The organism is Streptomyces sp. NPDC096012 (assembly GCF_040426375.1).
Classification (GTDB): Bacteria; Actinomycetota; Actinomycetes; order Streptomycetales; family Streptomycetaceae; genus Streptomyces.
Genome location: NZ_JBEOTD010000046.1, coordinates 1 through 55,389, shown reverse-complemented (window position 1 = coordinate 55,389; position 55,389 = coordinate 1). Strand labels below are relative to the sequence as shown.

Annotated in this window: 52 protein-coding genes, 2 pseudogenes and 1 riboswitch; of the genes and pseudogenes, 25 read left to right on the top strand and 29 right to left on the bottom strand. The window is 73.5% G+C overall.

What is annotated here, in order from left to right:
• Nucleotides 1–28: 28 nt before the first annotated feature.
• From ABVB68_RS31885 to ABVB68_RS31860, 6 genes are all read left to right on the top strand, one after another.
• On the top strand, nt 29–463 hold the full coding sequence (locus tag ABVB68_RS31885) for a hypothetical protein (protein WP_353604660.1): 435 nt from the start codon (nt 29–31) through the stop codon (nt 461–463).
• Nucleotides 426–4,760, top strand: coding sequence for a type VII secretion protein EccCb (eccCb, locus tag ABVB68_RS31880; RefSeq protein ID WP_353604659.1), 4,335 nt, complete (start codon nt 426–428; stop codon nt 4,758–4,760). The genes ABVB68_RS31885 and eccCb overlap by 38 nt, the downstream gene beginning before the upstream one ends.
• 438 nt (nt 4,761–5,198) lie before the next feature.
• Entirely contained in the window at nt 5,199–5,915 is a 717-nt protein-coding gene (locus ABVB68_RS31875; RefSeq protein WP_353604658.1) for a hypothetical protein, read from the top strand.
• Between the two features lie 442 nt (nt 5,916–6,357).
• Nucleotides 6,358–7,350, top strand: a complete 993-nt coding sequence (gene dhaK, locus ABVB68_RS31870; RefSeq protein ID WP_353604657.1) for a dihydroxyacetone kinase subunit DhaK — start codon at nt 6,358–6,360, stop codon at nt 7,348–7,350.
• A gap of 68 nt (nt 7,351–7,418) precedes the next feature.
• The gene (gene dhaL / locus ABVB68_RS31865) at nt 7,419–8,027 is read left to right on the top strand and encodes a dihydroxyacetone kinase subunit DhaL (RefSeq protein WP_353604656.1); all 609 of its coding nucleotides are present in this window, start codon (nt 7,419–7,421) and stop codon (nt 8,025–8,027) included.
• A 2-nt stretch (nt 8,028–8,029) separates the two neighbouring features.
• Nucleotides 8,030–8,440 (top strand): PTS-dependent dihydroxyacetone kinase phosphotransferase subunit DhaM, encoded by a 411-nt coding sequence (locus ABVB68_RS31860; RefSeq protein ID WP_353604655.1) that lies wholly within the window; start codon nt 8,030–8,032, stop codon nt 8,438–8,440.
• Nucleotides 8,441–8,655: 215 nt separating this feature from the next.
• On the opposite strand, the gene ABVB68_RS31855 is transcribed toward ABVB68_RS31860, so the two are convergent.
• Entirely contained in the window at nt 8,656–9,357 is a 702-nt protein-coding gene (locus ABVB68_RS31855; protein WP_353604670.1) for a glycoside hydrolase family 75 protein, read from the bottom strand.
• Between the two features lie 579 nt (nt 9,358–9,936).
• Here ABVB68_RS31855 and ABVB68_RS31850 point away from each other — a divergent pair.
• Together ABVB68_RS31850 and ABVB68_RS31845 are read left to right on the top strand one after the other, a co-directional pair.
• On the top strand, nt 9,937–10,911 hold the full coding sequence (locus ABVB68_RS31850) for a fibronectin type III domain-containing protein (RefSeq protein WP_353604654.1): 975 nt from the start codon (nt 9,937–9,939) through the stop codon (nt 10,909–10,911).
• A gap of 183 nt (nt 10,912–11,094) precedes the next feature.
• Entirely contained in the window at nt 11,095–11,640 is a 546-nt protein-coding gene (locus ABVB68_RS31845; protein ID WP_353604653.1) for a hypothetical protein, read from the top strand.
• Nucleotides 11,641–11,885: 245 nt separating this feature from the next.
• Here the strand turns inward: ABVB68_RS31845 and ABVB68_RS31840 are convergent, their stop codons facing one another.
• The 4 genes from ABVB68_RS31840 to ABVB68_RS31825 all read right to left on the bottom strand — a co-directional run bounded on the left by ABVB68_RS31840 (nt 11,886) and on the right by ABVB68_RS31825 (nt 16,288).
• Complete coding sequence (locus ABVB68_RS31840) at nt 11,886–12,482, bottom strand: PadR family transcriptional regulator (RefSeq protein WP_353604652.1); 597 nt, start codon at nt 12,480–12,482, stop codon at nt 11,886–11,888.
• A 31-nt stretch (nt 12,483–12,513) separates the two neighbouring features.
• A complete protein-coding gene (locus ABVB68_RS31835; protein WP_353604651.1) occupies nt 12,514–14,529 on the bottom strand; it encodes an oxidoreductase in 2,016 nt (671 codons plus the stop codon).
• A 241-nt stretch (nt 14,530–14,770) separates the two neighbouring features.
• Complete coding sequence (locus tag ABVB68_RS31830; RefSeq protein ID WP_353604650.1) at nt 14,771–15,142, bottom strand: hypothetical protein; 372 nt, start codon at nt 15,140–15,142, stop codon at nt 14,771–14,773.
• Between the two features lie 264 nt (nt 15,143–15,406).
• Nucleotides 15,407–16,288 carry a hypothetical protein gene (locus ABVB68_RS31825; RefSeq protein WP_353604649.1) on the bottom strand — a complete coding sequence of 294 codons (882 nt, stop codon included), beginning with the start codon at nt 16,286–16,288 and terminating at the stop codon, nt 15,407–15,409.
• Between the two features lie 312 nt (nt 16,289–16,600).
• Here ABVB68_RS31825 and ABVB68_RS31820 point away from each other — a divergent pair, with 312 nt between their 5' ends.
• The gene (locus tag ABVB68_RS31820) at nt 16,601–18,676 is read left to right on the top strand and encodes a SpoIIE family protein phosphatase (RefSeq protein ID WP_353604648.1); all 2,076 of its coding nucleotides are present in this window, start codon (nt 16,601–16,603) and stop codon (nt 18,674–18,676) included.
• Nucleotides 18,677–18,794: 118 nt separating this feature from the next.
• A complete protein-coding gene (locus tag ABVB68_RS31815; protein WP_353604647.1) occupies nt 18,795–19,250 on the top strand; it encodes an RICIN domain-containing protein in 456 nt (151 codons plus the stop codon).
• Nucleotides 19,251–19,356: 106 nt separating this feature from the next.
• Here the strand turns inward: ABVB68_RS31815 and ABVB68_RS31810 are convergent, their stop codons facing one another.
• Complete coding sequence (locus ABVB68_RS31810) at nt 19,357–20,166, bottom strand: putative protein N(5)-glutamine methyltransferase (RefSeq protein ID WP_353604646.1); 810 nt, start codon at nt 20,164–20,166, stop codon at nt 19,357–19,359.
• 271 nt (nt 20,167–20,437) lie between these two features.
• A complete protein-coding gene (locus ABVB68_RS31805) occupies nt 20,438–21,529 on the bottom strand; it encodes an ABC-2 transporter permease (protein ID WP_353604645.1) in 1,092 nt (363 codons plus the stop codon).
• Between the two features lie 124 nt (nt 21,530–21,653).
• Between ABVB68_RS31805 and ABVB68_RS31800 the strand changes: the two genes are divergently transcribed.
• Nucleotides 21,654–22,052 (top strand): MarR family winged helix-turn-helix transcriptional regulator, encoded by a 399-nt coding sequence (locus ABVB68_RS31800; protein ID WP_503006411.1) that lies wholly within the window; start codon nt 21,654–21,656, stop codon nt 22,050–22,052.
• 34 nt (nt 22,053–22,086) lie between these two features.
• Here ABVB68_RS31800 and ABVB68_RS31795 read toward each other — a convergent pair whose 3' ends face one another.
• Nucleotides 22,087–22,866 (bottom strand): GNAT family N-acetyltransferase, encoded by a 780-nt coding sequence (locus ABVB68_RS31795; RefSeq protein ID WP_503006405.1) that lies wholly within the window; start codon nt 22,864–22,866, stop codon nt 22,087–22,089.
• Between the two features lie 258 nt (nt 22,867–23,124).
• Between ABVB68_RS31795 and ABVB68_RS31790 the strand changes: the two genes are divergently transcribed.
• The 5 genes from ABVB68_RS31790 (at nt 23,125) to ABVB68_RS31770 (ending at nt 27,707) form a co-directional block, all read left to right on the top strand.
• Nucleotides 23,125–23,730, top strand: a complete 606-nt coding sequence (locus ABVB68_RS31790) for a sulfite oxidase-like oxidoreductase (RefSeq protein WP_353604643.1) — start codon at nt 23,125–23,127, stop codon at nt 23,728–23,730.
• 76 nt (nt 23,731–23,806) lie between these two features.
• Complete coding sequence (locus ABVB68_RS31785; protein ID WP_353604642.1) at nt 23,807–24,526, top strand: ferredoxin reductase; 720 nt, start codon at nt 23,807–23,809, stop codon at nt 24,524–24,526.
• Nucleotides 24,527–24,752: 226 nt separating this feature from the next.
• Nucleotides 24,753–25,337 (top strand): Rv1733c family protein, encoded by a 585-nt coding sequence (locus ABVB68_RS31780; protein WP_353604641.1) that lies wholly within the window; start codon nt 24,753–24,755, stop codon nt 25,335–25,337.
• Between the two features lie 294 nt (nt 25,338–25,631).
• The gene (locus ABVB68_RS31775) at nt 25,632–26,816 is read left to right on the top strand and encodes a serine hydrolase domain-containing protein (protein ID WP_353604640.1); all 1,185 of its coding nucleotides are present in this window, start codon (nt 25,632–25,634) and stop codon (nt 26,814–26,816) included.
• A 144-nt stretch (nt 26,817–26,960) separates the two neighbouring features.
• Nucleotides 26,961–27,707, top strand: coding sequence for a GntR family transcriptional regulator (locus tag ABVB68_RS31770; protein ID WP_353604639.1), 747 nt, complete (start codon nt 26,961–26,963; stop codon nt 27,705–27,707).
• Here ABVB68_RS31770 and ABVB68_RS31765 read toward each other — a convergent pair.
• The gene (locus tag ABVB68_RS31765; RefSeq protein WP_353604638.1) at nt 27,685–28,428 is read right to left on the bottom strand and encodes a class I SAM-dependent methyltransferase; all 744 of its coding nucleotides are present in this window, start codon (nt 28,426–28,428) and stop codon (nt 27,685–27,687) included. The genes ABVB68_RS31770 and ABVB68_RS31765 overlap by 23 nt on opposite strands.
• Nucleotides 28,429–28,432: 4 nt before the next feature.
• Complete coding sequence (locus ABVB68_RS31760; protein ID WP_353604637.1) at nt 28,433–28,996, bottom strand: PadR family transcriptional regulator; 564 nt, start codon at nt 28,994–28,996, stop codon at nt 28,433–28,435.
• A gap of 72 nt (nt 28,997–29,068) precedes the next feature.
• On the opposite strand from ABVB68_RS31760, the gene ABVB68_RS31755 reads away from it, so the two are divergent.
• Nucleotides 29,069–29,467, top strand: a complete 399-nt coding sequence (locus ABVB68_RS31755; protein ID WP_353604636.1) for a nuclear transport factor 2 family protein — start codon at nt 29,069–29,071, stop codon at nt 29,465–29,467.
• 130 nt (nt 29,468–29,597) lie between these two features.
• Here the strand turns inward: ABVB68_RS31755 and ABVB68_RS31750 are convergent.
• Nucleotides 29,598–30,235, bottom strand: a pseudogene (locus tag ABVB68_RS31750) (cytochrome P450 family protein); the annotation flags it as partial.
• Between the two features lie 440 nt (nt 30,236–30,675).
• Between ABVB68_RS31750 and rho the strand changes: the two are divergent.
• Nucleotides 30,676–31,821, top strand: a complete 1,146-nt coding sequence (rho, locus tag ABVB68_RS31745; protein ID WP_353604635.1) for a transcription termination factor Rho — start codon at nt 30,676–30,678, stop codon at nt 31,819–31,821.
• Nucleotides 31,822–31,920: 99 nt separating this feature from the next.
• A pseudogene (locus ABVB68_RS31740) lies at nt 31,921–32,751 on the top strand (D-alanyl-D-alanine carboxypeptidase family protein); the annotation flags it as partial.
• A 59-nt stretch (nt 32,752–32,810) separates the two neighbouring features.
• Here the strand turns inward: ABVB68_RS31740 and ABVB68_RS31735 are convergent.
• The 11 genes from ABVB68_RS31735 to ABVB68_RS31685 form a co-directional block, all read right to left on the bottom strand.
• The gene (locus tag ABVB68_RS31735; protein ID WP_353604634.1) at nt 32,811–34,304 is read right to left on the bottom strand and encodes a glycosyltransferase 87 family protein; all 1,494 of its coding nucleotides are present in this window, start codon (nt 34,302–34,304) and stop codon (nt 32,811–32,813) included.
• Nucleotides 34,301–35,695 carry a polyprenol phosphomannose-dependent alpha 1,6 mannosyltransferase MptB gene (gene mptB, locus ABVB68_RS31730; protein WP_353604633.1) on the bottom strand — a complete coding sequence of 465 codons (1,395 nt, stop codon included), beginning with the start codon at nt 35,693–35,695 and terminating at the stop codon, nt 34,301–34,303. The genes ABVB68_RS31735 and mptB overlap by 4 nt, the downstream gene beginning before the upstream one ends.
• A 138-nt stretch (nt 35,696–35,833) precedes the next feature.
• A complete protein-coding gene (locus ABVB68_RS31725; protein WP_353604632.1) occupies nt 35,834–36,772 on the bottom strand; it encodes a glutaminase in 939 nt (312 codons plus the stop codon).
• Nucleotides 36,773–36,822: 50 nt separating this feature from the next.
• The gene (gene aspA / locus ABVB68_RS31720; protein ID WP_353604631.1) at nt 36,823–38,232 is read right to left on the bottom strand and encodes an aspartate ammonia-lyase; all 1,410 of its coding nucleotides are present in this window, start codon (nt 38,230–38,232) and stop codon (nt 36,823–36,825) included.
• A 351-nt stretch (nt 38,233–38,583) separates the two neighbouring features.
• On the bottom strand, nt 38,584–39,600 hold the full coding sequence (locus ABVB68_RS31715; RefSeq protein ID WP_353604630.1) for an asparaginase: 1,017 nt from the start codon (nt 39,598–39,600) through the stop codon (nt 38,584–38,586).
• 100 nt (nt 39,601–39,700) lie between these two features.
• Nucleotides 39,701–39,856 (bottom strand): hypothetical protein, encoded by a 156-nt coding sequence (locus ABVB68_RS31710; protein WP_353604629.1) that lies wholly within the window; start codon nt 39,854–39,856, stop codon nt 39,701–39,703.
• A complete protein-coding gene (locus ABVB68_RS31705) occupies nt 39,853–40,527 on the bottom strand; it encodes a FadR/GntR family transcriptional regulator (RefSeq protein ID WP_353604668.1) in 675 nt (224 codons plus the stop codon). Before ABVB68_RS31705 ends, ABVB68_RS31710 begins: the two co-directional genes overlap by 4 nt.
• A 421-nt stretch (nt 40,528–40,948) precedes the next feature.
• Nucleotides 40,949–41,785, bottom strand: a complete 837-nt coding sequence (locus ABVB68_RS31700) for an undecaprenyl-diphosphate phosphatase (RefSeq protein ID WP_353604628.1) — start codon at nt 41,783–41,785, stop codon at nt 40,949–40,951.
• Nucleotides 41,786–41,875: 90 nt separating this feature from the next.
• Nucleotides 41,876–42,208: a fluoride efflux transporter FluC gene (locus ABVB68_RS31695; RefSeq protein ID WP_503006409.1), complete on the bottom strand. Its 333-nt coding sequence runs from the start codon at nt 42,206–42,208 to the stop codon at nt 41,876–41,878.
• 294 nt (nt 42,209–42,502) lie between these two features.
• Entirely contained in the window at nt 42,503–43,462 is a 960-nt protein-coding gene (locus ABVB68_RS31690; RefSeq protein ID WP_353604627.1) for an SMP-30/gluconolactonase/LRE family protein, read from the bottom strand.
• Nucleotides 43,463–43,626: 164 nt separating this feature from the next.
• A complete protein-coding gene (locus tag ABVB68_RS31685; RefSeq protein WP_353604626.1) occupies nt 43,627–43,914 on the bottom strand; it encodes an ArsR family transcriptional regulator in 288 nt (95 codons plus the stop codon).
• Between the two features lie 345 nt (nt 43,915–44,259).
• Here ABVB68_RS31685 and ABVB68_RS31680 point away from each other — a divergent pair, with 345 nt between their 5' ends.
• Complete coding sequence (locus ABVB68_RS31680; protein ID WP_353604625.1) at nt 44,260–44,610, top strand: VOC family protein; 351 nt, start codon at nt 44,260–44,262, stop codon at nt 44,608–44,610.
• A 73-nt stretch (nt 44,611–44,683) separates the two neighbouring features.
• Nucleotides 44,684–45,082, top strand: coding sequence for a MarR family winged helix-turn-helix transcriptional regulator (locus ABVB68_RS31675; protein WP_353604624.1), 399 nt, complete (start codon nt 44,684–44,686; stop codon nt 45,080–45,082).
• Between the two features lie 49 nt (nt 45,083–45,131).
• Here ABVB68_RS31675 and ABVB68_RS31670 read toward each other — a convergent pair whose 3' ends face one another.
• From ABVB68_RS31670 to ABVB68_RS31660, 3 genes are all read right to left on the bottom strand, one after another.
• A complete protein-coding gene (locus ABVB68_RS31670) occupies nt 45,132–46,244 on the bottom strand; it encodes a hypothetical protein (protein ID WP_353604623.1) in 1,113 nt (370 codons plus the stop codon).
• Nucleotides 46,245–46,664: 420 nt separating this feature from the next.
• Nucleotides 46,665–47,063: an SseB family protein gene (locus ABVB68_RS31665; protein ID WP_353604622.1), complete on the bottom strand. Its 399-nt coding sequence runs from the start codon at nt 47,061–47,063 to the stop codon at nt 46,665–46,667.
• A 560-nt stretch (nt 47,064–47,623) separates the two neighbouring features.
• Nucleotides 47,624–47,815 carry a hypothetical protein gene (locus tag ABVB68_RS31660; protein WP_353604621.1) on the bottom strand — a complete coding sequence of 64 codons (192 nt, stop codon included), beginning with the start codon at nt 47,813–47,815 and terminating at the stop codon, nt 47,624–47,626.
• Nucleotides 47,816–48,282: 467 nt separating this feature from the next.
• On the opposite strand from ABVB68_RS31660, the gene ABVB68_RS31655 reads away from it, so the two are divergent.
• From ABVB68_RS31655 to ABVB68_RS31645, 3 genes are all read left to right on the top strand, one after another.
• Nucleotides 48,283–49,236 (top strand): CAP domain-containing protein, encoded by a 954-nt coding sequence (locus tag ABVB68_RS31655; protein ID WP_353604620.1) that lies wholly within the window; start codon nt 48,283–48,285, stop codon nt 49,234–49,236.
• 251 nt (nt 49,237–49,487) lie between these two features.
• Nucleotides 49,488–49,658 carry a hypothetical protein gene (locus ABVB68_RS31650; protein ID WP_353604619.1) on the top strand — a complete coding sequence of 57 codons (171 nt, stop codon included), beginning with the start codon at nt 49,488–49,490 and terminating at the stop codon, nt 49,656–49,658.
• Nucleotides 49,659–49,821: 163 nt separating this feature from the next.
• Nucleotides 49,822–50,895 carry an NAD(+)/NADH kinase gene (locus tag ABVB68_RS31645; protein ID WP_353604617.1) on the top strand — a complete coding sequence of 358 codons (1,074 nt, stop codon included), beginning with the start codon at nt 49,822–49,824 and terminating at the stop codon, nt 50,893–50,895.
• A gap of 89 nt (nt 50,896–50,984) precedes the next feature.
• On the opposite strand, the gene ABVB68_RS31640 is transcribed toward ABVB68_RS31645, so the two are convergent.
• Complete coding sequence (locus ABVB68_RS31640) at nt 50,985–51,362, bottom strand: hypothetical protein (protein ID WP_353604616.1); 378 nt, start codon at nt 51,360–51,362, stop codon at nt 50,985–50,987.
• Nucleotides 51,363–51,903: 541 nt separating this feature from the next.
• Between ABVB68_RS31640 and ABVB68_RS31635 the strand changes: the two genes are divergently transcribed.
• The gene (locus ABVB68_RS31635; protein ID WP_353604615.1) at nt 51,904–52,476 is read left to right on the top strand and encodes a histidine phosphatase family protein; all 573 of its coding nucleotides are present in this window, start codon (nt 51,904–51,906) and stop codon (nt 52,474–52,476) included.
• A gap of 254 nt (nt 52,477–52,730) precedes the next feature.
• On the opposite strand, the gene ABVB68_RS31630 is transcribed toward ABVB68_RS31635, so the two are convergent.
• From ABVB68_RS31630 to ABVB68_RS31620, 3 genes are all read right to left on the bottom strand, one after another.
• Complete coding sequence (locus ABVB68_RS31630; RefSeq protein WP_353604614.1) at nt 52,731–53,483, bottom strand: CbtA family protein; 753 nt, start codon at nt 53,481–53,483, stop codon at nt 52,731–52,733.
• Nucleotides 53,484–53,504: 21 nt separating this feature from the next.
• Complete coding sequence (locus tag ABVB68_RS31625) at nt 53,505–53,726, bottom strand: CbtB domain-containing protein (protein ID WP_353604613.1); 222 nt, start codon at nt 53,724–53,726, stop codon at nt 53,505–53,507.
• Nucleotides 53,727–53,761: 35 nt separating this feature from the next.
• Nucleotides 53,762–53,908, bottom strand: a riboswitch (cobalamin riboswitch).
• Nucleotides 53,909–54,044: 136 nt separating this feature from the next.
• Complete coding sequence (locus ABVB68_RS31620; protein WP_353604612.1) at nt 54,045–55,121, bottom strand: enoyl-CoA hydratase/isomerase family protein; 1,077 nt, start codon at nt 55,119–55,121, stop codon at nt 54,045–54,047.
• Nucleotides 55,122–55,389 lie beyond the last annotated feature (268 nt).

Here is a 55,389-nt window from a genome sequence, read left to right as displayed (position 1 = left end):
ATGCCGGGGAGGCAGGGTGTACGAGCTCGTGCTCCGAGTGGATTGCGGACCCACGGCGTCCGACGAGCAGGTGGAGCGCCAAGCACGCAGCCTCTACCGGGACTTGCGAACGCTCGGCCTGTTCAACGTGGAGCGCAGGCAGGCTCCCGCACCGGCCGGCTCGATGGCCTCCGCCGGGTACGAGATCGGAGCCCTCGTCGTCAGCGGCGCCTTCTCGGCCGCGACGCTGAAGGCCGTGAGCAACGTCCTGGTGGCGTACATCCAGCGCTCCAAGGCCCGTTCCGTGGAATGGGAGTTCGACGGCGACAAGGGGACGTTCCAGGCGCTCTCCGCCAAGGACCAGAAGAAGCTGGTCGACGTCGTGGCCTCGCGGATCGCCGCGGGAGCCGGCACGGACGTCGGCAACGGGGAGCCGGGGGACAGCGATGACGGGACGCCGGATCGCACTGCTGGTCGCGACTGACGGATACGTCGACCCCGGCCTCAGCCAGCTCCGGTCACCCGCGCGCGGCGCCGGCGAGCTGGAAGCCCTGCTGAAGGACGAGGCGGTGGGCCGCTTCGACTTCGTCCGTACGCTCACCAACCGGCCCAAAGAGGAGATCGAGCGAGAGATCGAGGCGCTGCTCAGCAATCGCGCGCCCGACGATCTGGTCCTGCTCTACCTCGCCTGTCACGGCATCCGGAACGACACCGACCGGCTGTTCTTCGCGGCTATCGGAACGGACCTGCGCCGCCCGCACACCACCGCCGTCCGTGCCGACCTCGTCCACCAGCTCTTGGACGAGTGCGAGGCCCGTACCAAGATCGTGCTCCTGGACTGCTGCTACAGCGGCCTCTTCCACAGGGCCACTCCCATGTCGCCCGCGCCGGTCGACGTGGAGGCGGCGCTGGTCGGCCGCGGCACCTTCGTGATCACCGCGTCCACCGCGCTCGAGTACGCCTACGAGGGAGACCAGCTCACGCTGGACAACGCCCGGCCCGTGGCACGCTTCACCGCCGCGATCAACGAGGGGCTCGGTACGGGACTGGCCGATCTCGACCGTGACGGTGTCATCACACCGGACGAGCTGTACACGTACGTCCACGACGCCGTCGTCAACCAGAGCGGCCCGGAACAGACGCCCACCAAGTCCGGCCAGTGCGAGGGGCACGTCCCCCTCGCCTACGCCGCGCGCACCGACCCTTCCACCGGCCTGCCCTCGCAGGGGGCACGGACCGGCGAACTGGTGCTGGGGAGCCTTCTCCCACCGCCGGTCGACACCCCGGACCGGGGGTTCATCTGCGACTCCTGGGAGGGTGCGTCCCGGCTCATAGTGCCGATCGGCCGTACGGTCGCGGCCTCCGGCGGCGAGCTCATGTGCCTGGACCTCTCCAACCGGAGCGGGAACGCCGCGGTCGTCGGCAGGCTGGGCAGCGGTAAGACGACGCTGCTGCGTGTCCTCGCGATGTCGCTGGCCCTGACCCATACACCGCACGAGGCGGAGCTGTATCTCCTGGAGGGGGCCGTCAACCGGCTGGGTGTGCTGCGGTCGATGCCGCACGTGAAGAAGGTCGCCGCCGCCCACGAGCACGAGGCGGTCGCGGAGGTCCTCGCGGCGTTGAAGGACGCCATCGCCGCCCGGCGGGCTCTGTTCCGTGACCTGGACATCGACTCCGTCGAGGAGTTCCGCGAGCTGCGGGCCGCGGGACGGCTGCCGCTCGACAGCGCCAGCGACGTCTTCCTCGTGATCGACGGCTGGCTCGACTTCGACTGGGAGATCCCCCAGTTCTCCCAAGAGGTCCACCGGCTCGCCAACACGGGCTTGAACTACGGTCTGCATCTCCTGGTCTCCGCCCGGCGCTGGAGCGACTTCGGTACGGGTCTGCTGGGCCTGCTCGGGACCCGGGTGGAACTGCCCCTGGACGACCCGTCGGAGTCGCAGATCGATGCGACGCTCTCAGCGGGCCTCGGGATCGGCTGGGCGCTGTCGCTCCGACGGCGTTTCCGTGTGGCGGTGCCCCACTTGGAGGAGGTCACCAGCTCAGCAGAGGGAAGGCAGGCCCTGGCCGAGACGACGCAGCGGATGCGGGAACGCTGGCTCGGCGTGCAGCCGGACACGGCGCCGCCGTCCCGCACCGACATCCCGTTCACGAAGCTGTTCGACATCGGCGACGCCGAGCGGTTCGACGTGACCCGCACGTGGCCGGAGCGCCCGCCGAAGGAGCGGCTGCGGGTGCCGATCGGGGTCGGCGAGGACGGCCAGCCCGTCGTGCTCGACCTCAAGGAACCGGCACACGGCGGGATGGGCCCACACGGCCTGTGCGTCGGTGCCACCGGCTCCGGCAAGTCCGAACTGCTGCGCACACTGATCCTCGGCCTCGCCGTCACGCACTCGTCGGAGACACTGAACTTCGTCCTGGCCGACTTCAAGGGCGGTGCCACCTTCGCCGGCATGTCGGAGCTGCCGCACGTCTCGGCGATCATCACCAACCTCGCCGACGAACTGGTCCTCGTCGACCGCATGAGCGACGCCATCAGCGGTGAGCTCCTGCGCCGCCAGGAACTGCTGCGCGTCGCGGGCAACTACCCCAACGTCTCCCAGTACGAGAGGGCGCGGGCGGCGGGCGCCCCACTGGTCCCCCTGCCCTCGCTGCTCATCGTGATCGACGAGTTCTCCGAACTCCTCACCGGGCGCCCCGACTTCATCGAGACCTTCATCCAGATCGGCCGCATCGGCCGCTCGCTCGGTGTGCACCTGCTGCTCGCCTCGCAGCGCCTGGAGGAGGGCAGGCTACGCGGCCTTGACACATACCTCTCGTACCGGATCGGCCTGCGGACCTTCTCCGCCGCCGAATCCCGCGCGGCGATCGGGGTCCCCGACGCCTACCACCTGCCCCCCGTGCCCGGTTCCGGCTATCTCAGGCACGACATCGACCGCATGACCCGCTTCCGAGCCGCATACGTCTCGGCGCCCTACGCACCGCAACACTTCCCGGACGCCGCGGATGACATCGTCGTCGACGACATCTTCGCGGACACCCTCCTGGACGTGCTGGTCCACCGGATCGCGAGCCAGGGACCACCGGCACACCGGATCTGGCTGCCTCCGCTGGACGAGCCGGCCACCCTCGACCAGCTGCTGCCGGAACTGGCGACGTCGCCGCAGCGCGGCCTGCACCCTCCGGCCTACGAGGGGCTGGGCGGACTCCGGGTCCCCGTCGGACTGGTCGACCGGCCCGACCAGCAGCGTCGCGATCCGATGTACCTCGACTTCTCGGCGGCGGCCGGACACGGTCTGATCGTCGGCGCACCCCAGGCGGGCAAGTCGACGCTGCTGTGTACGGTCGTCTGCGCGCTCGCCCTGACCCATACGCCGTCCGAAGTCCAGTTCTACTGCCTGGACTTCGGCGGCGGCGGGCTGCAGCGGATCGAGCATCTGCCGCATGTGGGAGGGGTGACCTCACGGCTCGCGCCGGATCACGTCCGGCGTACGGTCGCCGAGGTCGCCGGTGTGCTCGCCGAGCGGGAGGAGTTCTTCCGCACCCACGGCATCGACTCCATGGCCGCGTACCGCAAGGGACGCGCGGCGGGAAAGTGGCCGGACCAGCGGTGGGGCGACGTGTTCCTGGTCGTCGACGGCTGGGCAGGCTTCAAGTACGAGTACGAGCAACTCGAAGAGACCGTTCTCGACCTCGTGAGACGCGGCCTCGGCTACGGCGTCCATCTCCTGCTCGCGACCGCCCGCTACGCCGACGTCCGCACGACGCTGCGGGACCACTTCGGCACGCGAGTCGAGCTGCGTCTCGCCGACCCGATGGACTCGGAGATCGCGCGAAAGGCGGCGGCGGACGTCCCGGTCGGTGTGCCGGGCCGCGGTCTGACCACCGACAAGTTCCACTTCCTGGCCGCGGTGCCCCGGCTCGGCGACACGCCGGGCGCACCCGCGGGACTGGCAGAGGCCACGGCGGACTTCGCCGACACCGTCCGGTCGAAGTGGACGGGGACGACCGCCCCGCCCGTACGCGTCCTGCCCACGCTGGTCCCCGCGGACGCGCTCCCACCGGATTTCGGCCGCTCCAAGGCCGAAATCGCCCTGGGTCTCGACGAAACGACCTTGCAGCCCTTCGGCGTCGACTTCGAGACCGACCCGTACCTGGTCGTCATCGGCGAGGGCCAGTCCGGGAAGTCCTCGCTGCTGCGGCTGCTCGCCCGGAGAATCAGCGAGCGGTACACACCTGACGAGGCACGGCTGGTGGTCGTCGACTACCGGCGTTCGCTGGTGAACGAGCTCCCCTCGGACCAGATGGTGGACTACGTCCCCAACGGCCGGGAACTGCCCTCCCACATCGCGGCTCTGACCGAGCTCGCGGCAAGCCGGATGCCGCCGTCGAACGTCACCCCGGAAGAGCTGCGCACCCGGAGCTGGTACACGACGCCCGACGTCTTCCTGCTCGTGGACGACTACGACCTCGTCGCCACCGTCTCGGGCAACCCGCTCCACCCACTCCTCGACTATCTGCCGTTCGCGCGGGACATCGGCCTCCGCGTGGTGCTGTGCCGCAATTCGGCGGGGGCGGGGCGCTCGATGTACGAACCGGTCATGCAGTACCTGCGGGAACAGGGCGCCCGCGGGCTCACCCTCTCGGGTGACAAGTCCGAGGGTGCGCTGATCGGTTCGGTGACCCCGCACCACCGGCCACCGGGCCGGGCCACGCTCACCGGCCGACGCGACGTGCCGCGGCAGGTCCAGCTCGCCTACCTGCCTCCCCGCGCCGACTGAAAGGTGAGGGAGTGGCCGGGCCGGCCCAGTGTCCCACCGGCGATGACGGCTCTGCCGAGAGCTCATCTGCCGCCACGACCAGGATCGGCGTGAGCTCCCAGGCAATCCCGTGATCATATGGCTGGCCGACGTGCGCCCCTCGGATCGACCGTCCGGCCGATCTCGACGTGGTCGCCGTCGGCAGGGCCGGCCGGCCCCGTCCTGCACCGGCCGCTCTGCCGGACCCCGGCTGTGTACGGACAGCCGACACCCGTTCGTTCCGGCGGCGGCTTCGAACCCGCGCAGACGGGGAAAACGTGTCCCGCCCGCATCTGCTCGATGACCCGATGGACGCAGGAACGGACACAGGGGCGCACCAGCCCACCGTGCCGCTGCGGGACGACGACGGGAAGGCCGTGTGCCAGGGGACCGGCAGCGGCACGCAGAGGAAGAGGAAACGTGACCCGCACGCGCGCTGATGCCCGTACACGCCACCCCCGGCACGGGCGCCGGGGCGAAGCACGTCTGCCCGCGGTGATCGCGACCCTCGCTGCGATCGTCCTCTACCTCGCCCTCCCGCAGCGGCTTCTCATCGCCCCACGCTATGTGCTGCCCGCGCTGGAGTGCCTGCTGCTCGTGCCCCTCATCGCGATCAACCCGAGGAGGCTGACCCGCCAGACGAAGACCTTCCGCGCCCTGTCCCTGACACTCGTGGCGGTCATCGCGACGAGCAATCTGGTCGCGCTGGGGATTCTGATCCACGAACTGGTGTACGCGGGCGTGAAGGACGGCCGCTCACTGCTCGTGGCCGCCCTCCAGGTGTGGCTCACCAACATCATCGTCTTCGGCCTGGCGTACTGGGAAGTCGACCGGGGCGGCCCCGTCACCCGGACCCAGGCGCCCCGGAGCGAGCTGCCCCTGGCCGATTTCCGCTTCCCGCAGGACGAGGACCACGACGCCGTCGAGGAGGTCGCCGACGGCGCCAGCCGCGTCTCGGACTGGGTCCCCGCCCTGGCGGACTACCTGTACGTGTCCGTCACCAACTCCACGGCCTTCAGCCCGACCGACACCATGCCCCTGTCCATCAGGGCCAAACTCATGATGAGCGTCCAGGGCGTCTCCGCCCTGCTGATCTCACTCCTGGTGATCGCCCGAGCCGTCAGCATCCTCCACTAGTAGGGCCTGTCCGGACGTCGTGATCCCTACGATGTACGGGATCGGTGCCGCCTCCGCCCGCAGGCGTGGTGCCGGGCGCAGCGGCGATCCCCTGCGGAGGCACGGCGCCTCCCCCCGCGCAGGGACGCGGTGTGCGCCCGCACCGGACGCGGCGGGCGCCGTCTGCCGACCGGCCGCCACGCAGCGTGACGTCGTACCGTCGCAGGTGACCTTCGCTGCCGCAAGGCCGATACTGCCAGTAGACGGGACGGGCGGCCGCCTCCACCTGGCGGTCGCCGGCCCCTGCCATGCCGTCACGACAGTCCGTGCCGAGTCGCCGGCACACCCGCCACGACCCCCCTACGACCGCAACGAAGCACCGAGGTCAAAGACCGCCCTCACCACCGGTGACCTGTGAAGACGCCAGCCTGAGCCCTGGTACCGAGCTCACGAGGAGACACCCATGAGAATGCTGATCAACGTGCCGGAGACGGTCGTGGCGGACGCGCTGCGGGGCATGGCGGCCGCCTACCCCGATCTGACCGTGGACGTGGAGAACCGGGTGATCGTCCGCCGGGACGCGCCCGTGGCCGGGCAGGTCGGGCTGGTGTCGGGCGGTGGGTCGGGGCACGAGCCGCTGCACGGCGGCTTCGTCGGCCCGGGCATGCTGTCGGCCGCCTGCCCCGGTGAGGTGTTCACCTCGCCGGTACCGGACCAGATGGTGCGTGCCGCGGCCGCCGTGGACAGCGGTGCCGGGGTGCTGTTCATCGTGAAGAACTACACCGGCGACGTGCTCAACTTCGACATGGCGGCCGAGCTGGCCGAGGACGAGGGCATCCAGGTCGCCAAGGTGCTCGTCAACGACGACGTGGCGGTCACCGACAGTCTCTTCACCGCCGGCCGGCGCGGTACCGGCGCGACGCTGTTCGTCGAGAAGATCGCGGGTGCCGCCGCGGCGGAGGGGCAGCCGCTGGAGCGGGTGGAGGCCATCGGCCGCCAGGTGAACGAGAACTCCCGCAGCTTCGGTGTGGCGCTCAGCGCCTGTACGACACCGGCGAAGGGCAGCCCCACCTTCGATCTGCCCGACGGCGAGCTGGAGTTGGGGGTCGGCATCCACGGGGAACCGGGCCGCGAGCGCCGCCCCATGATGACCTCCGGGGAGATCGCCGACTTCGCGGTGCACGCGATCCTGGAGGACATGCCCCCGCGCGGCCCCGTGCTCGTGCTGGTCAACGGCATGGGCGCCACTCCGCTGCTGGAGCTGTACGGCTTCAACGCCGAGGTGCAGCGGGTGCTCGGCGAACGCGGTGTCGCGGTGGCCCGCACCCTCGTCGGCGAATACGTCACCTCCCTGGACATGGCGGGCGCCTCGGTGACGCTGTGTCAGGTCGACGAGGAACTGCTCCGGCTCTGGGACGCGCCGGTGAAGACCCCGGCGCTGCGCTGGGGGATGTGAGCGGACGGACGAGGCGATCACCGTTGCCCACCACGCCGGTCAACAGCCCTATCACGCAAGGAGATCCAGTGCTCGACGCCGATTTCTTCCGCCGTTGGATGATGACGGCCGCCGCGTCCATCGACCGCGAGGCGGACCGCCTCACCGCTCTCGACTCGGCCATCGGGGACGCCGACCACGGCAGTAACCTGCAGCGCGGTTTCCGGGCCGTGGCGGCCGTCCTGGAGAAGGAGCCGCCGGACACGCCGGGCGGCGTCCTGACCCTGGCCGGACGGCAGTTGATCTCCACGGTCGGCGGCGCGTCGGGCCCGCTGTACGGCACCCTGCTGCGCCGGACCGGCAAGGCGCTCGGTGACGCCGCCGAGGTCGACCAGGAACAGCTGGCCGAGGCACTGCGCGCGGGCGTGGAAGGGGTGATGACCCTCGGCGGGGCGGCGCCCGGCGACAAGACCATGCTGGACGCCCTGGTGCCGGCCGCCGACGCGCTGGCGAGCGGTTTCGGCACCGCCCGGACCGCCGCCGAGGAGGGAGCGGTGGCCACCGTTCCGATGCAGGCGCGCAAGGGCCGGGCGAGCTACCTGGGCGAGCGCAGCATCGGCCACCAGGATCCCGGGGCGACCTCGTCGGCGCTGCTGATCGCCGCGCTCGAGGAAACGGCCGGGACGGGGGAGGGCTGACCATGAGCGGGGACAAGGTCGTCGGGATCGTGCTGGTGTCGCACAGCGCGGAGGTCGCCGCCTCGGTGGCGGAGCTGGCCAAGGGGCTGGCGGGCGGGGCCCCGGCGGTGCCGGTGGCCGCCGCGGGCGGCACGGAGGGCGGCGGGCTCGGCACCAGCGCCGAACTGATCTCCGCCGCCGCGGCCTCGGTCGACCGGGGCGGTGGGGTCGCGCTGCTCACCGACCTCGGCAGTGCCGTGCTGACCGTGAAGGCGCTGCTCGCCGAGGGCGGCGAACTGCCGGAGGGGGCACGGCTGCTGGACGCCCCGTTCGTCGAGGGTGCGGTGGCGGCCGTCGTCACCGCGGCCGCGGGCGGCGACCTGGACGCGGTGCAGGCCGCGGCGACGGAAGCGTACGGCTACCGGAAGGTGTGACGCGCGAGAGGGCCGTACGCGCGGGAGCGGCCACCTGCCGACTGTGCGCCACGCACCGTAAGACACTGTGCGCACAGGGGTGGCCGGTCCGCCGTACTCCGCGAACCGCGCGGCGGCGCGCACTGAAGTGGCCGGTCCCTCGTGCTCCACCAGCCGCTCACGCGGGGACGGCCCCTCCCTCGTGCTCCGGCAACCGTTGGCGTGGGGACGGGCCGTCATTTCTGCTCGACGAACCGTCTGGCCAACCGCTCCCCCTCCGCCACCGCGGCCGCGTGATCCTCGATGGGCCGCACCCGTGAGTGCTTGAAGACGACGTAGGTGACCCCGGATTCCACGCCGCCGTCGCTCGGGTCGGGCCGGATGCCGAGGCCCCGTGCGGTGGCGTAGGAGGCCTCGCCGATGATGTCGTGGGGTCCGACGTCGCCGACGACGGCGTAGCGCACCTTTCCCCGGTAGACGACCGCGGCGACCGAGCCACCGCGCACACCGTGGGCGCGCGGGTTCCAGATGCGGCTCGGCGCGGGGACGACGAGGTAGGGCAGCGTCTCGGCGTTCAGATGGCGGCCGTCGGACTGCTGGAAGGCGGTGGCGGCGGAGAACAGGGGGTCGGTACGCCGGTTGCAGCGGGCCGTGGGCCGCCCGTCGCAGTCGACGTCCAGATCAGCCTTCCAGTAGACGGCGTCCCGGGTGCCGCACACGCGCACGGTGGCGGGGCGGTCGGCGTCGGTGCGGTACCGGCCGCGGGAGACCTGGTGGCACTTTCCCAGCCGGGCCAGGAGTTCCGCGGCGGCGACGGCGTTCTCGCCGCCGGCCGCGGGCTCCTCCCTGGGCGGGGCGGCGGCGGCCGGCACGGGCAGCGACGCCGGGACTAGCAAGGTGGCGCCGGCCATGGCCAGCGCCAGCGACGGGACACGCACACGCACGATAAGGGACCTCTCCTCGGGGACGGGGACACGCAGCACACTGTGGGGCGCGCCGCGGCACCTGGCCGCACGGGCCGCACGGAAGGGGCCGGATGGAGCACGGTTCTGACACCCCATGAGGCGACGGGACGCGGAACGCGGGGCGGTACCGGGCACAACAGGGGCCGGGGATCCGTGCCGTTGCAGGCCCGGATCCCCAGGCCACCCGTGCCGGCGCGGCATCGGCGACGACAGCGTGTCCGCGCCACAGGCATGAACTTCCCCTTTTCAGCGGGGAGTTCGGCCGTTGGGACCCTCAGCATACGTAATCGTCCGAGGGGCCACCCCCCGCCCCCCGGTGAACCGTGACCGGCCGGGGCCCGCCCGGCGGCGGTCCGCGCGGCCCGATGGAGCCACTCACGCAGCCCCCTTGATGTGCCGGAGGCGTCCGGGCCATATTGGTCCGGACCTTTACCGTGACGCCACGCCCGACGCCCGCCCCCGTCGCCCCCTGCGGCCTGTCGCCCGGCGACCGAGGCCTGACGACCCGACACCCGACACCCGACAGCGATGCCCTCTCCGGGAGGCAGAACCGTGCGACGCGTTTCCCTTCCCCTCACCCTGGTCTGCGGGGTCCTGCTGCTCGTCGCGTCCTGCGGCTGGAGTCCGACCGCCGAAGAGGACGAGGGCCGGGCCCCCGGCGCTCCGACCGGGGTCACCGCGGGCGCCGGCAGCGCGACCAGCGTGCACGTGATGTGGAACGCGGTCACGGCCGGCCCAGGCGTCCGCTCCTACGAGGTGTATCGCGGCGCCGTGAAGGTGGAGGAAGTGCCTGGTTCGCAGCACATGGTGGACGTCACCAGGCTCAGGCCGTCCACCGCGTATGCCTTCACCGTGCGGACCCGCGACACGGACGGCCGTCTCGGTCCCCCGAGCCGGCCGGTGCGGGCCCGCACGCCTGCCGTCGCAGCGGCGGACCGGTCGGCACCGGGCCGCCCCACGGCACCGGCCGGGCGGCCGGTCGGCAGCCGCGCGGTCCAGCTGTCCTGGGGTGGTTCCCGGGACAACAGGGGCGTGGTGTCGTACGACGTCTACCAGGGCGGGGCGAAGATCCACAGTGTCGGCGGGAACCAGACGGCGACCGTGGTCACCGGCCTGCGCCCCGGTACGGCCTACGTGTTCACGGTGCGGGCCAGGGACGCCGCCGACAACCTCTCCCCGGCGAGCGGCCCGGTGCGCCTGACGACGCCGGGCACGGACGACGGCCGGGACACCGCCCCGACCGGTTTCACCGCCACGACCCATCGGGCCAGCGGGGCCTACTACATCGACCTGTCCTGGATGCCGCCGCGCACGGACGGCGTGATCACCGAGTACCGGATCCAGCTCGGCGGCACCGCGGCCACCTCCCTGGTGTGGGGCGGCGACCCGCCCCGCGGCCGGGCGCGTTACAGCTTCTACGCGGGCCGGTCCGCCGGGGAGGAGTACCGGGTGCGGCTGCGGGCCCGGCTGCCGGACGGGACGTGGGGCGGATACTCGGCGGAACGGACCGTCACCACGGGCGGATGACGGGGCGCGAGGCGTCGGCGTGTCGCCTTGCGCCGGACGGAGCAAGCCGTCACCTGGCCGGGTGCCTCCTGCGTGCGGGCCCCCCTGGGAGCGCGTTGGCTGCCATTGAGGCAGCACGGGCGATTCCCGACCCTCGGCGGCGCATGGGACGTACCGCCAACCGTGCCGCTGGAGGCCCAGCCCATGCAGAAAACGCGACTCCTCCTCCGATCCGGCCCGGCCCTCACGGCCGCCGCCCTCCCGGCCGTGCTCGCCGGGCCGTCCGCCGCGGCCTCGGGCATTTCCGTCAGCACCACCGGGTCCAGCGTCTCGGTGGTCACCAGTGCCTGCACCCAGATCAACGGCAGCTGGGGCACCGCGGCGCTGCTCAACAGCAGTCAGGCGAACTTCTCGCAGGGCCGGCAGGCCGCCCTCAGCGGCACGACCGTCAGCCAGTCCGCGGCGTGGTCGGGGGTGAGTCCGGGGACGTACACCGTGGTCGTGGTCTGCTCCAGCGGCAACACCGCGGGCACCCAGTCGGTGATCGTGTCCGCCGCCTCCGCCACCACCCGCCCGACGATCTCGGCGACCTCCACGGCGGCGCCCTCCCGTGGCGTGAAGGGCGGCCTCGGCGGCGCCGTCCGCGACTACGGCCCGCTGACGCTGGGTGCCGGCGCGGCACTGGTCGGCGCCGGTGTCATCGCCACGGGCTGGGCCCTGCGCCGCCGCTCGAAGCCGTACCGGTTCTGACCGCCCCGACCGGCTCTGACCGGCGCGACCGGCCCAACCGGCTCTGACCGGCCCGACCGGTTCCCGGGGCGGTCGGCCGCCGACCGCCCGGCGGCCTGTCCCGACCGACTCGACCGGGCACCGGCCCGCGGCAGCCCGCCGTCCGCTCCGGCCGGCGCGACCGATCCCGGCCCGCGGGCCTCCGCTTCCGACCAGCCCTCCGACCAGCCCGACCGGGCACCGCCCCCGCCCCCGGGCGCCGGCCGTCAGCCGTCTGCCGGCCGCCGGGGTCCGGGCTCGGCCGGGTCGCGGCCGTGCGCGTCCTCGACGGGCAGTGCGGCCAGCTCCGTCAGGGCGTGCGTGAGCCACTGCGTCCAGAAGGTCTCCAGGTCGATGCCCGCCCGCAGGACCAGGTGGCGCAGCCGGTCCTGCGGGGTGTCCCGGTCCGGCGGGAAGTCGCGCTGCTCGATCTCCTGGTACTCGGCCAACTGCCGCCGGTGCAGCTCGAGATGACGGCGCAGATCGGCCTCGAGGCCCGCCGTGCCGACCACCGCCGCCGCGCGCAGCCGCAGCAGCAGTACGTCCCGCTGCGGCTTGGGGTCGTGCGCGGCCGCGGTCCAGCGGGCCAGTTCGGCCCGGCCCGCGGGCAGCACCTCGTAGTTCTTCCTCTGCCCCCGGGCCGGCTGCTCGGACGGGAGGGTGCGGATGAGGCCCTCGGCCTCCAGCCTTCCCAGCTCACGGTAGATCTGCTGGTGCGTGGCGGACCAGAAGTAGCCGATCGACTTGTCGAACCGGCGCGTCAGCTCCAGCCCCGACGACGGCCTTTCCAGCAGGGCGGTGAGGATCGCGTGCGGGAGTGACATGGGCTCATCCTAGGGACGCGCGCCGCGGCGCCTACAGCGCCGCCGCCAGTTCGGTGCCCTGCTTGATGGCCCGCTTGGCGTCCAGTTCGGCGGCGACGTCGGCGCCGCCGATCAGATGGGCGCTGCGGCCGGCGGCGACCAGTTCCTCGTAGAGGTCGCGGCGCGGTTCCTGGCCGGTGCACAGCACCACGGTGTCGACCTCGAGGACCGTGCTCTCCTCCCCCACGGTGATGTGCAGGCCGGCGTCGTCGATCCGGTCGTAGCGGACCCCGGGGACCATGGTGACGCCCCGGTGCTTCAGCTCGGCGCGGTGGATCCAGCCGGTGGTCTTGCCCAGTCCGGCGCCGACCTTGGTGGTCTTGCGCTGGAGCAGGTGGACGGTGCGCGGCGGGGCCGGCCGGTGCGGGGCGGTGAGGCCGCCCGGCGCCCGGTAGTCCATGTCGACGCCCCACTGCCGGAAGTAGGTCCGCGGGTCCTCGTTCGCCTTGTCGCCGCCGTCGGTGAGGTACTCGGCGACGTCGAACCCGATGCCGCCGGCGCCGAGGACGGCGACGCGGTCACCGACGGGGGCGCCGTCGCGCAGGACGTCGAGGTAGCCCAGCACCCGGGGGTGGTCGGCGCCGGGGATGTCGGGGGTGCGCGGGGTGACCCCGGTGGCGACGACGACCTCGTCGTAGCCCTCCAGGTCGCCGGAGTCCACCCAGGTGTCCAGGCGGACGTCCACGCCGTGCGCATCGAGCTGGTGGCGGAAGTAGCGCAGGGTCTCGTCGAACTCCTGCTTGCCGGGGACCTTGCGGGCGACGTTGAGCTGGCCGCCGATCTCGCTCGCGGCGTCGAACAGGGAGACGTCGTGCCCGCGTTCGGCGGCGGAGACCGCGCAGGCGAGTCCGGCCGGGCCGGCGCCGACGACCGCGACGCGCTTGCGCCGCCGGGTCGGGGAGAGCACCAGCTCGGTCTCGTGGCAGGCGCGCGGGTTCACCAGGCAGGAGGTGATCTGCCCGCTGAAGGTGTGGTCCAGGCAGGCCTGGTTGCAGCCGATGCAGGTGTTGATGGCCTCCGGCTTGCCGGCGGCCGCCTTGGCGACGAAGTCGGGGTCGGCGAGCATCGGGCGGGCCATGGAGACCATGTCCGCGTGCCCGCCGGCCAGCAACTCCTCGGCGAGGTCGGGGGTGTTGATGCGGTTGGTGGTCACCAGCGGGACGGACACCTCGCCCATGAGCCTCTTGGTGACCCAGGTGTAGGCGCCGCGCGGCACGGAGGTGGCGATGGTCGGGATGCGGGCCTCGTGCCAGCCGATGCCGGTGTTGATGATCGTCGCCCCGGCGGCCTCCACGGCCCTGGCGAGGGTGACGACCTCCTTCAGCGTGGAGCCGCCGGGCACCAGGTCCAGCATGGACAGCCGGTAGATGATGATGAAGTCCTCGCCGACGGCCTCGCGCACGCGCCGGACGATCTCCACGGGCAGGCGCATCCGGTTCTCGTACGAGCCGCCCCAGCGGTCCGTGCGGCGGTTGGTCCGGGCGGCGATGAACTCGTTGACGAGGTAGCCCTCGGAGCCCATGATCTCGACGCCGTCGTAGCCGGCCGCGCGGGCGAGGCGGGCGGTGCGGGCGTAGTCGCCGATGGTCCGCTCGATGTCGGCGTCGGTCATCTCGCGGGGGGCGAAGGGGCTGATGGGGGCCTGCAGCGGGCTGGGGGCGACGAGGTCCTTGTGATAGGCGTAGCGCCCGAAGTGCAGGATCTGCATCGCGATCCGGCCGCCCTCCCGGTGCACGGCCCCGGTGATGACCCGGTGCTCCTCGGCCTCGGCCTCGGTGGTGAGCTTGGCGCCCCCTTCGTACGGCCGCCCCTCGTCGTTGGGTGCGATGCCGCCGGTGACGATGAGTCCGACCCCGCCGCGGGCGCGGGCCGCGTAGAAGGCCGCCATCCGCTCGAAGCCGCGCTCGGCCTCCTCGAGCCCGACGTGCATCGAGCCCATGAGCACGCGGTTGGGCAGTGTGGTGAAGCCCAGGTCGAGCGGGGTCATCAGGTGCGGGTAACGGCTCATCGGGCCCTCCGTACGCGGTGTCGTCGCTTCATGTTGTAGAGGAAGCGCGACACTTTATGCAACTAGTTGCACAATCGCGGGGAGGTGAGTCGTGCCACCTTGTGCCTACTGGTATGTACAGTCGCGGCGGACGAGATCGCCGCCCCCAGAGGGGCGGCGTAGGCCGTCAGGGCGTGTCCGGACGCTCCTGCGCCCCGGCCGGCGGCGGGCCGGCCGGGGCGTCACCCCGGAGCCGAGCCGGTCAGCGGCTCTCCAGGCGGAGGTGCAGGTCCCTCTCCTGGTCACCGGAGGCCCCGGACGTCTCCTCCACGGTGAACATCGAGTCGAGGGTGGTGCGGAACCTGTCGACGGCCCAGTAACCGCCCTGGACGTCGGCCTCGACCGGCGAGCGGAGGTGGACCGGCGGACACCCCTCTTCCCGGGCGTCCGCGACGTCATAGGTGCCGAGCCATACCATCGGACGCGTCTCGTGGAGCTGCTGAGGTTCCTCGTCCGCACCCCGGTCGGAGGCGAAACAGGACCTCAGTGCGTCGAAGACCAGGCGGGCGTCCTCCTTCGAGCCGCTGAGCTCCACCGTGACGGTTTCCGGATGCGACCGCTCCGTGCGTGCCATTGATCGCTCCTTTCGTGGCCGCGCTGCGGTGGAACGGGGTACCCCGCCGAACCGCTTCCATCCTCAGGAAAGCACCGCCGGCAGCCGACCACACCTCCGCTGCACCGGAACCCGCGCGTCCTTGCGCCTTCGGCAGGGGATCCCGCACGTCCCGCCGGCCCCGACCGCACGAGCACGTGCCCGGGCCGCCGCGCGCCGCCGCACGAGGCCTCGCACGGGCCGCTGTCCGCAGCCGCACGGGACCTCGCACGGTGGCCGCCGTCCTCAGCCGCGCGAGAACTTGTACGTCTTGCTGTCCGTCAGGACGCAGAAGCCGGGCGAGACGACGATCACGCGCAGGATGCCCGTGCGCCGGTCGAAGTCGATGCCCTCCGCCTCGAACGTGCCCGAGCAGGAGCTGCGCAACGGCAGCTGCCGCAGGACCGTGACATGCCCCGTCACGTCCGCGGAGCCGTTGGGCGGGGCCGACAGGTCGATCCGGAGCAGCGGCTTGGTGAGGCCGAAGAGGCTGCCGTCGGGGTCGTCGGAGGAGCACAGCAGGGTCGTGGGCCCGGAGAAGTCGCAGCCCTGGACGTCACGGACGGCGTGGTCCAGGACGACCGTCGAGGCCTGCGGGAGGTTCGCGGAGGGCGAGGTGGACGGGTTGACACCGGGGGTCGGGAAGACCAGCAGGCGGGTCATCGTGCCCCACTCCCCCGAGAGCATCCATTGGCCGTCGGGCGAGATGGCGTCCCAGGAGTTGTTCAGGGCCTCACCCGGGGCGAGGGCGTGCACGTACTCCGACCATGCGCCGCCCGGAGCCTGCACGCGGAACATCTTCGCGCCGCCCGAGTCCCGCTGGTAGGGCTCGATGTAGTAGCCGTTGTACGAGGCGTCGGGGTCGCCGACGTGGTTCCAGCCACGACTGGAGACTTCGACCGGGATGGTGCCGATGCCGGTGTAGCGGTTGGGGCTGTTCGCCGGGACCTCCACCGAGGTGAGCCCCTGACTCTCGGTCAGCGGGTCGGCGCGGTCGGAGCCGGTCTCGGTCCAGGTGTCCGCGGCGGAGGCGGGCGCGGGCGCGGCGAGGGACACGACGGCGGCGGTGGCGAGGGTGACGAGTCCGGCGAGGACTGTGTGACAACGTTGCCGGGCGGACGCGGGCATGTGACTCCTCGGAGGGAGGGTGGGGGCACTCGGTCGGCGGACAGTCTGGCGTGGCGTCGTGGTCATGTACAGGCCAATACGGCAACATGAGCGCGAACTCTCACGGCCCGCGGAACCGCGTTGTACCGTCTCCGCAGGAGACCCCGTCCGCGCGCACCGCCGGCAGGTGCTTCGCCGGACGTGCGCCGCCGTGGTGAGCGATGGTGGAGGTGCACGGCGAGGGCCTCGGAGAGCGGTGTGGGCGCGGTAGAACAGGGACAGTCGGCACGGGGCGACGAGGTGCCGGGCGGACGGTCGAAGGCGGTGCGTGGCATGAGTGCAGCCGAGGCTCTGGCCGAGGGCGACGAACCGGCCCGGGGACCGCTGCGGCCGGGTGGCCTGCTCGACGTCCTGGGCGTGGCTTCGGTGGTGCTGGACACCGAGGGGCGCATCGTGCTGTGGAGCCCGCAGGCGGAGGAGCTGTTCGGTTACGCCGCACCGGAGGCCCTCGGCCAGTACGCGGCCCGGCTGATGGTGCACGAACGGCACATCCAGCTGGTCGGCAAGCTCTTCGCCGACGTCATGCGCACCGGTCAGAGCTGGGCCGGCGGCTTCCCCGTACGCCACAAGGACGGCAGCACCCGTCTGGTGGAGTTCCGCAACATGCGGCTGCTGGACGACCGGGGCGACGTGTACGCGCTCGGGCTGGCCGCCGACCAGTCGACCGTGCGGCGGCTGGAGCAGGACGTGGCGCTGTCCGAACGGATGGTCGAGCAGTCCCCGGTCGGGTACGGCGTCCTGGACACCGAGCTCCGTTTCGTCTCGGCCAACCCCGCCCTGGGGCGGGTCAACGGCGTCCCGGTGTCCGAGCACGTGGGCCGTACCCTGCGCGAGGTGCTGCCGCTGGTGGACTCCGCGGCGCTGGAGGCCGCCGCGCGGCGGGTGCTGGAGACGGGCACGCCCCTGATCGGCGGCACGCTCGTGGGCCGGACGCCCGCCGACCCGGACATGGAACACACCTGGTCGCACTCGCTGTACCGGCTCGAGGACGCCATGGGCAACGTCCTCGGGGTGGCGGTCTCGCTGGTCGACATCACCGAGCAGTACCGGGCCTCGGTGGAGGCGGAAGCGGCCAGGCGCCGGCTCGCGGTCATCGCCGACGCGTCCGCCCGGATCGGTACGACGCTCGAACTGGACCGCACCGCCTGCGAGCTGGCCGAGGTCGCCGTACCGGAACTGGCGGACGTGGCGGCGGTGGACCTGCTGGACGCGGTGGTCGAGGGCCGGCCCAGCACGCTGGGCCCCTGCGAGTCCGCGCTGATCCGGGCGCTCGCTCTGCGCCCGGCGGAGGACACGGACGCCGTCCGGGCCGCCGACCGGCCCGGCCACATCGCCCGGTACGCGCCCGACCGTCTGGTCACCGAGTGCGTCCGTACGGGCGAGGCGGTCCTGGTGCCGCACGTGAAGGACGAGGACCTGCCGCGCATCGCCCGCTCGGCCGAGGCGGCCGTGCTGCTGGGGCGGGCGGGGCTGCACTCCTACCTCGCGGTGCCGCTGATCGCGCGCGGCGAGGTGCTGGGGGCGCTCGACCTGAAGCGCACCCGCAATCCGGCGCCGTTCGACGAGGACGACCTGCTGCTGGCGCGGGAGCTGGCCGCCCGGGCGGCCGTGCAGATCGACAACGCGCGCTGGTACCAGAACGCCCGCAACACCGCCCTCACCCTGCAGCGGAGTCTGCTGCCCAGCCATCCGCCGGTCACGACCGGTCTGGAGGTGGCGTCCCGCTATCAGCCGGCGGGCGCGACCAGCGAGGTCGGCGGCGACTGGTTCGACGTCATCCCGCTGGAGGGCGGGAAGACCGCGCTCGTGGTGGGCGACGTGATGGGCAGCGGTATCAGCGCGGCCGCCGCGATGGGCCGGCTGCGCACGGCGACCACCACCCTGGCCGCGCTCGATCTCGACCCGGCCCTGCTGCTGGAACACCTGGACAAGACGACGTCGACCCTGGACCACTCCATCGCGACCTGCGTGTACGCCGTCCACGACCCGCATCTGCGGCAGTGCCGGATCGCCAACGCCGGCCATCTGCCGCCGGCCCGGGTCCGGCCGGGCCGGCCGCCGGAGCTGCTCGACCTGCCCACCGGGGTGCCCCTGGGGGTGGGCGGCGTCGCGTTCTCCACCGTCACCGTCGACTTCGAACCCGGTGACGAGCTGGTGTTCTACACCGACGGCCTGGTGGAGACCCGCCGCCACTCGCTGGACGAGCGCCTGGACTTCCTGCTGTCCCTGCTCGGCGATCCGGGCCGCCCGCTGGAGGAGGTCTGCGACCTGCTCCTGCGGACGCTGTACCACCCCGACAACCACGACGACGTCGCGCTGCTGATCGCCCGGGCGCAGCACCTGCCCTAGCGCGGTGGCCGGAAAGGCCCGCCTGGGCCGGCCGTTGGCGTACCTTCGGCCCGGTATCGCCTGTTCACTGTTCGATGGCGCTCTGCCATACCGGACCAAGCCGAGGGGGAACGCGTTGATGAAGAAGGTTGCCGCCGTGGGTGCGGCCGTCGTGCTGGGCTGGGGACTGGGTGCCGTGCCGGCGAACGCGTCGTCGGGCTACTGGCACCTGCGGAACAGGGCCACGGGCGACTGCCTGGATTTCCGGGCCGACTACGGGCCCTACGCGACAGGTTGCAACGAGGGCGCGTACCAGACGTGGCTGATGAACGACGCCATCGGCCAACTCTCCGAATTGCGGCAGAAAGCGGGTGACAGGCTGTGCCTGGTCGCCCGCGACGGTCAGGCGGTGATGAGGGCCTGCTCGTCCGGCGACCCGGCGGCCCTGTGGGATGTGAAGGTCTCCGCGGCGGGCCTCCGGTTCGTCAACAACGTGACCGGGACCTGCCTCGGCGAGGGGTCGGGGGACGTTCGCCACGTCACGCTCGTCACGTGCACCGGCGGCGACTCCCAGCAGTGGAACGCCTACTCCTGACCGCTCGACGCCTCGTGCAGGGTGAAGACGGCCGGAACGAGCCGCCTTCACCCTCGGGCAGGCGGTAACGGCCCGCCGCCCAGCGGAGGGTCCGGAGCACCGGTCGTCAGGGCCGTACTCCGATCACCACATGCGCGTGCAGTTCGTCGGACACCGCCAGCCGGGTCGCCAGGCCCGCCTCGGCGAACACCTCCGCCGCGGTGGCCGCCTGGTGTTCGCTGATCTCGCTCAGCAGGCAGCCGCCGGGGGTGAGCCAGCCGGCGGCGCCGGCGGCCACTCTGCGCAGCGTGTCGAGGCCGTCCGGGCCGCCGTCCAGGGCGGCGAGCGGCTCGTGGTCGCGGGCCTCGGCCGGCAGCAGGGGCACCTCACCGGTGGGCACGTAGGGCACGTTGGCCGTCAGGACGTCGACGCGGCCGCGCAGGGCGGCGGGCAGGGCGTCGTACAGGTCGCCCTGGTGGGCGTGGCCGGAGAAGGCGGCCAGGTTGCGGCGGGCGCAGCGTACGGCGACCGGGTCGATGTCGGCCGCGTGCACCTCGGCCCCGTCCAGGGCGGCGGCGAGGGCGGCGCCGAGCGCGCCCGAACCGCAGCACAGGTCCACGACGACACGTGCCCGGGGCGCGACGACCAGCGCCCGGTCGACGAGGAACTCGGTACGGCGGCGAGGGACGAACACCCCCGGCCCCACGCTGATGCGCAGTCCGTGGAACGGCGCCCAGCCGAGGACCTGCTCGAGCGGCAGCCCGGCGACACGCCGGTCCACCATCGAGGTCAGTTCGTGCCGGGACCGGGCGGTCGCGAGGAGCAACTCCGCCTCCTCCTCGGCGAAGACACACCCGGCGGCGCGCAGCACGCGGACGATGCCGGAGGGAGCGGCAGAGGCGGAGGAAGGGGAGGGCGCAGAGAACTGGGAGGGCATGGCGGCCGAGAGCCTTTCGGGAGCGCGGGGCCTGAGGGCGCTCCCGCGGTCACCGCTACCGGTGCACCGCGCCGTCCTGAGGAGAGAGCACCCCGGCTGACACAGCGGAAATGGGTCTCACCTCCAAGGAGTCGAGGCCGCGACCGTTCGCGAGCCGACGGCCACCATATCCCACGGCGTGACGCACCGTCGGGCACGCGCGCGACCGCCGGCCGGCACGGCGGCACCATGGCCGTCTCCGGGTCGCGGGACGCCCGGAGAGGGCCGTCGCTCAGACGCCGACCGTCTCCTCCACCTCTTCCTCGGCCTCCCGCTCCTCCGCACGTGCGGCTTCCCGCGCGGGTCGTGTCGCGGCGGGCGCCGGCCCGTCCCCGGCCCCGGTCTCCGGCCCGGGGTGGGCGGCCGCCCGGCGGGTCCGCTCGTACAGGGCCGCCGTCGCGGTCGCGGCGAGGCCGGCGAGCAGCCAGGCCGCGAGCGTCCACGCGCTGTGCGCGAGGCCGTCGCCGCCGAAGTAGAGCAGGCTGCGGACGCCCTCGACGAAGCCGGCGCCGTTCCAGAAGGCGTGCAGGGTGCCGAAGAAGCCGTTCTGCAGCTCGGGCCGGAAGAGACCGCCGGAGCTGGTGAAGTTGAGCATCACGAACAGCACCATCATGGTCAGCGTGGTCCACCGCTTGAGGAAGGTGTGCAGGCCGACGCCGATGAAGAGGATGCCCGCGGAGTACAGCCAGGCCATGCCCCACACGCCGGCGAGGTCGTGGTGGGCGAGACGGAACACCGGCCCGGCGAGCAGGGCACCGATGCCGCTGACCACGGCGGAGACGCCGAGCGTGAGCAGGGCCCGGACCCGCATCGCCAGTCCGGCACCCGCGGCACCGAGGGCGGCGACCGACGCGTAGGAGCCGATGCTGAGAGCGATCAGCAGGAAGAACAGGCCCTGCCCGGTGGGGTCGTCGGCGACCGGTGGGGCGACGTCGGTGACCTTGAGCGGGGCGCCCCGCTCGGCGGCGATGGGAGTGAAGACCTTCTCCACGGCCGTCGCACCCATGTCGGAGGCGGCACCGGCCACGAGCAGCTCGGGCGCCTTGGCGCTCGGCACATAGGCGCCGGTCACATGCCGGGATGTGAGCAGCTCGACGGCGTGGGTGCGGTCGGCGACCGTACGGACGTCGAGCCGGTCCCCCGCGGCGTCCTTCACCGTCTGCGCGAAGACCTTGGCCTCCGGTGCGGTGCCCACGACGGCGACGGGCAGGTGGTGGGGCTCGGGGGTCACGAAGGCCCCCATGTACGCGAGCCCCATGCCCAGGCACATCAGCAGCGGGGTGATCAGGTGCGTGAGCACGTGGCGCAGGGCCGGGGACCTCATCGCGCACGACCTCCAATAGTTGGCTTATACAACGTTCTCTTCTGGTTGTACTATACAACTAGAACCCCGGAGGAGGTTTGCCGTGAACGCAGCGGAGTCGGCCGTCGAGACGATCCAGCGCGAGATGACGGTCTTCGCGCGCCGGGCCCGCGCCTCGGCGGGGCGTATGCACCCCGAGCTGTCGCTGGTGTCGTACACCCTGCTCGGTCACCTGGAGGAGAGCGGCGGCTGCCGGGCGACGGACCTGGCGGCGCACTACGCCCTGGACAAGTCCACGGTGAGCCGCCAGGTGGCCGCGCTGGAGCGCGCCGGGCTGATCGAGCGCCGGCTGGACCCGGAGGACCACCGGGTCCAGGTGCTGCATCTGACGGAGGCCGGCGAGGAGATCCTCGCCCAGGTCACCCGCAGCCGCCGGACCGCGTTCAGGGAGCGGCTCGCGGACTGGCCGGAGGCGGACCTGGTGCGCTTCGCCGCCTACCTGGAGCGGTACAACGCGGGCGCGGGCGGCACCGAGCCGGAGTGAGCCGGGCCGGCCGGGACGCCGCCGCCGGCGCCCGTCACGCCACCGGGACCGCGGCCCGGCCGTCCGTCAGGTGCTGGGGGGCGCGGGCCGCCAGGAACGCCGTGCGGCGGCGCAGCCGGAAGCCGAGCGACTCGTACAGCCGGATGGCGCCGGTGTTGCCCGCGCCCGTGTGCAGGAAGGGTGTCTCGCCGCGTTCCCGGATGCCGTGCGCGACCGCGAGGATGAGACGGGTGGCCAGCCCCTCGCCCCGGAACGCCGGGTCGGTGCAGACCGCGCTGATCTCGGTCCAGCCCGGTGGGTGCAGCCGCTCCCCGGCCATGGCGATCAGCGCGCCGTCACGGCGGATGCCGAGGTAGGTGCCGAGTTCGACGGTGCGCCGCAGGAACGGCCCCGGCCGCGTGCGCGCCACGAGGTCCAGCATCTCGGGCACGTCCGCCGGACCGAGCCGGACCGCCTCCGGCTCCGGCTCGGCGGCGAGGCCCTCGTCCACCAGCTGCACGCCCTCCATCCGGAAGGTGATCTCCCAGCCCTCCGGGACCTCACCGCGGAAGCCGAGCAGCGGGACCTCGGCGCCGGGACCGGCCAGCGCGGCGAGATCCGCCCAGTCCCGCGCGTCCGGTTCGTCGGGCAGCGCCAGCCAGGGCGAGACGTCGACCGGGTAGCGCAGCACCCGGCCGCGCCGCTCGGTGAAGCGGGCGTGCGGGCCGGTCAGGGAGGCGCGCGCGGGGTTGTCGAGGACGTGCGCGGCGTCGTCGAGGACGTGCGCGGCGTCGGCCGCCGTCGGGTCGGGGACGCCGGGGCCGGTGAGGCTCACGCGGCCCCCTCGGTCACTGGCGTGCGGACGCGGGCCTCGGGCATCTCTTCCCTCACTTCTCTCGCGCTGCCACCGGCGCGCACCGCGGCCGGCACTGAGCGGCAAGGACCAACGCCGGACCGGTATTCCCGCCCGGCCGCAGAGTTCACGCGGCCGCAACGATCGGGCGCCGGTGGCCGGACGGCAAGGGGGCGGGACCTGCGGGAAGAGGCGATGACCAGGGACGGGGCACCCGGAACGACGGCGTACGGTTGACGTATGAACGTCACGCGAGGCTTCACGGGCCGCCCGCGCGTCCACCACCCGGGTCTGCCGCCCGGGCAGTACGACGCGGGTGAGGACTGGCCCGTCCTGTCCGCCGAGGTCACCCCCGACCTCGCGCCCACCGACTGGTCCTTCCGCATCGACGGCCTGGTCGAACGGCCGCACACCTGGGACTGGGACGCGGCGCACGCGCTGCCCGCCGCGGCGTACGACGGTGACATCCACTGCGTGACCGGCTGGTCCAAGTTCGGGGTGCGGTTCGGCGGTGTCTCACTGGACGCCTTCCTCGCTGCGGTACGGCCACATGGGTCCGCCACACACGTTCTCGCCTATTCCCACACCGGCTACACCACCGGTCTGCCGCTGGCCGACCTCACCGGCGGGCGGGCCTGGATCGCCTGGGAGTACGACGGCGCGCCGCTGGCACCGGAACACGGCGGCCCGGCGCGGCTGGTGGTGCCCCACCTGTACTTCTGGAAGAGCGCCAAGTGGATCGCCGGGCTCACGCTCCTCGACCACGAAGAGCCGGGCTTCTGGGAGCAGAACGGCTACCACGCGCGCGGCAACCCCTGGCAGGAGCAGCGGTACTCCGGTGACTGAGACGGTGCCGACCCCTCCACCCCCCTCCCCCGGCCCTGCCGCCCCGGCCCCGGGCGTCCCCGCGACGCGGTTCGCGGTGCCCGGGCGCATCTCGGTGAGCCAGCGGACGGCCGGGCAGTGGCAGACCGCCACGCTGACGGAGATCCGGCGCGAGACGCCGCACGCGGCCACGTTCCGGCTGGCGGTGCCGGGGTGGGCGGGGCATCTGCCCGGACAGCATCTGATGCTGCGGCTGACCGCCCGGGACGGTTACGCGGCCCAGCGCCACTACTCCATCGCGTCGGCGCCGGAGGACCCGGGGCACATCGAGCTGACCCTGGACCGGGTGCCGGACGGCGAGGTCTCCGGCTGGTTCCACACCGTCGCCCGCCCCGGCGACACGATCGAGGTGCGCGGCCCGCTCAGCGGCTTCTTCGCCTGGCCCGGCGACCGGCCCGCGCTGCTGCTCGGCGCCGGCTCGGGGGTCGTACCGCTGATGTCGATGCTCCGGCACCACCGCGCACGCGGTCTGACCGTGCCGCTGCGGATGCTGGTGTCCGCGCGGAGCCCCGAGGAGCTGATCTACGCACGGGAACTGGGCGCGGAGACCACGCCCGTGTTCACCCGGAGCGCGCCGGCGGGCATGCCGGTGGGACGTATGACGGCCGCACATGTGGCGCCGCTCGTAGAAGAGCAGCCTCCCGGTGGGTGGGAGGCCTATGTGTGCGGGTCCAACGGGTTCGCCGAGCACGCGTCCCGGCTGCTGGTCGAGGGGGGCCAGCCGGTGGAGCGCATCCGCATCGAGCGGTTCGGCTGAGCCCTCGGGTCGCGCGGCCGGGCCGGTCGCGCGACCGTGGGGCGCAGGGCGCGTTCCGTGCTTCAGGTGGGCTTGAACTCGCGGTGTAGGGCACGCGCGAGGTGCGCCGTACGGGGTACGAGACGGGTGTGGACGCTCACGCACGCGAGCCGAGGGGACGGCGGTCCCCCCGACGGGTTCGTCCGGCTCCCCCGGATTCCGCTCCGGCGGCGGCGAGGAGGTGAACATGCGTACCCGGCTGCCTGGTTGGCGCTGGCGGCGCAATCCGCTCCGGCGCCGGTCCGATGTCGTGGAGGCCTGGACGGTGCTGGTGGTCGCCGTCCTGCTGTTCGTGGTCGCCCCCTTGGCCGGGGCCGCGGTGGGCCTGCGTGCCCACGACGGGGCCGCGGCGCTCGCCGCGGCACAGCGCGCGGAACGCCACCAGGTGCGGGCCACGGTGATCGGTGATCCGGCGCAGCGGCTGACCGCCACCCCGGGCGACCGTGAGCACCCGTATCGGGCGCGGGTCCGCTGGACCGAACCCGGTAAGGGGGTGCGCACCACGTGGGGCCGGGTGCCGGCCGGGACCCGTTCTGGTGACGTGGTGTCGGTGTGGCTCGACTCACGGGGCCGCGGCGTCGCCCGGCCGGCCGACGGCATGGCGGTCTGGCAGCACTCGGTCACGATGGGCCTGGCAGCGGCGGGCGCGGCCGCGGGTGTGGTGGTCCTCGGCCGTGCGGTCGAGCGCCGCATCGCGCTGCGCCACCGGCTGGCCGAGTGGGAGCGGGAGTGGGCACGCACAGGACCGAGGTGGACCCAGCCGCGCACGTGACGTGAAGCGACGCGGTCTCCTACCCGGGGTCGCTGCCGACGGCCCTGTTCGATCCGCCCGTCGAGGAACTCCGCGAGTACCGCGGCCGATCAGCGAACCCGACGACAGGCGTCGAGGTGCACGACGTCATCGGCCATGGCGGCGGCGCGTTCCAGGAGGCGGTGAAGCCGCGCCGGCCGCGGTCGTACGCCGGCGCCGACCGCACCCTTCCCTCCAGTCCGACCAGTCGGTACGTTCGGGGGACCCGGTCGCCGTGTGGCGGCCGGGGTTTCCCCCGGCGATGACGGAGGCCCTATGCCCGCGCACGAGACGCACAACGACCGGCGGTCCCTGACGAACGGCCACTGCGACGCGCGGTTCGCCGCCGTACGCGAGGCCTTCGAGGAGAACTTCCGTGAGCGGGGTGAACTCGGCGCCGCGGTGGCGGTGATCGTCGGCGGAAAGACGGTGGTGGACCTGTGGGGCGGCTGGGCGGACGTGGCCCGCACCCGCCCCTGGGAGCGGGACACGGTGGTGAACGTGTGGTCGACCACCAAGGGCCCGGTGGCACTGTGCGCTCACCTCCTCGCCGACCGGGGACTGCTGGACCTCGACGCACCGGTCGCCGCGTACTGGCCGGAGTTCGCGGCCTCGGGCAAGGAGCGGGTGCGCGTACGGCATCTGCTGTCGCACCGCGCCGGACTGTCCGGGCTGCGCGAACCGCACTCCCTGGAGGACCTGTACGACTGGGAGCTGACCACCGCCCGGCTCGCGGCCATGGAGCCCTGGTGGGAGCCCGGCACCAGGTCCGGGTACCACGCGCTGACGTACGGCTTCCTGGTCGGTGAGGTGGTGCGGCGCGTCACGGGTCTGCGGCCGCGGGCCTTCCTGGAGCGGGAGGTGACGGGGCCGCTGGGGCTCGACTTCACGATCGGGCTGCCGGCGAAGGAGTCCGGCCGGGCCGCCGAGATGGTGCACGCACGAGCCGAGCCGAGCGGTGGACGTGCCACGGATTTCGGTCAGCCGGCACCGGCGGCCGTCGCGGCGCTGACCAACCCCGCCGTCGGCGCGACCGAGGCGAACTCACCGCGGTGGCGGGCGGCGGAGATCCCCGCCGCCAACGGGCACGGCACCGCACGGGCCGTCGCCGGGCTGTACGGGGTCTTCGCCGGGCGCGGCTCGCACGACGGCCGGCGCATCCTGTCCCCGGAGGCGGCCGAGCGGGTGCGCGAGGGCCAGGGGAGCTGCCGCGACCTGGTGCTGGGAGCCGGGTTCGGGGGCGAGACCGAACTCGGGCTCGGCCTGTGGCTGAGCGGCGCCCACGGCTCGTACGGACCGAATCCGCGCGCTTTCGGTCATGACGGATTCGGTGGCTCGTGCGGCCTCGCCGACCCCGACGCCGGGGTGTCGCTGGGCTACGTCATGAACCGGATGGGGTCGCGCATCGCCGACGATCCGCGGAAGACGGCCTTGGTGGAGGCCTTGTACCGCGCCCTGTGACGGGAGCGGCGGCGCCTTCGGTGGCGCGGGTGGGTTTCGGCCGAACCGTCGGGCCGCTCTTCCCTTGTGGTTTAGACCAATGCTAATTGTGGTCGCGCAATGAGCCCGCACGGCTACGTCTTGTCACCAACAGGAGGTCGCGGCATGGCCCGCACCACCACCCCGCTCCCTTCCCCGCGAAGCGACGACCGCCCGCTGTACGCGCGAGTGGCCTCGCGGCTGCTCGAGGAACTCCGCGACGGCACCATCCCGCCGGGTGAACGGCTGCCGGGCGAGCGGCACTTGGCCGCCCATTTCGAGGTCAGCCGGGAGACCGTCCGGCAGGCGCTGGACGTCCTGCGGCGCAGCGGCCTGGTCGCCACCGACCGGCGGGGAAGCCACGCCACCCTGGCCGGGCGTCCGGTCGAGGCGCCGGAGTCGCTCGCCTTCCCGGTGGGTTCCCGCTCGGCGGACCCCCGCGCGGTCGACCGGGCCACGGTGACCTGGGAGGCACCCCCGCCGGAGCACGCCCAGGCGCTTGGCCTGGAGCCGCGCCGGCCGACGCTGGTGCACCGCTACCGGTCGGTCGCGCCGGACGGCCGGTCGCTTCGGACGGCGGTGACGTCGTTCTCGGCGGTGGCGCTGGCCGAGGTCGTCGAACTGGGCCGCTACCGGGGCCGCGCCGACGGGGCGACCCCGGCCCAGCTGCGGCGGGCGTACGACTGGATGCGCAAGGCCGGTCTCACCCTGCACCACCGGGACTCCATCACCCAGGTCGGCGACGCCTCCTCGGTCCGGGTGACCCGGCGGGTGCACGACCAGTACGCCCGCCCGCTGGAGATCACCGACCTGGTGGTGAACGCCCGGCAGGACGCGCTGGTCTACGAGTTCACGCTCCCGGCCCCGGGCTGACGCGCCGGGCGACCAGCAGCCGGGCCCGCGGGCTGCCGTCGTCGCGCCGCCCGAACCCGGGCAGCGCGGCCGACTCGACCGCGAATCCGGCGCGCTCCAGCTCCACCCGTACCTCCCCGAACCGGAAGGCCCGGTAGTACATGACGAACGGCGGCCGCCACAGTGCGTTGCGCACCCGCATCACCGCGTCGAAGCCCAGCAGCATCCAGAAGGCCCGGTGGGCCGGCCGGGGCGGGGCGAAGACGGGGAAGGCGAAGCGGCCGCCGGGCCGCAGGACCGAGTGGACCTGACGGAAGAGTCCTGGCAGTTCGTCCTGCAGGAAGTGGCCGAACGCCCCGAAGGAGACGACGAGATCGAAGGCGTCGGTGAACGGCAGGGCCCGGGCGTCGCCGCGTACCCAGGCGGGGCGGGGCCCGTCGGCCGGACGGACGCGCTGCCGGGCGACGTCGAGCATCCCGGCGCTGAAGTCGACGCCGGTGACGCTCCGGCGGCACAGCCCGCCGAGCACCTCCGTCCCGGCGCCCGTGCCGCAGCACAGGTCCAGGCCGTCCTCGAAGGGGCCGGCCGGGGCCAGTGCGCGCGCCACGGAGTCCAGGATCCCGTCGGGTGTGCGGAAGGGCGTGTGGTCGAACTTCGGGGCCAGCAGGTCGTAGCCGTGCTCGACGGACGACAGTGCCTGTACGGCGAGTTCACGCAGGGTGGGGCCGTCGGGACCGAACATCGCGTCACCCCCGGGCCGTGCGCTGCCGCAGGACCGTCAGCGCGCGTTCGCACCAGCGCAGGTTCTCCTCCTCGAAGCCGATCCCGGCCATGAGGGTGAGATACGGGCCGACACGATCGCAGTCGCGCAGGTACTCCTCCTCCGTGCGTCCGTCGATGAGGCGGTCGCGCAGCCGCCGGTAGCGGTCGAGTTTCCCGCGCGCCCAGCCCATGCGTTCCCCGATCAGGGCCCGGGTGACCTCCGGGTCACCGCCGTCCATGGCCTGGATCTTGATGAGCAGTTCGTCCCGGACGGCGGTGGGCCGCTTCGGCGGCTCGGCGGCGAACGCGCCCAGCTCGGACCGCCCCGCCTCGGTCAGCGTGAACATCCGCTTGTTCGGCCGGCGTTCCTGCTGCACGGTGCGGGCCCGGACGAGTCCGTCCTGGGCGAGGCGTTCCAGCTCGCGGTAGAGCTGCTGCGGGGTGGCGGGCCAGAAGTTCGCGAGCGAGACGTCGAACGACTTGGACAGCTCGTAGCCCGAGGCCTCGCCCTCCAGCAAGGCTGCCAGGACGGCGTACTTGAGCGACATATGGACAGGCTAGCAGCGGTTGATTAATGTCAACCACACCTATTCAACAAATTGAGTGGACGAGGTGATCCGATGCACGCGTTCCGCGAGGCGGTCGAGGCCGGGGACCTGGACGGCGTCGAGGCGCTGCTCGCCGAGGACGTCGTCTTCACCAGCCCGGTCGTCTTCAAGCCCTATCCGGGCAAGGCCATCACCGCGGCGATCCTGCGCGCGGTGGTCGAGGTCTTCGAGGACTTCCGCTACGTCCGCGAGATCGGTGACCCCGCCGGGCCGGACCACGCGCTGGTCTTCACGGCGCGGGTGGGCGACCGCCGGCTGACGGGCTGCGACTTCCTGCACGTGAACGAGGACGGCCTGATCGACGATTTCATGGTCATGGTCCGTCCGCTGTCGGGCGCCCAGGCCCTGGCGGAGGCCATGGGCGCACGGTTCGAGCAGATCGCCGCCCAGGCCGAGGCGCGCTCCTCCTGAGCGGCCCGGCTCCCGGCCGCCGGACGGGCCCTGGCCCTGGGTGCGACGAGCCTGGGCCGCGGGACGGGCCCCGGCCCTGGGTTGCCCATGGCGCGCGACGGGCCTCCGCCCCGGGCGCGCGACGGGCCCCGTCCACGGGGGCCGCGGCCTTCGCCGCGGCGATCTCGCCCAGGACGGCGGCCAGTTCCCGGTTGGCGGCGATGACCTCGGCGGGTTCGGTGCCGGTGGCCACGACCCGGTTGCCGAGACGGTGCAGCCGGTCACGGAACCGGGTTTCCGTACCCAGGAGTTCGCTGATGACTCCCATCGGCAGGGGCAGGGCGAAGTACCGCCGCAGATCGGCGGTCCCGTCCCCCTCCCCGACGGCCTGCTCCAGCTCGTCGAGCAGCCGGCGGTCAACTCCTCCACCCGGGGCCGCAGTTCCTCGACGCGCCGGGGCGTGAGGGCGCGGCCGGCCCGTGCCCGCGGCCTTCTGCGGTCGTCGCCGTCGACGGTGGTCATGCCCTGGACGGTCGCGAAGGTCGCCGGCGGCCGGCCCCCCGGCGATCCCGCCCTCCCGCAGGGCGGTGAAGTGGCGGGCGTTCTCGGCGACTTCGGGGTGCTGCAGGAACTCCCGCGGCGCTTCGTGCGCGAGGACGGCCATACCCCTCCGCCGGGCAACTCGACCGGCGCCACGGCCCCTCGGACCGGCAGCCGGGCGTTGACGGCGTGCCGGCAGCCGCCGGCCGGGTCCAGGCGGTGCGGCGTGCGGGCGGGCGAGGGCTCCACCGGTTCCTCCTGACGTGCATGGCTCCCCGGTGGCGTCGGCGCCGACGACGTCCAGCCCCATGACAGGGCGGGTCGATCCTGGGCTCGCCCGGTGATCGCGACGGGACGGTGGACGTCGGTCCGGGAATGATCCGGCCGAGGGGCTTGTTGACGTCACTGAAGACACCGGCCCCAGTGCGTGGTACTGTGCAGCAGGCATTCGTGCACGCCCCCCGAGGGCGCCGGTGCCAATCTCTCTCACGCTGATCCGCCCACCGTTCTGCCGATTCCCGGCTCGCGGCGCGTCAGCTTCTCAGCACCACTCGCGATCAGGCCTTCGGTGCTCTGCCCGGGATGTCGTTCCCGCCGCCCGGAGCCAGGCGTCCACGCCTCCCGCTCGCGGCCTCTCCCCCTCCCCCCTTTCTTTCTTCTCTCAATCGTCCGCGAAAGGACAACCACGCATGACCACCACACTCGAACGCCCGGCCGCGGCACAGCAGGCTGCCGCCCGGATCGTCACCGGCGTGCTCGACGTCGACGCGCACGGGAAGGGGCACCTGAGGGCCCCGAGCCTGCTGCCCACCCCCGCCGACCCGCAGGTCCCGGCGGCACTCGTCCGCCGGTACGGGCTGCGCAAGGGCGACCTCGTCGAGGGCGTGCGGAGTGCCCAGCGCACCCTGACCGACATCGCGCGCGTCGAGGGCCGGGCCCCGGCCGACCTCCGCTCACGCCGGCACTTCCGCGACCTGACCCCGCTCCACCCGCACCGGCGCATCCGTCTGGAGCACCCCGCGTCCGGGCTCGCGGGCCGGCTCGCCGATCTCCTCGCGCCGGTCGGCAAGGGGCAGCGCGGCCTCATCGTGGCCCCGCCCAAGAGCGGCAAGACGGTGCTGCTCCAGCAGCTCGCCGCCGCCGTGTCCGGTAATCACCCCGAGTGCCGCCTGATGGTCCTCCTGCTGGACGAGCGCCCCGAGGAGGTCACCGAGATGCGCCGCTCGGTACGCGGCGAGGTGTTCGCCTCCACGTTCGACCGTCCGGCCAAGGAGCACATCGCCCTCGCCGAACTCGTCGTCGAGCGGGCAAAGCGGCTGGTGGAGGCCGGCGAGGACGTCGTCATCCTGCTGGACTCGCTGACCCGGCTGTGCCGGGCGTACAACAACGCCTCCGCCGCGGGCGGCCGCACCCTCAGCGGCGGTGTCGACGCGGGCGCGCTGCTCGGCCCGAAGCGGTTCTTCGGCGCCGCCCGCGAGGCGGAGGAGGGCGGCTCGCTCACCATCCTCGCCAGCGCCCTGGTGGACACCGGCTCCCGCGCCGACGGCTACTTCTTCGAGGAACTGAAGGGCACGGGCAACATGGAGTTCCGCCTCGACCGGGAACTCGCCGACCGGCGCGTCTTCCCCGCGGTGGACATCGACGCCACCGGCACCCGGCGTGAGGAACTGCTGCTCGCTCCGGCCGACCTGACAGCCGTGCAGGGGCTGCGCCGTGCCCTGCGCTCCCGCGAGGGCGCACCGAACGGCCTGGACACCCTGCTGGAGCGGCTGCGGGACACCCCCGACAACGCCACGTTCCTGCGGCGGATCCGGCCCACCCTGCCCAAGGGCTGACGGCGGGCAGGGCGCCCGGGTGCGGCATCCGGGTTGCTCCCTGGGGCCGAACGGCCCGGTGCTGTGGCGCAGGACGATCCCGTTCGTACGTTTAATCATATGATCTACGGACTTTCTTCTCGGGCGGCCGTGTCGGCCTGCTCCCTCTGTGTGGCGGGCGTGCTGGTGCTGACGCCGGCCGCGGCGGCCGCCGGGACGCACCCGGGGGACCCCGCGCCGCCGCCCCGGGCGGCGATGCCGGGTCCGTCACTGCTCTACCGCGACGGCATCCAGGTACGGCCGCACCGGGACGCGCCCGCCGTGCCGGACGTCTCGGCGCTGTCCTGGCTGGTCGCCGACGCCGGCAGCGGGGAGGTGCTGGCGGCCAGCCAGGCGCACCGCAGGCTGCCGCCCGCGAGCACGCTCAAGACCCTGTTCGCCCTCACCCTGCTGCCGACGCTGCCCAGCGGGCAGAAGCACACGGTCCGCTACCAGGAACTCGCGGACGTCGGCGAGGGCAGCAGCCTGGTCGGCGTCGAGGAAGGGCACACCTACCAGGTGTCCGACCTGTGGCACGGGGTGTTCCTCAGCTCGGGCAACGACGCCGTGCACGTGCTCGCCTCCCTGGGTGGCGGCTGGAAGGCCACCACCGCACGGATGCAGGTCAAGGCCCGCTCGCTCGGCGCCCTGGACACCCACGTCGTCTCCCCCGACGGCTACGACGCGCCCGGGCAGGTCTCCTCCGCCTACGACCTGGCGGTCTTCGGCCGCGCCGGGCTGCACAACCCCGACTTCGCCCGGTACTGCGGCACCGCCGAGACCACCTTTCCCGGTGACGGGACGCCGTACGCCATCGAGAACACCAACCGGTTGCTGACCGGCGAGGACGGGGTGTCGCCGTACCCGGGGCTGATCGGCATCAAGAACGGCTACACCAGCAACGCGGGCAACACGCTCGTCGCCGCGGCCCGCCGGGGCGGCCGCACGCTCGTGGTGACCGTGATGAACCCTCAGGCGGGCGGCGGGTTCACCGTGTACGAGGAGGCCCGCGCGTTGCTCGACTGGGGCTTCGCGGCGGCCGGGCTGGTCGATCCGGTGGGCTCGCTGGACGGCTTGCGCGCGAAGTCCCCGTCCGCGACGGCCGCCCCGGTGGCGGCGGCCGCGTCGGGGACGCCGGACGGCGACTCGGACTGGTCCGGCACCGCGGTCGTCGCCGGACTCTCCGGGCTCGGCGTGGGGGCCGTGGTACTGCGGCTGCGGGGCAAGGGCAACCGGAGCGGGCCCGCCTGACCGGTCGGCAGGCCGAGCAGCAGGCCCAGTGTGATCCAGGTGTAGAGGTTGCTGCCGAGGAAGCCGCCGAGGCCGGAGGCGCCGTCGAACCACAGCCACACCACGCTGGTGCACAGCACCGCGTACGCGGCGCCCGCGGTCCGGGGCCGCCCGGCGCGTACGAGCACGGCGAAGCACGGCAGCAGCCAGACCAGATGGTGCACCCAGGTGATGGGGCTGACGAGGCAGGCCGCCGCTCCGGTGAGCGCGAAGGCCGCCGTCCAGTCGCCGGCGGCGACCGCCCGGCGGGTCCGCCACGCCCAGACGCACAGGGTCAGCAGGACCGCCGTCGCCCACAGCGGGCGGCCCGGCTCGCCGAGGCGGGCCGCCGTCGCCCACAGCGGGCGGCCCGGCTCGCCGAGGCGGGCCAGCACGCCCTGCAGGGACTGGTTCGACACGTAGTCGAGACGGCCCACCCGGCCGGTGTCCCACAGCGCCTCGGTCCAGTAGAACCGTGACGCCCCCGGGTCCACCCAGGCGGCCAGCGCGGTGACCGCCGCGGCGACGGCCGTCGCGTTCACGGCCGCCCGCCGGCGTCCGGCGAGCAGCAGCAGGCCGATGAACAGGGCCGGGGTGAGCTTCACGGCGGCGGCGAGACCGATCCCGGCGCCCGCCCGGCGGCCCCGCCCGGTCGACAGCAGCAGGCAGTCGACGAGGACCAGGGCCAGGAGGACGAGGTTCACCTGTCCGAAGCCGAGGGTGTCGCGCAGCGGCTCGAAGAGGGCGAGCCCGCACAGCGCCAGCGACCAGCGGTACCAGCCGTGCCGGCGCCACCGGGAACCGGCCAGGATGCGCAGGACCACCCCCAGCGCGGCCAGGTTCACCAGCAGGGAGAGCGCGACCGCGGCGGTCCGGCCGAGCACGGCCAGCGGCAGCATGGTGACGGCGGCGAACGGCGGGTAGGTGAAGCCGTACGAGGTGCCGGGCACCCGGTAGTCGTAGATCCGGCCGCCGTGGTGGACCCAGGTGTGCACGGTGCCGTAGTAGACGCGCAGGTCGAAGAAGTCGCGCAGCAGCGGCACGGTCGCCGTGAAGAGCGTGACGGCCGCGCCGAGGGCGAGAACCACCAGCAACCGGCCACCGGCCGTGCGCGGCCCCGGCGTGTCCGGGGTCTCCACCGGCCCCGACGTGCCCGGGGTCTCCACCGGCCCCGGCCGGCCCCGTAGCGCCCTCATGCCGTGCGTCCCGGCACCGGGGCCTGGGCGGCCTGGTGGGCGTGCCAGAGGGCGACCACTCCGAGCACCCCGCCGGAGACCGCGAGTACCAGCTGCCCGGGCTCGGCGGGGCCCCCGCTGGGCAGGACGGCGAGGGCGAGCACACCCGCCAGGGCGGCCACCCGGTGCCGTACGGGGGTGCTGGGTGCGCCGGCGGCGATGAGGAACAGGCCCCACAGCACGTACCAGGGGCGGATCGCGGGGCCGAACACCGCTACGGCCAGCAGGCTCAGGCCGAGCGCGTACACCGGCCGGGGCCGCAGCCGGAGCCATATCAGCGCGACGGCGACGGCGGTGGCCGCGAGGCCGAGCAGATGCCAGGCCGGCACCGCCAGCGGGGCCAGTCCGCTGCCGAGCCGGCTGAGCAGGGCGCCGGTGGCCCGGCCGAGCAGGCTGGTCAGCGCCCAGTTCTGCGGGGAGACCGGGGTGTCCAGGGCGGCGATCCACCCGTAGCCGGTGCCGGCGACAACAGTGACGGTGACGGTGGTCGTGACACAGACGCCCGCCGTGGTCAGGACGGCCGGGAGCGGGCGGCGGCCGGAGCGGACCCGGAGGGCCACGACCGCGAGGAGCCCGAGCGCCGCCGGTGCCTTGACCAGCGCGGCGAGCGTGACGAGCAGGGCCCCGACAGCTGGTCTTCGGCCGCGCGCGGCGACCAGACCGAGTCCGAGCAGACCGAGCATGAGCGCGTCGTTGTGAGCGCCCGCCACCAGGTGCAGCGGCACGAGCGGATTGAGGGCGCCGAGCCACAGGGCGGCGGCCGGGTCGGCGCCGCTGTGCCGGGCGAGCCGGGGCAGCGCCACCGCCATGAGGGCGACGCCGAGCAGGGCCAGCAGCCGCATGCCGAGCAGCCCCGCGGGCAGTGCGCCGCGGGTGAGGCCGGCCAGCGCGGACGCCGGCGCCAGGAAGGCGGGGCCGTAGGGGGCGCCGGTGTGCCGCCAGACCGGGGCGACCTCGTCGGCCAGGGTCCCGCCCAGCCGGGCGGGACCCTGGCCGTACACGTCCATGTGGGCGTGGACCATGGCGCCCTGCGCGAGGTAGCTGTAGACGTCCCGGCTGAACAGCGGCGGGGCGAGCAGCAGCGGGGCCGCCCACACGGCCAGCACCAGCAGCAGGGCGCGCGGCGCGGGCGGTTCGGGGCCGCGGACCAGGCGGCCCAGCAGCAGCCAGGCCGCTGTCAGCAGGACGACACCGAAGTACACCCCGACCAGGCCGAGGGCGGCCTGGGCCGAGGCCGGGGCCAGCAGGTCCTGGACGGGCAGGGCACCGGCCGTCTCGCCGCCCAGCGCGAGGACGGCGGTGCCGGCCAGCCCGAGCAACCGGCAGCGGCGGAGATCGACGGGGAATGCCATGGCCAACACCGGATCAGCGTGTCGATGCCGGATGGCCGGAAGGCGACGCTCCCGACACCGGGGAGCAGCCCCGACGTGACCGGACCGTGCCGAGCGGGGGCAGACCCGGGCGCCGGGCGCCGGGAGACCACCGCCGGGTCAGAACACCGACAGTCCGGTGAGCGTCGTGAACCGGTCCAGGGCCGCCACTCCGGCCACCGAGTTGCCGCGCTCGTCCAGACCAGGGCTCCACACGCACAGCGTGCACCGGCCGGGTACGACGGCGATGATGCCGCCGCCGACCCCGCTCTTGCCGGGCAGGCCCACCCGGTAGGCGAAGTCACCGGCCGCGTCGTACGTGCCGCACGTCAGCATGACCGCGTTGACCTGCTTGGCCTGGCTGCGGGTGAGCAGCCGGGAGCCGTCGGCGCGGACGCCGTGCCGGGCGAGGAAGCCGGTGGCGAGGGCCAGGTCGGCGCAGGAGGCGGCGACGGAGCACTGCCGGAAGTACTGGTCGAGCAGGACCGGCACGTCGTTGTCGATGTTGCCGTAGGAGGCCATGAAGTGGCCGAGGGCCGCGTTGCGGTCGCCGTGCGCGGTCTCGGAGGCGGCGACCTCCCGGTCGAAGTCCAGAGCGGGGTTGGCGCTCTCGGCCCGCAGGAAGGCCAGCAGCTCCCCGGCCGCGTCCCCGGTCCGGGTCTGCAGGCGGTCGGTGACGACCAGGGCGCCCGCGTTGATGAAGGGGTTGCGCGGGATGCCGTGCTCGTACTCCAGCTGCACCAGGGAGTTGAACGGGTTGCCGGAGGGCTCGCGGCCCACGTGCTCCCAGAGTTCGTCGCCCTCGCGGGCCAGGTCGAGGGCGAGCGTGAAGACCTTGGTGAGGGACTGCGCCGAGAACGGCTGCCGCCACTCCCCCACCCCGTACACCGTGCCGTCCAGCTCCGCGACGGCCATGCCGAAGCTGCGCGGGTCGCAGGCCGCGAGTGCCGGGATGTAGTCGGCGGGGCGGCCGCGCCCGGGGGTGCGGCTCATCTCCTCGGCGATGCGCTCCAGGACCGGCAGGAAGGTGAGGGACGACGTCGTTGTCATGATCACCATTGTGCCTCCGGGCCGGTCCCCGAGCGCAGTCGTGTCTGCGTCCTCGCAGGTCAGGCGACCGGTGAGCCGTTGCCCGCGAGGACCTCGGGGCGCAGCAGGGCGGCCAGCCGGTCCGCCGGCAACAGGCCTTTCTCCAGGACCAGTTCGGCCACGCCCCGGCCCGTGACGAGGGCCTCCTTGGCGATGTCGGTGGCCGCCGTGTAGCCGATGTGCGGGTTCAGGGCGGTGACCAGGCCGATGGAGTTCTCCACGGTGGCCCGCAGCCGCTCGGTGTTGGCGGTGATGCCGGACACGCAGCGCTCGGCCAGGGTCAGGCAGGCGTTCGTGAGGTGCGTGAGGGACTCGGACAGGGAGTGCAGGATGATCGGCTCGAAGGCGTTGAGCTGGAGCTGCCCCGCCTCGGCGGCCATCGTGATGGCGACGTCGTTGCCGATGACCTCGAAGGCGACCTGGTTGACCACCTCGGGGATCACCGGGTTGACCTTGCCGGGCATGATCGACGAACCGGCCTGCACCGGCGGCAGGTTGATCTCGCCCAGGCCCGCGCGCGGCCCGGAGGACAGCAGGCGCAGGTCGTTGCAGCTCTTGGAGAGCTTGACCGCGATCCGCTTGAGCACGCCGGACATCTGCACGAAGGCGCCGCAGTCCTGGGTGGCCTCGACCAGGTTGGCGGCGGTGACCAGGGGCAGACCGGTGAGGGCGGACAGGTGGCGGCGGGCGGCCTCGGCGTAGCCGGCGGGGGCGTTCAGGCCGGTGCCGATGGCCGTGGCACCGAGGTTGATCTCGTGGATCAGCTCGACGGCCTCGGCGAGACGGCTGCGGTCCTCCTCGATCATGACGGCGAACGCGGAGAACTCCTGGCCGAGGGTCATCGGCACGGCGTCCTGCAACTGGGTACGGCCCATCTTGAGCACGTCACGGAATTCGAGGGCCTTGCGGGCGAAGGCGTCCTGGAGCACGGCCATCGCCTTGAGCAGCCCGCGCACGGCGAACACCGTCGCCACCTTGACGGCGGTCGGGTAGACGTCGTTGGTCGACTGGCCGAGGTTGACGTCCTCGTTGGGGTGCAGGTGCGCGTACCGGCCCTTTTCGTGTCCGAGCAGTTCCAGCGCGCGGTTCGCCACGACCTCGTTGGCGTTCATGTTGGTCGACGTGCCGGCGCCGCCCTGGATGACGTCCACGACGAACTGGTCGTGCAGCTTGCCGGCGCGTATCTCGCGGCAGGCGGTGACGATCGCGGCGGCCTTCTCCGGCCGCAGCAGGCCGAGTTCCTCGTTGGCGAGGGCGGCGGCCTCCTTGACGGCGGCCAGCGCGTCGATCAGATGCGGGTAGGCGGAGATCGGGGTGCCGGTGATGGGGAAGTTCTCCGTCGCGCGCAGGGTGTGGATGCCCCAGTACGCGTCGGCGGGTACGTCGCGGTCGCCGAGCAGGTCGTGTTCGCTGCGGGTGGGCGCGGTCATGAGGGGGCGGTCTTCTTTCCGGGCGGAGGGCAGGGCGTCCCGGGCGGGGACGCGGGGAACGGCGCGACCGGCCGCGGACGGCGCACGGCCGCCCGTCGGCACGGGACCGGAGCGGTCAGCCACAGGCCGACGGTCCGGGACGGGAGCGGAGCGGACGGTCGGCCACAGGCCGACGGTCCCGGACGGGAGCGGTGCGGTCAGCGGGCCGACGGCCCAGGGCGGGAGCGGTGCGGTCAGCCACAGGCCGACGGTCCGGGACGCGAGCGGAGCGGACGGTCGGCCACAGGCCGACGGTCCCCGAGGGGAGCGGAGCGGTCAGCGGGCCGACGGCCCGGGACGGGAGCGGTACGGTCAGCCACAGGCCGACAGCTCAACGGAGTCCAGAGCGTGTACCGGCCGTACGCGACCGACCGGCCGCCCTCCGCCGAGCAGCGGCTCGCCGGCGAACCCGGCCAGCAGAGCCGGGTCGACACCGGCCCGGGCCAGCGCCGCCGCCGCCACCGGGATCCGCGCCCGGTTCGCACCGTCGGCTATCTTCACGGCGACGGCCGTGCCGTCGGGCAGCGCGGCCACCTGGACGCCCTCGAAGCCGTCCTTGGCGAGCAGTCCGGGCACGGCCCGCATCAGCGCGGCGACGTCACGGCCGGAGCCGGAGGCCGTCTCGGCGTGTTCGCGCATCGCGTCGGCGACGCGCGCCTCGGGCGTGCCGGGCGCGGCCGAGGTGATCCGGGCGAGGGCGCGGGCGAGGCCGTGCAGGGAGATGGAGAACAGCGGCGCGCCGCAGCCGTCGACGGTGACCTTGGCGACGCGCTGGCCGGTGAGGTCCTCGACGGTCTCGGCGACGGCCCGCTGGAGCGGGTGCGCCGGATCGAGGTAGTCCCCGAGGGACCAGCCGTTGAGCCGGGCCGTCCACAGCATGGCCGCGTGCTTGCCGGAGCAGTTCTGGGCGAGCCGCGAGGGCTGCCGGCCCGCGCGGATCCAGGCGTCCCGGACGGCCGGGCCGAAGGGCATGTCGGGCACGTTGCGCAGGTCGTCCTCGGTGAGCCCGGCGAGTGCGAGGATCCGCCGGGTGCCGGCGAGATGCCGCTCCTCACCGGAGTGGCTCGCGGCGGCCAGCGACAGCAGTTCGCCGTCGAGGGGCAGTCCGGCCCGCAGCATCGCCACCGCCTGGACGGGCTTGAGGGCGGAGCGGGGGTAGAAGGCGGCCTCGATGTCACCGAGCTGGAACCGCACCCGGCCGTCGGCGCCGAGGACGACGACCGAGCCGTAGTGGACGCCCTCGACGACCCCGCCGCGGACGAGGTGGGCGACGGGCGCGTGGAGGGGTTCGCGGACGACGGGCGCGTCGGCGGGGGAAGTGCTCTGCATCACTGCCTGCATCGTGGTCTCGGGGGCGGCCGGGACGCGGGTCACGCGCCGGCGCCGGTGGCTGTGCGGGATATGCGGTCGGGGGCGGCCGGGACGCGGGTCACGCGCCGGCGCCGGTGGCTGTGCGGGGTATGAGGTCGGGGGCGGCCGGGACGCGGGTCACGCGCCGGCCGGTGGCTGTGGGGGATATGCGGTCGGGGGTGCCCGTGCGGCGGGGCGAGGTGCGCGGCACCGTGTCCAGGGGCCGCTCGCTCATGCGACCGGTCCGGCTTCGGTGGGAGCGTCAGTCCGCCGCCGCACGATGTCGGTGAGGGTCGTCTCCACGCGGTCCAGGTGGTGGCCCATGGCGTCCACCGCGTCGCGTTCGCAGCCGTCGGCCAGCGCCTCGACGATCGCCCGGTGCTCGCGGTTGGACTGCTCGCGGCGTCCGCCCAGCTCGTTCAGGAAGGCCGACTGGCGCGCCAGTGCGTCCCGGATCTCCTCGATGACCCGGCGGAAGACCGGGTTCTGGGCGGCTTCGGCCACGGCGAGGTGGAAGAGCGTGTCCATCGCGACCCAGGCCGTGGTGTCCGTCTCCCGCTCCATGCGGTCGAGCAGGTGGGCCAGGTGGTCCAGGTTCTCCGGGGTGCGGCGCAGGGCCGCGTAGCCGGCGACCGGGATCTCTATGTGGCGGCGCACTTCGAGCAGGTCGCTGGCCGCGTAGTCGCCGAAGGTGGGGTCCTCCACGGCGTTCGCGACGACGAAGGTGCCCTTGCCGGTCCGGGAGACCGTCAGGCCCATCGTCTGCAGCGCGCGCAGCGCCTCGCGCAGCACGGGCCGGGAGACCTCCAGGGTGCGGCAGAGCTCGGCCTCGGAGGGGAGCTTGTCACCTATGGCGTACCGGCCGCTCTCGATGGCGCCGCGGAGGTGGGCGAGGACCGCTTCCATGGCGCTGACGCGCCGCGGACTCCGACCACCTGTCTGGCTGTCTGACAGGTTCACGGGAGCGATGGTGCGTCCTGCGGGCCGAGGCTGTCAAGGCGGCCGGTGAGGTGCGGCGGCCGAGGGGTGTGCGCCGGTGGGGACGGCGGCCGGGAGGTGTGCGCGGTCCGGACGGCGGCCGGGGCCTGCGGACGGCCAGGACGCGGCCGGAGCCTGCCCGCGGCCGGGACGGCAGCCCGGGCCTGCCCACTGCCGGGACGGCGGCCGGAGCCTGCGCGCGGCCGGGACCGCAGCCTGGGCCTGCGCACGGACGGGACGGCGGCCCCCTGAAAAACGCCGCACGCGGTCGAAGGCGGCGGTCGGGAGGTGCGTACGGGGTGCGGCGGCCTGCGCGGTCGCCGCACCCCGTGGGTGTCCGGGCAGGCGCTCAGCTGCTGAGCGTGCCGGTGGCGAGCAGTCCGAGCAGGGCCACGCCGATGACGATCCGGTAGATCACGAAGGCGTTGAAGGAGTGCTTGGCGACGAACTTCAGCAGCCAGGCGATGGACGCGTAGGCGACGACGAAGGACACGATCGTGCCGACGGCCAGCGGGGCGGCGCTGACGCCCGCGCCGAGGGCGTCCTTCAGCTCGTACACGCCGGCGCCGGTCAGCGCCGGGATGCCGAGGAAGAAGGACAGGCGGGTGGCGGCGACGCGGTCCAGGTCGAGGATGAGCGCGGTGGACATGGTGGCGCCGGAGCGGGAGAAGCCGGGAAAGAGGAGGGCGAGGATCTGCGAGCAGCCGACCCACATCGCGTCCTTGAAGGACGTGTCGTCCTCACCGCGCTTGTGGCGGCCCATCTGGTCCGCGGCCCACATCACGGCCGAGCCGGCGATGAGCGAGCCGGCCACCACCCACAGCGAGGCGAGCGGGCCGTCGATCAGCGGCTTCGCCGCCAGGCCGACCACCACGATCGGGACGGTCGCGGCGATCACCCACCAGGCGAACTTGTAGTCGTGGTGGTACCGCTCCTCGCGGTTGCCCAGGCCGCGGAACCAGGCGGAAACGATCCGCTTGATGTCCTTGAAGAAGTACACGAGCACGGCGGCGATGGCGCCGACCTGGATGACGGCGGAGAACCCGACGACGGACTTGTCGTCGACGGGAATGTTCATGAGTCCCTCGGTGATCTTCAGGTGACCGGTGGAGGACACCGGGAGGAACTCGGTCACCCCCTCTACGACTCCGAGGACGACGGCCTGACCGACGGAGATGGCGCTCATGAGATCCAGTTCTGGGGAGAGTAGGTCGACAGTGTTGTAGTTGCATTGGACAGTACTTGCTTCGTCCCGCCCGGAGGCAACCGCCCGACGCTAAAAGGGCTCCCGCGAGCCAGAAGCCGGCGGAGGGCGCCGCGAGTCCCGCCCGCCGCACTCGTCACGACGTGGACGGCGGCGTGGCGGCCGGAGCCGGTCTCGGTCCAGCCGCATGGTCTCGTAGGAGGAGGTCGGGCACGTCGTCAGCGCCCCGCACAGTCCCGTACCCGGCAGAAGCCGCAGCCGGGGCCCGGCGGAGGCGGCGCCCGTGAGCAGCCCGAGGATCAGGCGGCCTGTGACGTTCACCGCGCACGTGACCCAGGGGGAGACCGAACCGTGACGGGTCCGCACGGCACGGTCGATGGGATGCCGCAGGGGTGCGCCGGCCATGGCCCCCGCGACGACCGGCAGCCAGTTCACAACGACTTCTCACCCTCCGGGGTAGCTTCGCCCGGTCCGGGCGCACGGCCTGCGTACCGGGCAGCCTCGCACCCTTCGGAGGTCGGGAGGCGTCTCCTGTCCGGCCCGTCCCGAGGGGCTCGCACGTGTCCGGCCGGGCCCACCCCGGACGGCCTCGTACCCCCTCCGGCGCGGCCACCTGGTGGGCTGGTGCCCGTGCCGTCCGGGCCGCCGGGACGGGTGATCACGGCCGGGCACCAGCGTACCGCCGGGCCGGTGCCGCGCTCACCCGGTGGGCGGCTGGGCGCAGACCGCGAGGCCCGGTTCCCAGAGGCTGCCGAGGACCAGGTGATCGCCTGTCGTGCAGACGCTGGTGACCATGCGGAAGCCGGAGCGGCGGCGGGTGAGGTGGTGGACGGTGTGGCCGTGGTCGTCGAACGCCAGCACACCGATCGTGCCGCCCGGCCGGAACGGGGCGTGGACGGCGGCTCGGGCGGCGGCGCCGCGCACGGTGGCCGGGGTGCGGTGCAGCAGGTCCAGCGGGGGGTTGCGCGGAGCGGCGAGGGCCACCCAGATCGGGCCGTCGGGGCCCGCGCGCCAGAGGTTGTCCGGCATGCCGGGGAGGGTGGCGAAGAGCTCGGCGTGCCCGGCGCGCGGGCCCGTGAGGTGGTAGCGGGTCAGGCGGCAGGCACCGGTTTCGGCGATCACCAGGAAGGAGCCGTCCGCGCTCACGGCCAGGCCGTTGGCGAACTGCAGCCCGTCCAGCAGGATTTCGGGTTCACCGCCGTCGGGCGCGAGCCGGAGCAGCCGGCCGGTGCCGGAGTGTTCGACGATGTCGCCGATCCACCGCTGGAGCGGGTGGCGGCGGCTGGAGACCGTGAAGCAGACGGTGCCGTCGGGCAGGGCGACTACGTTGCTGCAGAAGCGCAGCCGCTCCCCCGCCACCGTGCCGGCGAGGACGCGGACGATGCCGTCGCCGGGCCCGACGCGCAGCAGGCCGCGTTCCGCGTCGCACACCAACAGGCTGCCGTCGGCGGCGAGTTCGAGCCCCAGGGGCCGCCCTCCGGTCTCGGCCAGCACCTCCACCCGGGCGGTGTGCGGATGGCCCAGGCCGTGGACGCGCAGGATCCGGCCGTCCTCCACTCCGGTCAGCACCCGCCCGTGCGCGTCGACGACCACGTCCTCGGGGCCGCGGGCGCCGAGGGAGACGTAGTGCAGCGGCTTGAGTCGCGTGGGTCGGTCCATGTCCGGTGCCTTTCGCGTCGGGTGGGCCGTCCCGGCACTCGCGCCTTCGGATCGGCCGGGTGGGCCGGGCAGACCGGGCAGGCCCGGTGGGCCGGGCAGACCCGGCAGACCGGTGACCTTGCCCACCGGCCCCGTGCCTGGGCTCACCGGCCCCATGTCTGTGCTCACCAGCCCTTCTCGAACAACCTCGCCACCTCCGCGATCCGGATCTCGTCGCGCCGGTAGTAGGTGCGGCAGCGGCTGCGCCGGGTGCGCAGCAGGCCGAGGCGGGTGAGGAGGTCCAGATGGGCGGCGGCAGTGCGGCGGGGTACGCCGAGTCTGGCGGCGACGGCCCGGGCGGTGACCCCGGTCCCGGCGGGGTCGCGGTGGCGCGAGGCCGGAAAGTGGGCCGCCGGGTCCTTCAGCAACTCCAGGATGGTCCGCCGCACGTGCCCCGAGGCAGTCGCCGTCATCCGTCCGCCCTCCATCCGGCGTTCTCGTACGCACTGTTCCCAACTGTGGACCGGACGACGCCGCCACGTCCCCGAGTCGGCGTCCGTTGTCCGGTACGGAACGGCCGCCGGCCGGACGGCCGGCCCGCGTCCCCGGACACCGGGACGGGTCGGGAGCCGTTCGGGGCGGGGACCGGTCGTGGACGGTCCCGCGGTGGCCGCACCACGCCCTGGCGGAAAGCGCGCCGTCGGAGGGGCCCGCTGCGACCGGTCAGGATCGAAGAAGCCACGGCGGCCCGCCCGGCCCTAGCGTGAGAGCACCGACGAGGAACCCGTCGGGCCCCACAGCCACAAGGAGTGAGTCCCATGACCGCCGGCCTGCAGACGATCATCTACCCCGTCAAGGACCCGGAGCGGGCCAAGGCCCTGTTCACCGCCCTGCTGGGCGTGGAGCCCTTCGTCGACGAGCCGTACTACATCGGTTTCAAGGCCGCCGGGCAGGATGTCGGCCTCGACCCCAACGGGCACGCGCAGGGGATGACCGGGCCGGTGCCGTTCTGGCATGTCACCGATCTCCGGGAGCGGTTGGCGGCCCTGCTCGACGCGGGTGCCACCGTGCTCCAGGACGTGCGGGACGTCGGCAACGGCAGGCTGGTCGCCTCGGTGAAGGACGCCGACGGCAACCTGGTGGGACTGCTCCAGGACCGGGCTGCCTGAGCCGCGGGGGTCTTCCCCACAACCCACTAGTTGCACACTCAACGATTGGCCGGATCGGTGCTACGGTGCGGGTATGGCAGTCAAGACGGCGGACCTCCGGCTCGAGGAGCAGTGGCGGGACATCCTGTCGGTGCACGCACGCACCTTGTGCGAGATCGACCGGGCGCTGCATCCGCACGGGCTGGGCGCCAGTGACTTCGAGGTGCTGGACATCCTGGCGTCCGAATCGCCCGAGACGGGGGACCAGTGCCGGGTGCAGAACCTGGTCGGCCGGGTCCATCTCAGCCAGAGCGCACTGTCCCGGCTGATCGGCCGGCTGGAGAAGGACGGCCTGGTGGAGCGCTCCGTGTGCGCCGAGGACCGCCGTGGCGTGTGGGTCGCGCTCACCCGGAAGGGCCGCGAGCTGCACGGCGAGGTGCTGCCGGTGCAGCGCGCCGTGCTCCGGCGCATGCTCGCGGTGCGGGAGCGCTAGCACACCGGCCGGCGCTCCGGCCCGGTCGCGTACTCGGCGACCCGGCGGACTATCCCTCGGTGGGGGCCGGTTCCGGCCCGCCTTCGTCCGGCTTCCGGTCCACCGGGCGTTGCGGGGAGATCTGACCGCCGGGGTAGTCACGGGACCCGGTCCACAGGGCGGGTACGGCGTCGCAGCGGCGGCACAGGTCGTAGGCGAGCTCCTCGTAGTTGACCCGCCAGCCCCGGAAGTGCGGCCAGGCCTCCTGCGCGCTGCGCCGGGACCGGAAACCGGCCTCCTCCAGCATCGTCACCGCGGCGTCGAACTCCGCGTAGGAGAGCCGGATGGGCGCCTGCGGCGACGGGTCGGCATCGAAGGGGATGCGCAGGGCGCGGGCGATGTCGCGCAGCGCGGTGAATCCCGCGCGCAGCACCAGCCGGGCCTCCGGCGGGGCGAGCTGCGGATCCAGGGCGAGCTGGAGGGCGGCGGCGTCCATGACGGCGATCAGCCCGACCAGCCAGCTGCGGTGCGGCCGCGGGGAGCGGAAGGTCAGCAGGATCGGATACGTGGAGTGACTCTCGCCGATGTCCGCGGCGAGCCGCTCCCAGGCGCGGTACAGCTGCGGCAGCGCGGTCTCGGTCTCCACCAGCCACTGGCGAGCCAGGATCTCCGGCCCCCAGGCGGGCTCCCCGGCCCGGGCCTGGAGCAGGGTGACCTCCTGTTCCCGGCGGTTGTAGGAGGCGTAGAGGGTGGGCAGGTACGCGATCTGCAGGGCGATCAGGATGGGCCCGGTGGCCGCGGCGATGAAGTCGACCACCGACAGCTTCAGCCGGGCGCCGCTGGCGAAACCGAGCGTGAACAGGCTGGAGCCGGCCTCACGGAAGGCGGTGGCCCAGGACAGCGGGGACAGCGCGTACAGCAGGAGCCCGAAACCGAGCAGCGCTCCGGCGAGCCAGCACGCGAGCATGCCCATCAGCGTCAGCGGGGCGAGCCAGGTCTGCGTGCGGTCGACGGCGTCGTAACCGCCGCGCGGGGCGGCCAGCCGGAGCACTCGGCGCAGCAGCCACCACAGACGGAACATCAGTCCCGAGTACAGGCCCCGGGGTACGACGAGGATGCGCAGGATGCTGCTCAGCACCAGCGCGAGGACCAGTGCCCCGGCCACGCCAGAGATGAGTTCCATGGGCCTATCTTGGCGCCCGAAGGGGCCGGACCCCGGCTTTCGCGTCGCGAGGGTGGAGGCGTCGTGGTCACTCGGGCCGCACGACGGAGAGGTGTGGCCGTGGCAGGCGGCTTGGTGCGGGGGAAGCGGACGCGGTGCGGTGGCGGGCCGGGGTGCCGAAACGGGCGCGGTGCGGGTAGCGGGATGGGGTGCGCAAGGGCCGCGGTGCCGAGTGGGCGGCCCGGGAGCCGGGCGAGGGCCGTGCCGCAGTGAGCAGCCCTGGAGCCGGGGCGGACGCGGTGCGGACGTGGGCGCGTGTCGGAGTGCCGTAGAGCTGACGGACGTCGCCACCCCGTCCGGCGTGCGTGCGCTGTCGCCGGCCGGAGGAGGGGCGACGGGGTGGGCGGAGGCCGGCGTTGCCGCTCCTCCCCCCCCACCGGGTCAACGGGCGAGCAGGGTGCGCACTCCTTGGGAGGTGAGCGTGAGCGCGTGGCTGGAACTGCCGTCGATGGCGAGGGAGAGGTCGTCCTCGGGCCACTGCGAGGCGAGTGCGCCCAGCGGGATCAGGCGGTAGCGCGAGACGAACGGCAGCAGCTCGGCCATCTCGCCCTCAGAGGTGAAGACGGGGACGACCTGGTCGCCGCCGGGCTGTTCGAGAACGGGCAGTGCCAGCATCGTGGCATCGGCGCCCTCACCGTCGACCGCGTCGTCCGGAACCGGAACGAGCACGTCGGTGTGGGCGAGGGTGGTCAGAGCGGCCTGGTCGTCGGCGTTCACGGTCAGCGCGTCCAGCGCCTGCTGCGCCGACGTGGGCAGGTCGTCGTGTGCGGGTGTCTCCATGGCAGATCCCCTGGTAGCGGCTGTCTTACGGGCCACCCGGACGGGTTCGTGCCCGGGCGTGCTTCCGCCTCGCGTACCCGGTGGCGTGCGGGGCATGCGCGAGGATCGGCGGTGGTCCGGGCGAGCCGAAAGCCGACTTCGCCCGGTTGCGGCCGCTCACGGCCGGGTCCGCGCCCGCGGGTCGGCGGTGGTACGGCCGCTCACCGCCGGGTCCGCGCCCGCAGGTCGGCGGTGGTACGGGCGGCGGTACGGCCGCTCACCGCCGGGTCTGCGCCGGGAGGTCGGCGGTGGTGGCGATGCGGATCGGCGTCCGCGCAGCCTCCCGGCGTCCGCGCAGCCTCCCGGCTTCAGGCAGCCTGTCTGGCTCAGGCCCAGCCGCCGAGCTCAAGCCCGGCCACCGCGTTCGGGCCCAGCTGCCCGGGCCAGGTGCGGACGCCGGAGCCAAGTGCGGACGCCCGGAGCAGGTGGGGCCGCCCGGGTCAGGTGCGGCCGCTCAGCCGGGGATCCGCCGCCCGGCCCGGGTTCCGTCGCCCGGCTCTGCGACCGCGTAGCCACTCGCCTCAGCGGTCGAACTCCTCGTGGATCGGGGTCTTCGGCTCCTCCCACAGGTGCAGGGAGAGTCCGGGCTTGCCACCACGGCGGGTCTTCGGGCCCTCCGCCCGCGACGGAGCAGTGCGAGGGGGCTGATCGGCCTGCACGTTGTCGTCCGTCTCCGGCTCGCCCTCGGCCTGTGAGGGCGTGTTCTCGCTCATCGGGACCTCCCGCCGCGCATCCGCCCCGTACGAGTCCTTCGAGTACCCCGTGCGGCAGCTCCTGCCACCGGTGGGTATGGCGGTGACGCGACCGCGTACCCCGTGGTTCCCGGCGGATGGACGCGGCGAGGGTGACTTCCCTCACAGCGATGCGGCCGACTATGTGCCCCGGTTAGTAGATGCCGACTCATCGATATATAGGACTTGTCCGACTTGCCGTGCGCATGAGCGGCGACCGGGCGTCGAAATGCAACCCGTTCGGCCCCTCCCACATCCCTCGGCACCAGTGGGTTCCTGACGCGGCGACAGGCCCGAGCAAACGTCGCTATCGCGAACGCGGCACCTGTCCACGGCGCCTGGCAAGGGCCGTGCCTTCCTACGAGGCGAGGTAGTAGAAGGGGCCCTTTGCGCTCCTTGTGAAGCCGTCCTGAGAATGAGCGCTCAGCGATCACCGAGTGAGGTTGACGATGGGCCAGCACCGCAGGACGACGCATCACTACAGGCGAATAGTCATCACCGCCGTCGCCATCGGAACCGTGGGCGTGCCATCCGTCGCCCTGGCCTGTTCCGACTGGCCGTACGGCGGGCAGGACCCGTCGTCCACCGCGGCGACGGCACCCGTGGAGCCGGCGAACACTCCCGGACTGACGACGTACATCCCCGGACAGCAGCCGACTCCCGCCGGGCAGCAGCCGACCGCCGCGGGGCAGCAGCCGATGGCCGCAGGGCAGCAGCCGACCGCCACGGGACAGCAGGGTGCGCCCACGCAGGAGCCGAGCGTGCCCACCCAGTCGCCGGGCGCCCCCGCGCACCAGCGGCACCACACCCACCGCCAGCACCGGGAGCACCGCCAGCACCACCGTGCCGGCCACGACGCCGGCGTGCCGCGGACCACCGCGCCGACCGAGCCCGGGGCCGCCGCTCAGCAGGGTGCCGGGGCGAAGACCGCGGCACCCAAGCCTGCTCCCAGCACGCCCGAGGCCACCGCCTCGGCGCCGGCCGCCCCCGCCGCTCCGAGCACCTCGAAGCCCACCGCCACGGCCTCCGGAGTGACCGCCCAGATCGTGCAGCTCGTGAACGCCGAGCGGGCCAAGGCCGGTTGCCAGGACCTCACCCTGAACCCGGAGCTGACCAAGGCCGCGCAGGCGCACAGCGCGGACATGGCGGCCCACCAGAACATGTCGCACACCGGGTCCGACGGGTCGGCCCCGGGCGACCGCATCACGCGGGCCGGTTACACCTGGAGCAGCTACGGGGAGAACGTCGCCTACGGCTACGCCACGGCGGAACAGGTCATGGCGGGCTGGATGTCCAGCCCCGGCCACCGGGCCAACATCCTCAACTGCTCGTTCAAGGAGATCGGCGTCGGTCTCGCACAGCCCAACAGCTACTGGACCCAGGACTTCGGCACGCCCAGGTGACGACGGTCGGCGAGGCCGCCACGCCCCGGTGACCGACGGTCGGCGAGGAGGCCGCCCCGGTGACCGGCCGTCGGCCAGGAGGCCGCCCCGGCACTCCGCCGGATGCGGGGCTCGGACATCCGCGGAGGTGAGGGCCCCGCGATCCGCAGGGATCGGCGATCCGCCGGAGGTGAGGGTCCCGCGATCCGCAGGGATCGGCGATCCGCCGGAGGTGAGGGCCCCGCGGTCCACAGGGATCGGCGATCTGCCGGATGCCGCGGACCGGGCGATCCGCCCCCGGCGACCTCGGCGACCTCGGCGGCCCCGGCGGCCCCGGCGACCCCGGCGACCCCGGCGACCCCGGCGACCCCGGCGACCCCGGCGACCCCGGCGACCCCGGCGACCCCGGCGACCTACCAGCATCCCCCGGGGGCCCTTCGTGATCCACCGGGATCCGGGCCGAGGGCGCGGCCGCGCGGTCACTCGGCGTCGCGGCGCGCTCCGGCCGATCCCGGCCCCGCATGCCGGGCGGCGTGGCGTGTTCCTGACCGGCCCGCTCCGCGGCGAGGATGGCCGTAGGTGAGGCAAGACGGCTGGGAGGCGGCTATGACCGTGAACCGTGTCGGCCTGGTCGTGCATGGCGGACGTGCGGAGGCGGTGACCGCCGCCCGGGCCGTGCGCGATTGGTGTGCCGGGAACGCCGTGGGATGTACCGACATCGACGTGTGGCAGGAGGGCGAGCGGCACAGCGCCCGCGAGGAGATGGACACCGCGGGCGATCCGGACCTCATCGTCACCCTCGGCGGCGACGGCACCTTCCTGCGCGGTGCCCGGCTGGCGGCCGCGAGCGACATCCTGGTGCTCGGTGTCGACCTCGGCCGGGTCGGTTTCCTGACCGAGGTGCCGGTCACCGCGGTGCGCGAGGCGCTGGACGCGGTCCGGGAGGAACGGATCACCGTCGAGAGTCGGATGCTCCTGACCATGCGGGCATCCTGCCGGCTGGAGGTGCCCGCGCAGATGGAGGCGCTGCTGCAGTACGGCCGCGGTCCGCTGCTGCCGCCGCCGCGGGTCCGGACGGACTGCGACGCGAGCGGTGACTGGGGCGTCGCGCTGAACGTCTTCGCGCTGAACGACGTCGTGCTGGAGAAGCTGGCCCGGGACCGGCAGGTGTCGGTCGGGGTCTATCTGGCCGGCCGGCTCCTCGCCAGCTACTCCGCCGACGCGCTGCTGGTGGCCACGCCGACGGGCTCCACCGCGTACAGCTTCGCCGCCGGCGGTCCGATCGTCTCGCCCCGTGCGGAAGGTCTGCTCTTCACGCCGGTCGCGCCGCACATGGTGTTCAACCGCTCGGTCGTCGCCGCCCCCGACGAGCCGATCGCGCTGCGGGTGCTCGAACGGTCGGGTCAGGCCGCCGTCAGCGTCGACGGCCAGTTGCGGGGTGTGCTGAGCCCCGGTGACTGGATCGGCGTGTACGCCGCTCCCCGCCGGCTGAAGGCGGTCCGGCTCGGCCCGATGGACTTCTACGCCCGGCTGCGGGAACGCATGAACCTGACCGACGCGCCGGCCGCGCTCGCCGACGGAAGCGCCGCCCCGCTGTGGCCGGTGACCACTCCCCCGCCCGGCGACCTCGAACACCTCGCGCTGCCCACGGCGCCCGAGGACCCCTCACGACGCTCCTGAGTCCGGCCAGATCCCTGGTACGGCGGCGCCGTCACCGTCGACGGGGCCGTCCCCGTCGGTGTGCCGTGGCGCCCGTTGACATGGGGTCGTCACCGTCGATGCGCCACCGCAACCGTCGCCCGGGGGGAGTGCCCACTCATGTGCCGCCGCAACCGCTGACGTGCCGCCGACCCCGTCCCCCCGGCCGGCGCTCGGGGCAGGACCCGTACGAGGACGAGCGGACCGTCCAGGAAGAGCTGCCCGCGCAGACGGCCGTACCGTTCGTGCCCCGTGCCGGAGTCGAGGTCGCGGCGCAGCCGTTCGGTGGACCGCCGCTCCAGGTCGGGGGCGACGAGGCTCCACGCCGGACAGGACCGGCGTGCGGCCGGATCGAGCAGCCGCTCCGGACGCGCGCAGTACGCCTCGTCGAATCCGTCGACGCGGTCGGCGGGAATCGGAACGGAGCTGGTCTCGGTCTGGCCGCCCAACGCGAGGGCCGCGAGGCGCGGCGGTGGGCGGAGTGACCGCCCCCGATCCGTCCGGAGTCGGCGTCGCCGGCGCTTCCGCGGTCCGTGCGGAACTCCCCGGCTCCTGAAGCCGTGCGGAGGGCGGGGAGCGGGCGTACGTCCGCTCCCCGGCCGTGGCCGTCCCGGCCCGGCGCTCGGACCGGTGTGCCACCGGGCGCCCCGAGCCGACGCCGGCTCCGCCGGGTGGCAGCGGGCACGGGTTCGGCGGATGTTAGGTTCGCGGCCGGAGCGGGACGGGACGAGGAGGTGGCCCCATGGCTCGGCGACCGGCCGCCGGAAAGACCTGCGCACACGCCGAGTCGCGCCCACGGCGCCGCTTGCGCTGCTCGCGTTGCCTGTACTCCGTCCGCTGCGTCCAGGGCCTCCACTGCCTGCACCGCTTGCGGTGCGAGCGCCTCTTCCGCAGTGAACCCGGCGCGGCTCAGGGCCGCTTGGGCCGCGCCCTCGGCCTCGTGGCCGGCCCTGTGGGCCGGATCGGACACCGTCCGGGGGGAGCGCCCGCATGACCAGCCGCGTCACCTTCGTCTCGCCCGCGACGAGCCCGTCGCTGCGGCAGGCCCGCTTCTACGACGGCGACTCGGTCGACGACACCGGGGCGGCCCTGGCCCGCTCCGCGGCCGGGTCGCTGCGCGCACCCGCCCGTGTACTGGCCTCCGCCAGCCCGCGCTGCCGGGACACGGCGGTGGCGCTCGGCCTCGATGCCGCCGAGGCACCGGAGTTGGCGCCGCTGGACATGGGCCGCTGGCGGGGCCGCACCCTCGGCGAGGTGACGGCCGCCGAGCCGGAGGCGGTGGTCCGCTGGCTCGCCGACCCCGGCTGGGCGGCACACGGCGGGGAGTCGGTGCGTGAGGTGTGCGAACGGATCGGGCGCTGGCTGGACACCGCGCGGGACACGGAGGGGCGCACGGTCGCCGTGGTCGAGCCGGAGGTCGTACGGGCCGCGGTCGTCCATGTCCTCGGCCTGCCCCCGACGGCGTTCTGGCGGCTCGACGTGGAGCCGTTGACGGCCACGGAACTCAGCGGGCGGGCCGGACGCTGGAATCTGCGGCTCGGCCGGCCACTGGCCGCGCCGTAGTCCGCCCCGGTGCGCTGAGGCGGTGCGGACGGGGGACACACGCATGTGTCGCCAGGTCACATTCCGTCGGCGGACGAGCAGTTGATGCCGGCGCGGCGCCGCGGGCGATCGGCTTCCTCGGTGCACCGCGCCGCCGGTCCGCCGGGAGAGGGTGCCGGGCACCGCGAAGGCGGGGTGCCGTGGCCGTGCCGCTCGGACAGGACGTGCGAGGGCCCCCGGACGGTTCCGGAGGCCCTCTCGCGTCGCGGAAGCGTTCAGTTCGAGGCGGGAACCGTCCCCCCGGCCGGCGCCGCCGCGGGCCTGGGATTCAGCCGCCGTTCCGCCAACTCGCCGAAGAGCAGCCCGAATCCTCCCCACAGGACCGCCTGGATGGCCACCGCGGACAGCCGGAAACGCCACAGCAGGCCGGCCGGGAAGCCCTTCGGCACCTCGTCGACGACCGGCAGGAACGCGTAGGCCAGCCCGATGACGACGGCGAAGGCGGCCACCGCGGCCACGGTCGCCCACCAGGTGCCCAGGCTGGGCGCCAGGCGCCGGCCCAGGATGGTGGCGGCGACCGCCAGCAGGACGCTGAGCAGCATCATCAGGAAGTACAGGGTGGTCCGCCTGCCGATGGTGTCGGGGTCGCCGACCGACGGCGGATTGGCCGGGTACTTCAGGAACGGGACCACGTACACGGCGAGCAGCGCGCAGCCGGAAAGCAGCAGCGCGGTCGCCCGCGGACCGAAGCGCCCGACGCGTCCGAGCGCGAAGCAGTACGCGAGCGCGGCGATGCCGCCGAAGGCGACCCCGTAGATCAGCACGCCGGTGGCGAGGCCGGCGGTGGACTGCAGGGAGCGGGAGACGACTTCCATCTCGTGCTCGTGGGAGTGGGCGTCCTCGAAGCCGATCGCCTTGTCGACGCTCGGTTCACCGAGGAGGTAGGCGGCGATCAGGGCGAGCACGCCGGCGGCCAGGCCGGCGAGCATGCCCCGCACGAGGAGGTTTCTTACCGTTGCGGAGTTCATGGGTGTGCGGCGTCCCTCTGGTCAGTGACAGGGGAAACCGAGGAGATGGCGGGCGTCGTGCACCCACTCATGGACGTCCGTGCCGCTGAACACGGAGGTGGCGCCCTGCTCGGCGCCGACGAAGTAGAGCAGGACCAGCATCAGGATGCCGAAGAAGGCCGCCCAGGGAGCTATCGCCTTCAGCGGCAGCTTGGCGGGAACGGCGGGTGTGGCGGCGGACGGCGGAGCGACGGTCTGCGCCATGGCAGGACCTCCTCTGGGAGTTCGCGTCCCATCTCGGTGGTGCACTGGACGACGGCCACGGGTCTGACTCACGAGACGCCGTCCAAGGCGTCTCGCACACAGTGGCGCGACCGTGCCGGATTCCCACCGGCTTCCGTCTCGCCGTCGTCGATATCGGACAGACCGTACCGCGCGAGGGGTGGCGGGCCAAGACCGCACCACCTGGCGTGATCTTCCTCTCGTGGCGGCTGGCGGCGCCGGGCACGGCCGGTCGGTGCCGCCCGAACGGACAGCTGCGCGGCCGGATCCGGTCGCTACCGGCGCCGGCCGCGACCCGGTTCAGGGGCCCGCCTCCGGGTCGGTGCCGGGCCCGGCAAGCCCCAGTTCCCGGTCGCCGAGCGGAGCGAAGAAGCGTGCGACGTCGGCGTCGGTCACCTCGGCGAGGGTGGCCGGTGACCAGCGCGGCTCGCGGTCCTTGTCGATGACCTGCGCGCGGATGCCCTCCACGAGGTCGGGGGTGCTCAGAGCGGCGCAGGAGACGCGGTACTCCTGGTCGAGGACCCGCTCCAGCGTTCCGAGCCGGCGGGCACGGCGGACCGCGGCCAGGGTGACCTTGAGGGCGGTGGGCGATTTGGCCAGCAGGGTCTCGGCGGTCTCCTTCGCTTCCGGGCCGCCGTGGAGGAGCAGCCGTTCGAGGATCTCCTCGACCGTGCCGGCGGCGAAACAGGTGTCGATCCACTCCCGCCGTCCGGCCGACTCTCCCCGCGGCGGGGGCTGCGCGTGGCGCGCGACGGCGTCCCGTGCGGGCATCACGGCAAGGTCGTCGACGAGTTGGCGCAGCGCGCCGGACGGTACGTAGTGGTCGGCGAGCCCGCACAGCAGGGTGTCACCGGCGCCGATCCGGGCGCCGGTCAGCGCCAGGTGGGTGCCCAGCTCCCCGGGGGCCAGGCCGAGCAGACGGGTGCCGCCGACGTCGGGGACGAAGCCGATGCCGGTCTCGGGCATGGCGATCTGCGAGCGTTCGGTGACGATCCTGACGCTGCCGTGCGCGGAGATGCCGACGCCGCCGCCCATGACGATGCCGTCCATGAGGGCGACGTACGGTTTGGGGTAGCGGGCGATGCGGGCGTTGAGGTGGTATTCGTCGCGCCAGAAGGCGGCCGCGGCGGAGCCGTCGCCGTCGCGGGCGTCGTCGTGGACGGCGCGGATGTCGCCGCCCGCGCACAGGCCGCGCTCGCCCGCACCGGTGACGAGGACGGTCTCGACGGCCGGATCGTGCTCCCACGCGGTCAGGGCCTCGTCGATACGGCGGACCATGGTGTGGTTCAGGGCGTTGAGCGCCTTGGGCCGGTTGAGGGTGATGTGGGCGGCCCGGCCCGTGATGTCCAGCAGGACCGGCTCCTCGGTTCCGGTCATCCGAGTGCCTCCGTCCGGCCGCTGGCCGCGATGGCGCGCATGATCTCGTCGGTTCCTTCCAGGATCGGTGCACCGGCAGGTCGCGGACGATCTTCTCAGAGCCGTGCGCACCGAGGTGGCCGCGGCCGCCCTGCGGCCCGCGGGCGCGGCCGGCCACGGGTACCCCGCGCTCGGCCGCCCGGGCCCCGGGGGGCGGGGCGGGCGCCGGGCCGGGCGCCCGCGGCCCCGCCGGGGGGGGCCCCGGGGGGGGGGGGGGGGGGGGGCCCCC

Coding starts and splice junctions, on each gene's coding strand:
- eccCb (WP_353604659.1), top strand. CDS start 426: ATGACGGGACGCCGGATCGCACTGCTGGTCGCGACTGACGGATACGTC.
- dhaK (WP_353604657.1), top strand. CDS start 6,358: ATGAGAATGCTGATCAACGTGCCGGAGACGGTCGTGGCGGACGCGCTG.
- ABVB68_RS31860 (WP_353604655.1), top strand. CDS start 8,030: ATGAGCGGGGACAAGGTCGTCGGGATCGTGCTGGTGTCGCACAGCGCG.
- ABVB68_RS31845 (WP_353604653.1), top strand. CDS start 11,095: ATGCAGAAAACGCGACTCCTCCTCCGATCCGGCCCGGCCCTCACGGCC.
- ABVB68_RS31840 (WP_353604652.1), bottom strand. CDS start 12,482: ATGTCACTCCCGCACGCGATCCTCACCGCCCTGCTGGAAAGGCCGTCG.
- ABVB68_RS31835 (WP_353604651.1), bottom strand. CDS start 14,529: ATGAGCCGTTACCCGCACCTGATGACCCCGCTCGACCTGGGCTTCACC.
- ABVB68_RS31830 (WP_353604650.1), bottom strand. CDS start 15,142: ATGGCACGCACGGAGCGGTCGCATCCGGAAACCGTCACGGTGGAGCTC.
- ABVB68_RS31825 (WP_353604649.1), bottom strand. CDS start 16,288: ATGCCCGCGTCCGCCCGGCAACGTTGTCACACAGTCCTCGCCGGACTC.
- ABVB68_RS31820 (WP_353604648.1), top strand. CDS start 16,601: ATGAGTGCAGCCGAGGCTCTGGCCGAGGGCGACGAACCGGCCCGGGGA.
- ABVB68_RS31815 (WP_353604647.1), top strand. CDS start 18,795: ATGAAGAAGGTTGCCGCCGTGGGTGCGGCCGTCGTGCTGGGCTGGGGA.
- ABVB68_RS31810 (WP_353604646.1), bottom strand. CDS start 20,166: ATGCCCTCCCAGTTCTCTGCGCCCTCCCCTTCCTCCGCCTCTGCCGCT.
- ABVB68_RS31805 (WP_353604645.1), bottom strand. CDS start 21,529: ATGAGGTCCCCGGCCCTGCGCCACGTGCTCACGCACCTGATCACCCCG.
- ABVB68_RS31800 (WP_503006411.1), top strand. CDS start 21,654: ATGACGGTCTTCGCGCGCCGGGCCCGCGCCTCGGCGGGGCGTATGCAC.
- ABVB68_RS31790 (WP_353604643.1), top strand. CDS start 23,125: ATGAACGTCACGCGAGGCTTCACGGGCCGCCCGCGCGTCCACCACCCG.
- ABVB68_RS31780 (WP_353604641.1), top strand. CDS start 24,753: ATGCGTACCCGGCTGCCTGGTTGGCGCTGGCGGCGCAATCCGCTCCGG.
- ABVB68_RS31775 (WP_353604640.1), top strand. CDS start 25,632: ATGCCCGCGCACGAGACGCACAACGACCGGCGGTCCCTGACGAACGGC.
- ABVB68_RS31770 (WP_353604639.1), top strand. CDS start 26,961: ATGGCCCGCACCACCACCCCGCTCCCTTCCCCGCGAAGCGACGACCGC.
- ABVB68_RS31765 (WP_353604638.1), bottom strand. CDS start 28,428: ATGTTCGGTCCCGACGGCCCCACCCTGCGTGAACTCGCCGTACAGGCA.
- ABVB68_RS31760 (WP_353604637.1), bottom strand. CDS start 28,996: ATGTCGCTCAAGTACGCCGTCCTGGCAGCCTTGCTGGAGGGCGAGGCC.
- ABVB68_RS31755 (WP_353604636.1), top strand. CDS start 29,069: ATGCACGCGTTCCGCGAGGCGGTCGAGGCCGGGGACCTGGACGGCGTC.
- rho (WP_353604635.1), top strand. CDS start 30,676: ATGACCACCACACTCGAACGCCCGGCCGCGGCACAGCAGGCTGCCGCC.
- ABVB68_RS31735 (WP_353604634.1), bottom strand. CDS start 34,304: ATGAGGGCGCTACGGGGCCGGCCGGGGCCGGTGGAGACCCCGGGCACG.
- mptB (WP_353604633.1), bottom strand. CDS start 35,695: ATGGCATTCCCCGTCGATCTCCGCCGCTGCCGGTTGCTCGGGCTGGCC.
- ABVB68_RS31725 (WP_353604632.1), bottom strand. CDS start 36,772: ATGGTGATCATGACAACGACGTCGTCCCTCACCTTCCTGCCGGTCCTG.
- aspA (WP_353604631.1), bottom strand. CDS start 38,232: ATGACCGCGCCCACCCGCAGCGAACACGACCTGCTCGGCGACCGCGAC.
- ABVB68_RS31715 (WP_353604630.1), bottom strand. CDS start 39,600: ATGCAGAGCACTTCCCCCGCCGACGCGCCCGTCGTCCGCGAACCCCTC.
- ABVB68_RS31710 (WP_353604629.1), bottom strand. CDS start 39,856: ATGAGCGAGCGGCCCCTGGACACGGTGCCGCGCACCTCGCCCCGCCGC.
- ABVB68_RS31705 (WP_353604668.1), bottom strand. CDS start 40,527: ATGGAAGCGGTCCTCGCCCACCTCCGCGGCGCCATCGAGAGCGGCCGG.
- ABVB68_RS31700 (WP_353604628.1), bottom strand. CDS start 41,785: ATGAGCGCCATCTCCGTCGGTCAGGCCGTCGTCCTCGGAGTCGTAGAG.
- ABVB68_RS31695 (WP_503006409.1), bottom strand. CDS start 42,208: ATGGCCGGCGCACCCCTGCGGCATCCCATCGACCGTGCCGTGCGGACC.
- ABVB68_RS31690 (WP_353604627.1), bottom strand. CDS start 43,462: ATGGACCGACCCACGCGACTCAAGCCGCTGCACTACGTCTCCCTCGGC.
- ABVB68_RS31685 (WP_353604626.1), bottom strand. CDS start 43,914: ATGACGGCGACTGCCTCGGGGCACGTGCGGCGGACCATCCTGGAGTTG.
- ABVB68_RS31680 (WP_353604625.1), top strand. CDS start 44,260: ATGACCGCCGGCCTGCAGACGATCATCTACCCCGTCAAGGACCCGGAG.
- ABVB68_RS31675 (WP_353604624.1), top strand. CDS start 44,684: ATGGCAGTCAAGACGGCGGACCTCCGGCTCGAGGAGCAGTGGCGGGAC.
- ABVB68_RS31670 (WP_353604623.1), bottom strand. CDS start 46,244: ATGGAACTCATCTCTGGCGTGGCCGGGGCACTGGTCCTCGCGCTGGTG.
- ABVB68_RS31665 (WP_353604622.1), bottom strand. CDS start 47,063: ATGGAGACACCCGCACACGACGACCTGCCCACGTCGGCGCAGCAGGCG.
- ABVB68_RS31660 (WP_353604621.1), bottom strand. CDS start 47,815: ATGAGCGAGAACACGCCCTCACAGGCCGAGGGCGAGCCGGAGACGGAC.
- ABVB68_RS31655 (WP_353604620.1), top strand. CDS start 48,283: ATGGGCCAGCACCGCAGGACGACGCATCACTACAGGCGAATAGTCATC.
- ABVB68_RS31650 (WP_353604619.1), top strand. CDS start 49,488: ATGCCGCGGACCGGGCGATCCGCCCCCGGCGACCTCGGCGACCTCGGC.
- ABVB68_RS31645 (WP_353604617.1), top strand. CDS start 49,822: ATGACCGTGAACCGTGTCGGCCTGGTCGTGCATGGCGGACGTGCGGAG.
- ABVB68_RS31635 (WP_353604615.1), top strand. CDS start 51,904: ATGACCAGCCGCGTCACCTTCGTCTCGCCCGCGACGAGCCCGTCGCTG.
- ABVB68_RS31630 (WP_353604614.1), bottom strand. CDS start 53,483: ATGAACTCCGCAACGGTAAGAAACCTCCTCGTGCGGGGCATGCTCGCC.
- ABVB68_RS31625 (WP_353604613.1), bottom strand. CDS start 53,726: ATGGCGCAGACCGTCGCTCCGCCGTCCGCCGCCACACCCGCCGTTCCC.
- ABVB68_RS31620 (WP_353604612.1), bottom strand. CDS start 55,121: ATGACCGGAACCGAGGAGCCGGTCCTGCTGGACATCACGGGCCGGGCC.